Consider the following 57,671-nt stretch of genomic DNA (forward strand, 5'->3'; position numbering starts at 1 on the left):
CCCCGATGGCCAACTGGCCCTGGCCGAGGGCACCGCCTACGCCAGCCCCGAGGGCGCCGCGGTCGCGCTCAGCCGCTTCCTCGCCGGCGTCCCCGAGAACCAGCCGCTGAAGGCGCCCGCAGGACCCGCCCCGATACCGGCGCCGCGCTTCCTCCTCACCCCCGAGGAGAAGAAGGCTGACCCCACGGCCGACTCCAACATGCTGCTCAAGGCCCACCTGAGCAGCGTTGTCCACTACAAGGCCGACCCGGACCAGCGCAGCCAGCAGATGATCGTCGAGCTGTGCCGCAAGCACGGCAAGACCGAGGCCGGAACCCACCTGAGCTCCGGCGGACGACTCGCGATCATCACCGTCGCCCCCGAGCGCTACGAAGTGCGGGCACCGGACCGCCTCACCAAGGTCTTCGGGCCCTGGGGCGAGCAGATCAAGACCCGCGAGCGGGCCAACCGGATCGCGGACGCACTGGAGAGCATCCGCGACGAACAGGGCCGCCCCTTCCCCTGGGACATGCCCAACCCGACCCTACGGGCCTTGCCGATGAAGGCCCTCCACTGGAAGGACCAGCACGGCCACGACATCAAGCAGGCGATCCTGCACGCCCTGGTCACCCAGGGCCTGGACGAGCGGGACCGGCGCTACGCCAAGGAGTACCAGAAGGAGACCGGCCGCCGCCTGACCGCGCCCGCTCCCCAGACCGCGCCCCGGCCCGCCCCCGAGCAGACCGACCCCTCCATGCCGGTACCGGGCAACTTCGTGATCACCAACGTGAAGAAGGTCCTCGGCGAGGTGGCCGCAGCCGACGGCACCTTCTGGTGGAAGGGTGAAGTCAACAACCCGCAGGCCACCCAACTACGCTCCAACCTGCCGCCCCTGGACGTCCCGATCTTGGTGCGGATCGAGGAATCCGCCGACGCGAAGGGCGCGAGCATTGGCTGGGTCCGGGTCCTGGACGCCGCCACCGGCAACCACATCCAGAACATCCGCTCCACCAGCCACGTCATGGTCGCCACCCCGCTTGCACCCGCCACACCGGCAGGAGAGACGGCCCTGGTGCAGCGGCGCTTCGCCTCCCTCGGCCAGGTCCGCACCCACCTGATGGCCGCGAAGATCCCCGGAATGAGCGCCGGGCGCCGCACCGAGGTACGCAAGCTCGCCAAGGACCGCGAACTGGTGGAGCTCACCGACGACGGCCAGTTCGCCATCCGCCGCAATGGCGAGACCTTCGAGGTCCTCCCCGCGGGCAGCGGCCTGCCCTTCGACGGACTCCTGCCCGCCCTCTATCTCAGCCCCGAAGCCGCCCGCGACCTCGCCGACCCCCAGCCGCTGGAGGGCCTGCCCTCCCTGGAAGAAGCACGCGACTTCGCCGGCCGACTCACCGAACTGCGGACCACCGGCGGAGAGCCGATCGACTGGAGCGACCCGCAGCTCAGCGCGCGGCTGTCCGCAGAGGAGTTCGTCCACCTCAACCACACGGTCCTGGAGGAGCGCGCCCACCACGACCGCGCGCACGACCAGGCCAACTCCCCCAGCGACGCCATGTGGCAGCTCTTCGAGGACCAGCCCCAGCGCCCCGAGCAGGACACCGACACCATGCGCTGGGCGGACACGCTCACCCCCGGCGACTGGGTCTGGCTGACGATCAACGGCGAGGACAAGGCCTGCGAAGTCATCCAGCGCAGCGACACCGAGTTCGGCACCGTAGCGATCACCCTGGACGACGACAGCACCTGGCACCTGCCCCGCAACCTGCCCGTAGAGCACCCGGGCCAGGACACCATCCTTGACGCAGACGGCGAGACTATCGGCCTGCGCCTTGACGCCGACTTCGTCCTCAACGACGACGTCATCGAATTCGACCTCGACGCCGACGGCACACCGCTCGCGCCGAGCGGCGCCGCGGGGATACCCGCCGCCGGCACCCTCCGGATCCGCGGCCGCGCCATGGTGACCCACAACCACCCCCACGGCGGCGGCGAGCGGACGTACCTGATGGACGCCACCATCGTCAACGGGGCAGACATCCAGCCGGCCTCGGTCGAGTTGAAGTCCACGGCCTTCGAACTGCCCGAAACTGTCTACCGACTCTCCCTGCGGGCACCGCTCGCACCGCAAGAGGCACAACCGCAACCCACCGCCCTGGCCCGGCCGACTCCTCAGCCGCACACCACACCCGTGCCGGAAACAGAGATCGGGCCGGACATGGACGCGGAGCTGGCGGCGGCGATGGAGGCGGAGCTGGCCGCCGACCTCAAGGCGGAGCTGGCCTCGAATGTCGAAGCCGACGCCGACCAGGACGGTAACGTCGAGGCTGCGCTCGCAGCTGTGCTGGGACTGGCATCCGAGCTCGAAGACGAGACCGGCCCGGGCCTGGAGACCGATCTTGAGCCGGAGCCCGACCAGGAGATCGAAACCGACGACCTGGAGTTCGAGCGCGAAGCGGACCTCGAACCGAAAACCGAGGCGGAACCTGAGCCGCACGAGGAAGCCGAGACGCAGAACGTAACGGAGCTGCCCACCAAGCTGTCCGAGGGCGAACAACTACGCCGAGACCTGCTGTGCCTGCTCAACGACCGGGACGCACCCACCACGCCTACCGAGCACGCGATCGTCGGCGGCGCGCCGCTGTACGTACGGGTCGCACAGAGTGCCCGGCACGGGCAGCAGGTCGTGCAGTTCGGGTTCGACCCCACCACACCCCTCGCAGCTGCCCAGTTCACAGCGGCGGAACTCGAAGGCGCCACCGGAGACCAGATTCTGCGCGGCGTGCTAGCACGCCGTCCCACATCCCAGCGTCCTATCGTCCCGGACCGGCTGCGCGAGTACCTCCTGAAGCTTATGGACGACCCGCATGCCCCCAGCGAGCCCACGCTCCAGAACACGATCAGCGGCCTGAACCTGTACGTCGCGGTGACAGGCCACCCGCAGCACAGGAAGGTGCTGCGTTTCGGATTCGATGCGAAGGCCAGGGTCGCTGGACTCTTCACCCGGGGCGACCTCCAAGGTGCCCCCAGCGCCAAGGTGGTCGAGATCGTGGAACGCTACGGAGAGGCGTTCGTTCAAGATCGCCTCAACACTGACCGCGCGCGTCAGCTCCGCGACCGCCTTCAGGCCGGAGCCCGCCAACGGCAGATGCCCCAGGCGTCTTCCACTGCCGCGACGCCTGGACGTCCGCAGCAGCCGCGCCCCGATGAGCTGGGACGTCCGGTCGCACCGACCACCGCGCCGTCCCGGTGACCGAGGGCACGGACCGCCTGGGGGGATCGGCCAGCAGTTTTACGGGCCGAGCATTCCCCCAGGCGGGAGGGCGACAGGCAGGCTGCGCCCTCGACCACCCGTGATCCCTAGCGTCGAAAGGCACGTGATCTGCCCCAGGGACTCCAGGCGGCCCGGCCGCCACCCGTGATCACCAACGAGGTGACGAATTGGCCACCGCCCCGGAGGAATTCCCGGCCCCGCCCCGCAGTGCACAGGGCGGCTGGGGAGACCAGGACGCTCCTCCTGCGCTTGACGCTGCCGCCGAAGGGTGGACGGACGCGGACGACGCGCCCAGGGTCCTGCCACCCGACGCAGGATGGACCATGGAGGAGGAACCTCCCTCGGGTCTGACCGTGCCCGGCGAGCCGCAGGGTTGGTCTGCCGCGCACGACGCTCCCCGGGTTCTCGCCCCACAACAGACCACCGGCGCGACAGCCGACCCCGCGACGGCGCGCCGTGGGAGCGGCACATGGGGAGACGAAGACCTCCAATCGGCCCTCAGCCCTGAAGGCCCGGGATGGGCGAGTACCGACGACGCCCCGCGGGTCCTGGACACGGCCGCGGCGCCGCCGGCATCCGCCTTCGCCGGAGAACCGGTTGGTTGGACGGCGGCCGAGGAACCTCCGTCGGGTCTGCCCCCGGCTGAGGAGGGCTACGGCTGGGCTGCCACCGATGACGCACCGCGCCCGCTGGCACCCGAGCACGACGCCGACGAAACAGTCGGCCCTGCAGCTCTCGGCGCCGTGGCCGAGGGCTGGGGAAGCGACCAGGGCGCACCCCGTGTCCTGCAGACGCCCACGAGGGATCCTGCTGCCTCGGCTCCGCCAGGTCTGGGCTGGATGTCGGAGCAAGAGCCGCCGTCAGGGCTGGAGCTCCCCGACGCGGGCGCCGGTTGGTCCGCAGCCGACGACGCTCCGCGCGTACTCGCACCCAGGCCGGAAAGCGCGTGGGGTGACCAGGACGCCCCCGCAGCCTTCGGTGAGGTGCCCCGGGGCTGGGGGAGTGATGAGGACGCCCCCCGCGTCTTGGACGCTCCCGCGACAGCGTTGGCTTCCCCGGCTGCACCTGATCTGCCGTGGACGGCGGAGGGAGAAGTGCCGTCGGGCTTGCTGCTTCCGGATGCGGGCCCCGGCTGGTCCGCAAACGACGACGCTCCGCGCGTACTGGCACCTGGACATGGCGCCGCGCGCGGATCCGGTCCCAGAACCCTGCCGAGCCAGGACGGGCGCACCGACTCCCGCACTGCAGCCCAGCCGGACGGCCGTGCGGCTGCGGGGGTTCCCCGCTCCGCGCAGCGGAGTCCGCGCAGCAATGCGGGCCAGGCTGCCGACGCCGATGCCCGCGGCGACCCAGACACCCCCGATCTCCAGACCATTCCCGGGGCCGACAGCGACGCCACCGAAAGGATGCTGACGCAGCCGTCCGCCGCAGCGAGGGGCCCGGCGACAGAGGAGCCAGCCGCCCTGATCGCCGCCGTCGACAGGGCACCCACGCAACCTTTCCCGGAGCGCAGCGAGGCAGCCACCGGGCGCCAAGGCCCGTCGAGCGGAAATTCTTCTGCCCTGCCGGCAGACCCGTCAGCCGAGGCGTGGGGAGACGAAGATGCCCCTTCCGGTCTCCTCGATGCTTCCGAGCCGCAAGACGAACCCGCCCCTCAGGCGACTGCCCCTGCTGCCCAAGCCTCCGCTACGCCCGAGAACTCCACGCGCGCCAGCGGATCTGCACCAGAACCAGGGCAGAACGCGCAGGCAGGCGCGGAGCCGACCGCGGACTCCGAGGCGCGTTGGCGTGCGCGGCCCGGTATCCAGGAGCAGACCACGCTGTTCGCCATGGCACAGCCTGAGCCGGCCTCCACCGCCGACCAGGACACCCCCGGCACGGGGCAGGCCACTGCCGCACCAGAGGACACCCTTCCGCGCTACTCCCAGACACGCCATCGGGACCTCAACGACATCGCCCGCGGCAATATCACCGAAGTCGACGGCCGGTTCATGCAGCGCGTGCCCCGCCGCTCCGTCCACCTGGCAGGCTCACCGCAGCGCATCAGCGCCCTCCTGGACAACGGGCTTGCCGAACGCGACGGCGCGCAGATTCGCCTCTCCGAGCGCGGGCACGCCTGGTACACCCGCTACAACCTCACCGTGCCCGGCGTCCCCCGCGACATCGAGATCGTCAACCGGGCACCACTGCCGCCCATCGACTACGCGCCCCTGGGTGCCCTCCCGGTACCCGTGGAGAGCGGCGCTGCCCCGAGGCCACCGGCTCCGGCACCCCTGCGGGACGACTGGCACAAAATCGGCAGGCGAAGCAAGAAGGAGATCGAGGAGATCTACGCGATGGCGGCCGAGGCCGCCGCACGGGCCGCCCGGTCGACCGCCCGCGACGTCGCCGACCTTGCGGCCGGAGCCGACCGCACCTACTGGACCTACCAGTACCCGTTGGCCCAGTACGACGAGAACGCCGCCGCCGCGCTCGAGACGCTGACCGACCCCATCGCCCACGAGTACGCCGTCGGTGCCGTACTGAATCTGCGCGCCGCTCTGGAGGTGGCGGGCCGCGAGGCGACCGATCACTACGTGAACAACGTTCGCAGCCCGGTGTGGAAGACCACCCGAGGAGTACAGGCGGACGACGTCCACCGGGTCCGCGTGCGCGGCATCGTGATGACCTACCTCGATGCCGTCCGCGAGCACGCAACCACGTACGACCTGGACGCTGAAGCAATCGTCAACGTGCTGGAGGACGCGGCGGGTTGGACGGGCGAGCTCGTGCGGCTTGGCAACAAGGACGTCAAGTTCCCGCTGCTGCCCGCGGCGGAACATGTGGCCGAGGCAGCACAGCACGTGGCCAACGCCCTGCGGGCCTACGCGCTGGGGGAGAGCGACACGGTCGACACTCTGGCCGACCGCCGCGCGACCTGGCGCGCCCTCGAGCCCCGGCGTGCCCCGTCCGCATTCGCCGGTGAGGTACCCGGCCCGGCTCCCGGCACCCCGATCGACGCTCCGGCGCAGCCCGTCCCGGGCGTGTCCGATCAGGGCCGCGCATCTGCTGTGCCGCCTGCGCCCGCACCGGCTCCGGCGGAAGACGGCGGACCGCTCGAGCCGTCGGCCGAAGGTCCGCCAGAGGCCGCCGCGGAGCCGACGTCCCCCAACCACGACGGCGCCTCCGGCAGCGAGGCGGCAGCAGCACCTCCTACGGCCGACCAGAGCATCGGCAGCCGGCAGCGCATGCGTCAGGGCCCGCTCGTTCGGGAGCAGCCCGCCAGCGGAGAAGACATGTTGTTGCCGCAGGCGCCGGCACCCGCTGACGACGCCGACCCTCCCGAAACTGCCCTCGACGCCGCCCCGGCCGACGCAGGCGACGCGGAGAACGCGGTGACGCAGGCGCCGGACAAACCGGTCGTACCCGCGGCTGCCGCCTCCACGGCCACGCCCGAGGTCCCTGCAGGACGCGCGGCCGACCGCACTCAGAGCCCCGGGCGCGCCGCAGCTTCGCCGGCCGAGACCGCCCCCACGGCCAGTGACGCGGACGAGGAGTCCCCCGACGCCGGCCGTGTCGCCTTGGCAGAGCCCACCGCGGATGAGGCCGACGACCGGGCGCAGACCACCGCTGCCGAAGTCGGAAGCAGGCCGCGCCCCCAACCGGCCGCCGTACGTCAGGAGGGCACCGTGGCCACCAGTGCACCGTCGCACTCCACCGCAGCCGAGCAACCACTCACCCCCGACTCACAGAGTGGCACCGAAACCGCCGCGCCCTACCCGGACGCCGCCGCGTACACGGCTGCCCACCAGGCCCTGCTGCAGGAGCTCGACCAGCACGAACAGTGGCTGTCGGCCACCCCGGCCGCTTCCCGGGCAGCAACGTCCCTGACCGGCACCGACACCCTCGGCGTCTCCGGCCTCACCGACTTGCTCGCCCTGCAGGCCGCGCTCGGCACGGGCACAGACGACAGAGGCCAACGTGCACAGCTCGCCCGGAAGCTGGGCCACCACATCCACTGCGCGCAGCTGACCCTCGCGAAGGACTTCCATGACCAAGCGGCGCGGACGACCGATACGGACAAGCTACGCGACTTGTACCGCACGGCCGTCCAGGGGCAGGTCATCGCCATCATCCAGCAGACCGAGGACGGCGAGATGGAGCTCGGCCAGTACATCCAGCGCCGCGCCCAGCAGGTCACCTTGCAACCCGTCGGCACACCGGGCTCGACCGAGCCGACGCCCGAAGCGGCACAGGAGCCCACCACGATGGCCGTGGACCAGTCCGACGACATTCAACTGCCCGTCTTCGAGCTGCCCGGTGAGATCCTCATGACCGCCGAGGAGGCCGCGCCGCGTCTGCTCGCCCAGGCGCAGGCCCAGCTGGCCGGCGGCGCCACTGAGGTCGCGCTCCTGGCCCACGTCCACGGTCGCCCGGTCTACGCGCTGGTCGATCACCAGGCAGAGGGGCCCGTGCTCTGGCTCGGGCTCACCGCCGTGGACGAAGAAGGCAGCGCGCGGGCCGTCACCCTCCCGGCCGTCGACCTCGCCCAGGTCGACGCGCCAACGCTGCTGGCCGCGGTGACCGCGTGGATGAACGCGAGCGACGGCGGCGCCCGGCCGCTCCTGGACTACGGCCCCACCACCCCTGCACCAGCCCCGAGCCAGCCGGCTCCCGGTCCCGCGACCCCCGCACCACCCGCAGCGGAGCCGGACACCGCTCAAGAGGCCCCCGCCCCTCCCTCTCCAGCGGCCCCGGAGTCCGCGACCGCCACCGGGGAGGCAGAGCAGAACGGCCCCGGCAGCCCCGCCGCGCAGCCCGCGGCACAGTCGCCCGCACCAGCGGACCAGAAGGCCGTGACGGCGCCGGTCGACACCGCGGCCGCTGCCACCGATGCGAAAGCGGAGGTGCGCCCCGGCAAGGAGCAGCAGGAGCAGGACAACGCCGGGCAGACGGCACCCGCCACCACCCCTGCCGAACAGCCCGGATCCGCCACAGCCGACCCCGTCGGCCAACTCACGGCGCTGGCCCGATCCGCCCTCACCGACCTCGGCGTCACGCTGCAGGCAACCGGCGTCCTCACCGCCGACCGGACCGTCGTGATCACCCTGGAGACCAGCGGCAACGCCGAACGTGACCGCGAGCTCGCCGACAGACTCCAGCCCGTCCTGCACGAGGCGATCCGCCAACACCCCCAGAAGAGCCTGGCCGCCTACCGAGTCGACGTCCAGCACACCCTCCAGGTAGGCCAGGGCGCCCTGCAGGATGCCTCCGGCGCTAAGGTCGGTGTGCCGCGCGAGCGGCTGATCGAAGTCAACCGTGCGGCCGCCCAGATCTTCGCCGAACACCTGCGCAGCGATCCGCACGCCGAGCTGTCCCGCACCTACCTGACCGACGAGCGCCAGCTCCCCGCCGAGGTACAGCAGGAGTGGGGCCTGGGCTATGCCCCCTCCGACCGTGGCGCCGGCCGCTGGGACGTGCTGACCCGCGAGCTGATGGCCCAGGGCTTCAGTGAAGCCGAACTCCTCCACGCAGGCCTCGCCACCACCAGCAAGCGCGGCACGTTAATCGACGCGTTCACCGACCGGATCATGCTCCCGATCCACGACGAGAACCAGGACATTGTTGGCTTCAGCGGACGACGCGTCGACCGGCCCGGCGAGACGGAAGAACAGGCCAAGGAACGCGGGGGACCGAAGTACGTCAACACCTCGAACGACGCCGACCTGTTCAACAAGAGCGATCTCGTCTTCGGGCTCCACCACCCCGCCCAGGCCGAGTCCCTGGCCAGCAGCAGCGGGCCCCGGGTCAGTGTGGAGGGCTACCTCGACGTGATCGCTGTCGCGCGAGCGGCCGCCACGCTGCCGATCGAGCAGCGGCCCGTGGTCGGCGCCCCGATGGGCACCGCGTTCACCGAACGCCAGCTCACCGTCCTGCGGGGCCTCGACACCGACAATCCGCGCTCCCACATCGTGTTCCTGGATGCGGACGAGAGCGGTCGCAAGGTGCTGCTCGACAAGTGGGACCTGCTGGTGAATGCTGCCGGGCCCACCACGGTGACCACCGCTCCGGACGCCAAGGACGCGGCGAAGCTGTGGGAAGAGGGCATCGCCGCCGGCGGCGACGGCGCCGCGCCCGTGCTGCACGCCCTGGAACAGCGCCGGCCCCTCCTCGACGCCACGGTAGAAGCGGTCCTGGTGAAGAACGCCGACGAGAGCGAACGAGCCAACCGTGCCTTCGACTCCACCCGGTCCTTCCCGCGCACGCGGGCCATCGCCGCCGAGGCCGCCCGCTACATCCACGAGTCGGTCCAGGCCGAAGCGCCCGGCGACACGACCGCGCTGGAGCAGGCCGCTCTCAGCTGGGCGAAGCGACTCGACCAGGAGTGGAAGATCCCCGGGCACATGACCGCCACCGCCGTGCTCCTCGGCCCGGGCAGGCACCACGAGGACTACGAGAACGAGGTCTACGAACAGGCCCTGGACCTGCTCGCCGCCGACCCCGAGGGGTACTTCGCGAGCGACTCCCACGTCCGCAGCCGCCAGTTCGCCGCCGAGGGCACGTCCGTGCGCACTGCGACGCCCTCACCCGAGGGTGCTGGATCCGAGGCGCGTCATCCCGGGCAATGGGCCGCCGGGGCCCGCGCCAGGGGCCCCATCACTCCGACCAGTCCTCAGGCTGACGAGCCTGCGCCTGAGCAGGAGCAGTTGGCGTTCAGCATGATTCTGCCCTCCCCGGTCGAGGGACGGCGAGAAGTCGAGTACACCGACCGCACCACCGCAGCGTATGCCCTGCACGCGGCCGTGCACGAACGCCTCGGTCAGCACACCATCGAGAGCCCCGAGCTCGACCGGCTGCCCCAGCCGCTGAAGCTGGGCACCATCTACGGCGTCGACCTGAGCACCTCAGGAGACGACCAGACGAGCGACGACCCCACCGTCGTGGTGTGGCTCGGTACCGCCCGGCCCGACTCGCTGCGCATGTCGTACAGCCGCTTCGTGGAGATGAGCGGCCCGGAACTGCTTGCCGCCATCGAGTGGCGCGCCGCCCAGGCCGCCGGACTCCTCGGCACTCCCCTGAGCCAGAGCTGGCGCGCAGCGGTGCGCAGCATCCTGCCACCCGCATTCCCGGCCCAGCCCACCCCCGCCCAGCTCGCTGATCTCCTCGATACGATCGCCCAGGGCCCCGACGGTAACCAGGAGCACACCCGGCGGCGTGCCGAACAGGCCCTCTCCGCGTACACGGCCGGACACCCGGACCTGGCTCTGGACGTCCTGGCGCCCGACGGTCACATCTGGGTCCTGCGCAACGACGGCTCCTGGATTCAGGAAGAGACACAGCAGACCTGGGAGGAACTCGACAACGGGTTCAGCCAGGAGGCAGCCGAGCTCGACGACATCACCCGCGCCGCCGCCGAGCTCCCGCCCGCCGACGAGACACCAATGGCGGCCGATCTCACGGTCGCCCACCACAGTGCGCACGAAGCCCTCGCCGCACTGCGCCCGTACTCCATCGGCCTGCCCGGCACCATCTACGAAAAGATCACCGACCTGGTGGCCCAGATAAATGCCAGTGAGCCCGCGATGCGCCGGCTGCACGGTCCCGGCGGCGAGCAGTTAATGAACCGGGCCAAGAGGTGCGTCGTCCGCATCCTCGAGGGACTGGCCACCGTCGCCTCCAAGATCCGGCTCACCAGCCTGGGCAACCGTCTGGAACGCACCATTGCCCGCCTGCGCGGTCAGGACCCGGACGGGCAGACCCTCCCGCGCGCGGTGGGCACCGACCGGCGCATGCAGGACCTCGCTCACATTGAGCGCGACCTCGAACGCCGTATGGCATCTCCCACCACCGTGTTCGCCGAGCGCGGTGACCTCCAGGAGCAGTGGATCATCAACCGGGCCCGCTGGCGTGCCCGCTACGAACAACTCACCGGCCAGCCCCCGGGCGGGGACTTCCTGCCCGACAACGGCCTGGTCGCAGGCGCTCCGCCCGTCCCGAACCTGATCGCCGCACACGAACTGCTGCTGGACTGGCTCTCCGCCCGTGTCGCCGAACTGCGCGACACCGACCCGCACACCGGCGAGGACGCCTACCCCTACGAGCCCACCGCCGACCTCTTCAACGGTGTGGCCTGGGCCTACCAGCAACGCCTGATCGGGGTCGTGCCCACCGGCGCCGACCCGCAAGGCCCCATTCCGCCGGCCCAGTTGCGGCAGGCCGCCCTGACGGTCACCGCCCACCAGAACGCCTCCCCGCTCACCCTGCGGCGCACGATGAACGTCACCGCCGAGCGGGCCGACCGGCTCCTGCACCGCCTGGAGGAGCAGCAGATCCTCGGACCCTACCGGCCCGATGCACCGCGCACCGTCCTGGCCCGCGCCGCCGACATCGACACCCTCCTCGCCCGGCCCGCAACCCACACCGGCCCCCGCACCCCACCCGCCGCCGCGCCGACGACGAAGACCCCCGCCCCCAAGGCGGCGGACGCTCCGGAGGCAGACGTCGACGAACTCGTCATGACCCGGCTCCGCGAGCTCGCCAGCAAGATCATCGCCGACAAGGAGACGCGCAGCGTGACCGGCGGCGAGAGCGACCCGGCCGACGGCACAGCGCCGGCATCGCGTGTGCACAAGAACCTGCGCAAGACCGCACACCAGGAAGCCGAAGGCAACGCGCTCGCCGCAGGCCAGTCCACCTCACTCGCCCCCAGCCAGTCCTGACGCGGAGACCGTGATGACGACACCGACCCCACTGCAGACCGAACCGACCCCACCCGTGCCGAAGTTGTCCACCGAGGTGACTGCGGCCATGAACGCGGAAGCACTGGAACGCTACGCGCGTCTGGTCAACCTTCAGCGGGGCATGCGCCGTGCCCGGGCGCTGGATACCGCGGACGCTCCCCCCGAGGCGGGTCCCCGCGATCTGGCGGGCCTCGACACCGCGATGGCCGCCGCGCAGAACAACCAAGCCTTCTACTTCAGCAACCCCGACTGGCACGCCATCCGCGACATCCGCCAGCAGGTCGACGCCGTCCTGGCGCGCCTCAACGAACAGGCGGAGGTCACCCCCCAGACCGCGGTCCAGGCCGCCAAGATCACCACCCTTGCCGCGAGCCTCATCGCCCGCCACGCGGCCAGGGTCAGTGCGCACCTCGACAAGTGGGATCAGCGCAACACACCTGGCGGGCAGGCCATGCGCACCCTCACCCGGGTCGCCGAGGACCACGCGGCCCGGGCCTCCGGGCTGGACTCCGTACAGGCCCTCGACAGTCCGCGTCTGCTGATGGCGCACGTCCACAAGCTCAACCGGGAGCTGCGCAGGGCCGAGCCGGACGACCCCGAGACGGACCTGGGCCTGGATGATGCGGACGACCCCGAGCTGGAGAGCGCGCTGTCCACCGGAGCCAAGGCCGACCCGGAACTGGCCGAGGCATCCCAGCTGATGACCGCCCTGACCGAAATGGCAGGCCGGGCCCGGCGCGCCGGACACCGCCTCACCCTCGACGTGCGCCTGCACGGCCTGGTCGAGGCCGCTCAGCTCCGCGGCATCGAGATGATCTCAGGGATCGCGCGGGCCGTCATTCGGCGGTACGACAACCAGGGCCAGGGCACCTCCGGGCGCCGCAACATCGCCGCCATGGTCCTGCACTACGCAGAGCAACGACTGGAGCGCATGCGCGGCTCCCTCGGTGCCGAGGAGCAGCGGGACTTCGGCCACTACGAGGCGGAGCCGCCCGAGCGGTACCTGGACGCGCTCTACGAAGAGTCGCGCACCGTCCGCGCCGAGCTGAGCGCAAAGAGTCTGCGGCCGCAGGACCGCCCGGAGCTGCAGATCCGCTACCTCCTCGCCCAGAAAGCGATCGCCGCAGCCGCCAACGGCGAGCAGGAGTTCGGCACCCAGGCCGTCTTTCCGCCCAGCGATCTCGTGGCCGGCCTGCAGACCAACAAGCCGGTCGAAACCCGGCGCGCGCTCATCACGGCGCTGCGCCGCAAGGTGGACAACAACCCCTTCGACCGCAACGCCCAGTACCTCAACAAGGTCGCCGACCGTCTCGCCCAGGAGATCGCCGGACCGCCCAAGCTCACCGCCCAGGCCCTGGAAGCCGAGCTCAGCGCCGACCAGGTCCGCGCGGTGGCCGCGCACGTGGTCGAGCAGCGCACAGTCGCCTCACCGCTCGTGCTGAGCGAGACCACCGAGCTGAACCTCACCCATGCGCAGGCCGAGCGGGCCCTCGCCGTGCTCCAAACCCTCAACGTCGTCGGCCCTCCCAACGGCCTCAAGCCGCGCGAGACCCTCACCGCCTCCCGCAACGACCTGCGCAGCCAACTAGAGTTGCTCGAGCAGCGCCTACCGAACCTGCTCGAACTCCAGAAGGGCGCCGCGGCCATCTCCGCATCCGCAGCACCCGAGGCACCGGCACCGGCCGTGCAGCCGCAAGCCACCCCGGCGCCCGAAGCCGCCGCCCCTGCAGCGGCGCCCCCCGAGCCGGAGCAGAAGCAGGCACCGGCCGCACCCAGTCCATCCGCGCCCGCTGAGCCGGCCCCCGCGGCGACGGTACCCGAACTGCCGCGCCGGGACCGCAGGACCGAGCGGCGTCACCCGGGTAACCTCACCGCCCGGCCCACCCCTCAGGCGGACACCCCGAGCAACCAGGACCTCGCCAAGCTGCTCGAGGGCCAGGAAGGCCGGCTGCTGGAGGTGAGCCAGAAGCTGATGGCCGGGACCGAAGCCCGCGCCGCCGCCCACCCGGCACCCCCCGAGAGCACGCCGGCCAAGGCCACCAGCGTGGACGAGGCGCAGCGCAACGCCCAGCAGACCCAGCAGTCCGTTGGCGTGGGCGTGCGCTGACCGACCCACCCATCCCCGCACGAGAGGGCGCACCGCATGGACGAGGGACGGCTCGAGGAGCTCCGACGGCTGGCGAGGCTGCGTGAGCAGCAGGATGAAGAACGCCGCACGAGGAAGATCGCGGCGGATCTGCGGCTGCAGCAGCAGGAACGCCAAGCCCAGGACGAGGCGCACCAGGCCGCGGCGCCTCCCGAGGAGCAGCACTATGCGCAGCTGCCCGACCCCTCCTACACCGGGATCCGGTGACTGGGGTGGCCCGGGCCGATGCCGCGGCTCGCCGCGGCCGACCCGCCGCTGCCGATCTCACAACGGCTGGCCTGGGGCACCCGGCGTACACCCACCGCGCTGGCCCGGGGCCGCCGCGGCCTGGCACTATGGCGGCGCCGCTGCACTCGCGATCGTTGACGAACAGCGGGATGTCGACCCGCTCTATCTGCGCGCCGTGCGCGAAGAGATCCGGCAGGGCTGGGAAGGCGACCACGCCCCGCGCCTGCGGGCCGACGGGTCCTGGCTCACGGTGGTCGGACACGACGCCCAACTGCGCTTGGGCGCTGATGGCCGCCAGTGGTATCCCTTCCGCAAGAAGTACGGCACCTGGTGGCCTGCCGGATTCCCGCTACCTGACGTGACCGCGGTCCTGGGCGAACTGGTGGCACCGGATCCGGACTAGCCCGGCGGGAGATCGCCCTTCGTCGCGGCCACCGCGGGGCAGCTGCCAGAAGGCGTGCACCCCTGACTACAGACCACAGCGCGGCACGACGATTCCCGTCCCGCCCCAGCGCATTCCGTATCGACACGGATGTCGCTCCTTCGGCGCGACCGTGCTCGTTCCGGTTGAGGGCGTTGCGGTCACGCGACGACGCGCATGGCCCAGGCCAGCACGACCAGGACCACGAGGCCGATCACGACCTGCTCGCCAGTGATCGCTCGGACCCCGTCGGCGGGGCAACTGCCCCCGTGCTGTGCGCCCCGAGCGCGGCGCCTGGCCCTTCTGGGCCCTGCGGGTACGCGCACTTGCACACGTCCCACCAGAACATCGGGGACAAGGGGGCTCACTCGGGCTCACTCCCTTTCGGTCGCCGCCGGTCGGCCGGCGCACACTCCGGACGAGAGCCCGGAGCGTCCGCTGGTGGACCGGTAGGCCGCCTACTCGACGAGTAGGCGGCGGGTAGGTCAGCGGTAGTTATTGCTGGTCAGAGGCTCGGGAGGTCGGTAGTAGGCGGATCAGATTGGACCCAGGAGTGGGCAGGGGAGTGAAGGACTGAGGAAGATCGTCGGAGTGCACACCGGGCCGGTTACGGCTGGCCCCATCCTTATCCGAAGCGGGGGCCTTGACCCCATCCCGGATAGTGATCTGGTGACCCTCCAGGAGGGCACGCACGTCAGCCATGCTGGGGCCCGCTTCCCCCTCCTTCTGGAGGCTCAGCCACAGCTCTCGGAGGTGCACCGCGACCCCGCTTCCGGTGGGCTTCTTGATGCTCTCACGCACCCACTCGTAGACCCGGATTCGCTCCCGTTCGGCTTGCTCCTCGGGGGAGAGATCCGGCGCTTCCCCACCGGCCGGATCGGCTTCCGCTTCTCCGTTCCCCTGGCCTTTTTCCTGGTCTTCAGGCGATTCCGCTTCTGCTTCTGCGGCTTCCTCTCGTACCTCCCTGTCCTGTTCCTCTCCGTGTTCGTGCACTGCGGGGACACCCACGACTCCCCCGACGATCCAGGCGATCACCATGAAGACGATCACCACGCCACCGCCTCCACGCGCAACGTCCACCGGGTGGTCGGCCACCCACGACGCGGCGTTCACCACCACCGTGCCGATCATCGGGAACACGGTCTTCGTCACGAACATGACGCCCATCCCGGCGATCAGCGTCCCGCCAAGGATGACGTCACCCGTACTGGACTTCGCCGTCGTGGCCGCCTTCTTCGCCCCCTTCTTCCTCCCGGCGGGCTTCCGGCCGAGCCCCTTCGCCGGGGTCCTGGTCTGCGCAGCGTCCCCAGCCTCTCCGGTGGCGGACGGCGCCGGGGCCGACTTCGCGCCTTTCCCTTTCCGGACCTGGCCGAGCACCAGCGCCCAGCCGCGGCGGGTGAGGGTCCATGTGCCGTGGAAGATGACCACGGTGCCAGTCCTCATGGTGGCCAGACCCGCGCGGTTGAAGAAGTGGTGCGCGCCGAGCTCGGGCCGGGTCATAAACCGGGGCCGTGGCCCCGTGGCGCTGCGTTCCGCATCCTCGAGGACCTCGCACCACCACGCCCGAAGGCGTGACGGCGGGGCCGCCACGCCTTCGTCGCTCTCCGCCATGTCGTCGACCGTCACCAGGTCAACGACATCCGCCAGACCGTCGTCGTCATCACCAGGGTCCGGTTTGACCAGGTCTACGGCCATGGTCAGGCCACCACCGTTCCGGTCAGGTTGCTGATCATGTGCGTGAGGGTGGCGAACAGGCCGCCTGCCGCGGTGTAGAGGGAAGGCAGCATGAGCGCCAAGACACCGTTGCGGAACTTTGACGGCTTGAGGCCGTACACGAGCAGCGTCACGAGGATGGCGACCGCGCCCGCGCCGAAGTTGGCCCCGTTGCCGAAGCTGGACTGGATCGCCTGGGACAGGCCGCCGCTCATGTCGCTCAGGAAGGCGAAGGTCTCGCCGGCCTGCGCGTACAACTGACCCGTGACGAACGCAACCACGATCACGCCTTCGTGGCTGAGCTTCACCTTCCAAGCTCCCCGGGCGCCAAGGATCAAGAAGGCCGTCATCACGACCGCGCCGCCGGTGAAGCCGATCGCTCCGAAAACCTGATTCACTTCTCTGCCTTCTCATCTCAGTTAGTACCGAACAGGAGGAACGCCACGGTGGCCGTGGCGGCGGGAACGTGGGCGGCCCAGATGACGCCCTTCCAGGGCCACTTCTCGCCGTAGTGGCCGACCCAGCCGCGGACCGTGCGGTAGGCGACCTGGAGGCCCAGGGCGACGCCGCCGCCGACGACCCAGGCGGGCCGGGCCATCTGCAGGACCGTGATCAGGCCCAGGGAGGAGACGAAGAGGACACCGCCCCACTTCGACCGCGTGGCCAAGCCCAAGGCCCCAAGGCCCAGGGCGCAGCCAGCCACGGGTGTGGCGTACTGGTCCGCGTGGGCCATCAGGCCGGTGACCCAGTCGTCCAGGTGCAGACCCCAGCCCGCGGCGTATGCGGTCCCGGCGAAGACGACTTGGCGGCCCCGGGGGTTGTCGACCAGACCGCCGCCATTCGCGGTGCCCGTGATGACCGGGCCGGCGTTCTTGACCGCGGCCGCGAACCGGCCACCCGTTGCGGCTGGCGCCGGGGCCTCTTCGCCGTCGGGCTCGTCGCTCTCATACCGGACGGTCTGGTCCTTCTTCCACCAGGCCCAGATCCTCTTCGGCTCGGGCGTCTCGTCGTGGTCGCCGCCGTCCTCATCGGCGGCGCTGTCCTCTGCGGCAACCGGCTGGGCCGGGGCAGCGGCGTCCTTCGACAGGGGCGCCATCACCACCGGGGCGGGGCTCCGCGCCGGGACGTTGCCGGTGAAGGTGTCCTGGTCTGCAGCGTCGTCCTGATAGACGTCGGTCCACCAGTCCTTTGCCGACCGGGCCGGGACCGGTGCCGCGACGGGGGCGGGCGCCGGTTCTACCGGCCACAGGTCCAGGTGGACGTCGGGCATGGTCGCCGCGGCGTCGGGTGGCGGGTCTGGCTCGGCGGCCGGGGCCGGGATCGACGGCGCGGTCGACGTCGCCAGGACGTTGTCCAGGTCCGCCAGGAAGTCGTTGACCTCGCGGACTGGACCCCTCGTCGACTCCGTCTCCGGTGCCTCGCCGACCGTAGGGGCCGCAGCTTCGACCTGATCGGTGCTCATGCCGCGCGCACCCCCCACCGCGCGATCGCGCGGACCATCGAGGCGCGCGCCAGTATCTCGTCGGGGCCCGGCACCCTGGGGTCGCCGCCTTCGATCACGGTCAGGGGCGGTTGGCGCGGCACCCAGTCCAAGCCAGCGGGCAGAAGGTCCCCGACCACCTGGCGGAGGTCGACGGACTCGTGGGCGAAGCCGGTCGGGATGGATCGGGGGTCGATCGCCGGGGTGCGCGCGCCGTAGTACGTCACCGTGCGCGGCTGGTCTGCATGGTCGAAGCGGGAGAAGGCGAGGAGGCGCCGCAGCATGGGGAAGCACTCCGTGTTCTCTGGGGGGCGTACTGAACGTGTGGGTGGCGCAAAGGGAGCGGACGCTCACATCGGGCGGAGGGCCGGATGCGCGGTTCTCCAAGGGGTCGTGGCCGGCGGCGGTAGCTGATCTCCTCCGGGGGGTCCCCTGGGGGCGCCGAGGGCAGGGGATGACCGGACTACCGCCGCCCACTACCACCTACTGGCGGCCTACTGGATACGCTGAGTGAGCAGTGGCGGGGGCTGTGCGGCGCTCCGCTTCGGCCAGGACGCGGGCCGCGAAGTCCGCGTCTTCGGCCATGGCCTTGTCGGCGTCGGCGTACCGATCGCGACCCCAGGTTTCCCCGCGGCCGTACCCCGCGGCGAAGTCCTTCCGGGTCGGTGCGGCGTCCAGGAGGACCAGAACCGCGGCCTCGAAAGTCGCTGCCTCAATCTGCTTCCGTTTCGCTTCCGCGCCCCGGACGTCGTCCGATTCCGCGGTGCGAGCCTGCGGAACCGCGGAGAGCTTCCGCGTCTTCCCGGACGTTTCCGCGGACAGAATCGCGGTTGCTTCTGTAGCCGCCGCGCGCCGCGCTTCCGCGGCCTTGCGGCGCTCTTCCCGCGCCTCTCCGTCGGCCTTGATCTGCGCCTGTGCCCGGAGCCGCTCCGCTTCCGCGGCGGCTTCCGCCTGGGTCCGCATCGCCGTGGCCTGGGCTTCTGCCAGGATCCGCTGCCGCTCCAGGTCCGCTTCGTGGGCCTTCGCCTCCGAAGCGAGCCGTGCGGCGCGCTCCGCGTTTTCGGCGTCGATCCGGGCCTGTTGCTCCCGCGCTTCCGTCTCCAGGCGCGCTTGTTCGGCCGCCGCGATTCTGCGCCGCTCCTCGTCTTCCGCGTCGGCCTTCCTCCGCGCTTCCGCGTCCGCGCGGGCCTGGGCCGCGCGCCGCGCTTCCGCCTCGGACTCGGCGCGGATCTTCCGCGCCTCCGCTTCCGCCAGGTCCCGCGCTTTCTGGGCTTCGATGGCCGCGCGTTTCTCCTCCGCGGCCAGATCCGCGGTGCGCTTGCGCTCCGCTTCCTTGTCCGCGCGCTCGGCTTCCGCGCGCCGCCGGGCCTCGTCAGCGTCGGCCTTTCGGCGCGCTTCCTCTTGGTCCTTCCAATCACTCAGCGTGTTCAGGTGGACGGACTTCCTCCCCACCGCAAACTTCCGGTACCCGGCCCCCGCCTCGGCCAGGAAGATGACCAGGACGGGGATGACGGAGTGGAGGAGGAGGCCGGCCGGGTCTGGGCGGTCGGGCCACCCGGTGAATACCGCGTCTGGGTACAGCGACCCCCAACAGTTCATGAGCCATGTGGCGAGTCCGGCGAACCAGCGCAGCGCGAAGGGCCAGCCGCCGGGGCGGTAGCCGTGGGAGGACAGTTTCCCGTCGATGAACAGGGCCGCCAGCAACGACACCGACACCAGGGGGTCGAGCATCCATGCAATGGCCCAGTGGACGTGGTGTTCATTTGCGAACACGGTCACATTCACGGCGGAGAAGATGAGGCCCCCGACACCCAGAATCACCAGGACCGTGGTCACCAGGCGTTCGATCCGTTCCAGATCAGCGATCGCCTTCCGCGCCTTGTCGGCGTCTTCGGCGGCCACGCCCCGTACGGCAGGCGGCGGGGTCTTGGTTGTGGTTGGGGTGGCGGGGGCCATGGTGCGGATCACTCTCAGCGCGATTGCGGGGTGGGGGTTGGTTTCGGCGGGGTGAAGTGCGCCCCGGGGATGCGGTACGGCTCGTCGGCCGGGACCCCGGCCTGCTCCCGGAGTGCGTCGACCAGCTCGCGTACGTGGTCGCTGTCCGGCTGTGCGTCAGTTGTCATGCGGCGCGTCCAGTTCGGCTTGTCAGGCGTCGGAGACGGTCGGCGCTCTCCTCGGACACCGGGCCGGACTGCTGCCGCGATGCTCGACAGGGCGGTCCGGGGCGCGTGGCCTTCTTCGGGTCGTCAGACGTCACGGCGCCCGTGATCGAGGAGCGGCGAGAAATTATCAGTGGCGCGCCCACGCAAGGCAGTTGGGGAAACGGAAGCGATGTCGGGGCGTGATGTGCTGGGCACGGCGTCCCGACCTCGCAGGTGGGGTTAGGTGGCCGACCGGCTCCCGGAGGGTGGAAGGCGCGGGGCGCCCACGGCGCGGGAAGTCCCGAGCCTGCGGCGCGGGGCTCGGGCTCGGCACACTTCCGCTGTTGAAGTAGGCGTCCCAGTTCATTTCCCGGAGCAGCCGCAGACGAGGAGCCCGCGGCGGAGCGACCCGTCCGCGAGGTTCCGGCCCCGGGCAGTTGCCGGAGTTGAAGTAGGTGTCCCAGTCCCATGCGCTGAGGTCGCCGTCGCTGGGGCGCTTGATCTGCGCGCGGCTGTGCCGGGCCAGCGGAGCGCCCGTGGCGGCCTGTCGGATGCGGCCCATCCATCGGGAAACGACGGCGATATGGTTCTTCATTGCTGCGTCCTCCAGACTGGTTCTGGTCGTTGCGTGGCGGTGGACCGGTGTGTCCTCACCGGTCCGCGCCGGTCGTCCGGGTGGTGTGCTTCCTTGCAGGGATGGCTCGCCGATCCGGGCGGCCGGGGCCGGGCCCGACCCCGCCTTCCTCGGGGTCGGGCACGGCGCCTGGCTGTCCGGGGCAGCGGACGTCTGCCGCTTAGGGCGGGCGCTGTCCTCTCAGGCCGAGGCCGGGCGGGCTCGGTTGCGGGCGGCGCGGCGCTTCATTGCGCGGCGCTCGTCCTCGCTGTGACCGCCCCAGACGCCGGAGTCCTGACCGAACTCGAGGGCCCACTGCAGGCACTGCTCCATGACGGGGCAGCGGCGACAGGCGGCCTTGGCTTCCTCGATCTGCAGCAGCGCTGGACCGGTGTTGCCGACAGGGAAGAACAGTTCGGGGTCTTCTTCGCGGCATACCGCGTTGTGTCGCCAGTCCATGGCGTACCTCCACAGGTTGCTTGCTGTCGGGTGGAGTCCGGCGCGGGCAGGCGTCGGACCTGGTGAGTGGGTCGTGCGGGTGCACGTGGGGTGCGGTTGGCGGCAGGTGCCGGCCGGTCGCATCGTCCTTTTGAGCCGGTTGCGCGGTACCTCGTGAGCGTGTGCCCCTTTTCGGCTGGCTGGTCTCCACTGGCCTAACCGGCGCACCACGGCTCTCGCTGGCGTGGTCACGGCTGTCGTGCGTGTGGTGGATCGCGCTGTGCAGTTGTTGGACGTTGTCGGAGGTGCCGCGGGACATCCGCAGGCCGTCCGACGTAGTGGTGCAGCCGCCTGCTTGCGTGGTGCCGCATTCCGTCTGCTCGTGGGGCGGGTGGCGCTGCAGGCGGGGAACCGCGACTGCCGCTTCAGCCCCGTGGTGCGCCTGGATGTGCAGGCGCACCACGCGAGCTGAGGCAGCAGACGTGCAGTCCATGGGTGCTGGGCTGCTCGGTGCCGACCACAGCTAAGCAGAAGTTCCGTAAGGAAGACAAGATGTTCCGTAAGGAGCTGCTGGTCTGGCTTCAGCACACGCCGTTCCGCCCCGTACGATCAGGGTCTGATGGGAGAGCTGGGAGGAGCGGTATGACTGACGCGTCGAGCGCGCAGCGCGTGTTTGTGGACATCGCTGACCAGCTCCGGTCGGACATCGCGCAGGGCGTCTACGCGGACGGCGAGCGACTGCCCAGCGAGGATGGGCTCGCTGCGAACTTCGGGGTGTCGAGCCGGACCATCAACCGTGCCGTCGACCTCCTCAAGAACGACGGGCACGCCATCGGACGGCGCGGATCCGGCGTGTACGCGCAGACCCCGCTGGCGATCAGGTACAAGCCATGTCGTGATCCGGCCGAGCCCCCGGGCAGGGCAGGCGCCTGGGCCGCGGGCGAGCTCCGAGCCTTCGACATCGACCTGATCGGTGTCACCGCCGAGCAGCCGCCTGCCGGAGTCGCATCCGTACTGGGGCTCGGCACGGAGCAGACAGCCCTGACCTGGACGGCACGGTTCTCCGTCCAGGGCCGGCCCGTGATGCTGACGCGCACGTTCGTTCCTGCCGAGTTGGTCCCCGCGACCTGCGCGGCCAAGGGCGACGCCTCCCCGCGCCGGTTGACCGTCTTGCTGTCCGACCTCGGGCTTTCTCCCGCGGAGGGGGTCGTGGAGACCCGAGGCAGAGCTCCCTCCGGTGAAGACTGCGACCTTCTTGACATCCCCGTCGGACGCTTCGTTCTCGACTCCCGCGTGACCGTGTGGGACGCGCAGAAGCGCGCGCTGGCTGTCGAGCAGACCGTGATGGACACCGCCGCCTTCGTCGTGGCCCACTCCATCAACCTGGGCGAAGCCGGGTAGCGGGCCCCGAGTCCACAGCTGTTCACTACCGATGGATGTCCGGCAGGCCGGCCGCGCTACCGGTGCCCTCGCGTGAACGGCGCCCGGTCGGTGTCCTCCGAATCGCATCCTGCGACCTGGTCCACGAAGCCGGCCACAACTGGCTCAATGACGCCCTGATCGCCACGAACTGCGAGATCAGCGAGAAGGCGACCTTCTACTCCCCGCGGCGCAAGACGAAACGCCCGCATTCGGCTTCCTCCACTTCCTCTATGCCTGCTGGGTCTTCCCCTCGCCATGATCTACACCGCCCGTGTCCTGCTCCAGCTCAGCAGCGACGTACACCGCTTCCTGGCCCCCTACCTGGACGAGCAGCGCGCACTGCTCGTCGCCACCGCGGACGACCACCCCCAAGCGCTCGCTGTGATCAGCGACCCCGCCCTGCGACAGCGCCTGGGTGCTGTCCACGCCGAAGCCCCCACGCTTTGGTCCCGCACCCCACCCGGCGTTCCCTCGGCTGTCTTGAACGGAGTTCTCTGAGCCCGGGCGAACGGCGGGAAGTGGCCGCGCCTCTCGAACGGGTAGCCGACGGCGCTCTCACTGCCGCCGGAGGCCATTTCAGCCGGTTGCGATGTGATCTTCGGCCGCCCGCAGCAGGACCTCTTCCTGCCGGCAAGCCGTAGCGCGGGAGCCCGCGGCCTCCTCGTCGGCGGCAGGACGTTGCTCGTCCCAATCGGCGGGATGGAAACGGCGCCCGGTCAGGGAGCCTTCTGGAAACATGGCTTCACCGAGAGCCGACATCGAAGTTGAGGTTGAGCTGCGGCTGTGCGCCGTCCTGCACGCCTGAATCGCCTCGTCGACGCACCTCTCGGCGGCTACGCGACGCGGGTCGCCAGGGTGCAGCACTTTGGTCGCGCTCACCCGCTACCTGCGGCTCCCCGAACTCAGCGAGTATCGGGGTCCAGCCCACCTCTTCGGCGGACGCCCAGCAAGGTTCGCTCCGTGTCGTCACCGGCGCGGACGGCCCCCTCTGCGGCTGGCGTAGCGTTGCTCAGTATCCGAGTTCGTTCTGAATGCGCAGGACATCCAGGATATGGAGCAGTTGGCCGTCGGCGGAGCGGGCCATCAGCATCACGGCATGTGGCGCCGTGTCGCCGTAGTCGGCAGTGGTGATCTCCTCGCGGAGCTCGGCCTCGAAGACGGCACACTGGGGGCAGTTGTTCAGGTGGATCAGATATCGGGCCGGTGCTCTCAGTGTGGTCCCGCGATCGTGAAGGAGGAGCGCAGGCTCCCCGCTGGCGTGGGTCCCTGTGCCTTCGCGGACCTGGTAGACGATGTACGGCCGCTCGAAGCGGCGGGCGTCAATGACGGACCCGATGACGTGGACATCGTCGCCGGGCTGGAAGTGGGACGTCTCGATGATCCGCTCGTGGACGGCACCGGTGAGTGGCTCGGCCATGACGGTGGACGGTAGAGGTGAGGGCGGGCCTCAGGGAGAGGCGGAGACCGGCCCGCGGGACGAGCAGCCCGGCAGCATCGGAGGCTGGTTTCCACACCGGGCATTGCATTCCGCTCCGCGCATCCGCAATAGGTGCCCGGCTGCTGGCCAGGCCGCGGTCGATGTCGAACGTCCGCCGTCCTTCGGTGGGCCGGGAGCTCGGAGCGCAACGACAGGGAGGCTGCTACAAGTGTTCCGTCAGTCCGGCACCGATCGGACGTCGGCGTTGAGCCGGTGGCGTCTTCCTGCCCAGCCAGCAGGCGCAGCCATGGCCGCCGCCTCGGGCGGGAGAGACACGGGGCGCAATGACAGGGAGCAGCCCAGAGCGGTCTAGTCCGGTTCCGAACGGTCCTCGGCGCGGTGGTGGTGTCGTTCCGCCGCCCGGCCCGGGGGCGTCCGCGGGCGCGGGCAACGTGGCCAAGAACCGCCTGGCGGGAGCGAAGGAGCGAGAGGTGTTCCTGGCCCTGACGCCCTTCCTTCGGAGGGTCCCGCGCACGGAGATGGCGCATTGCGGGCCTGAGAGGTCTCGTTCAGCGTGGGCTTCCCGATGCCCTGATGCCCAACACGTCGCGGACCCGTGCTGCTTCGGAGGAATCTGTGCCTGCCCGCCTCGAAGACATCCTGTCCCTGCCTCTCCGGGAGCGGACGGCCCCCAACGGGCGGGGCGGGGCGCGATGACCCTGGCAGCGTTGCGCAAGGCGGGCCCGGCCGAGCCGCAGGGGCCTGTGAAGGGACGCTGGCGCAGGCCCGCCCGCACGAGCAGCAAGGCGGGATTGCTGCGCAGGCTGGGAGAAGGGCTCGCCCTCCCGGTCGCCACCCTTCCCGCCGCCGGACTCCTGCTGCGGATCGGGCAAGAGGACCTCCTGGGAGGTGTCGCCGCGGTCGCCCCGGCTGCGGCTGTCGTCTCGGCCGTGGGTGGAGCCGTGCTCGGCAATCTCCCGCTCCTCTTTGCCGTGGGCGCGGTCTTCGGCTTGCAGCGCGAACGCGACCCCCACGCCGTGCTGGCCGCGATCATCGCCTATCTCGCCATCAGCCACGCGTGCCTCCAGCTCAACCCGCTGCCATCCAACCGGCTGGGCACCCCTCCGAGTCAGCAGCCGTACGGAGCGCTGACCGGGATCCTGGCGGGGATTTTGGCGGCGCTGCTCTGGCGGAGACTAGCCGCGCGAAAGCTCCCGGCCTTCGCGGCCCACGCCGTGATCATCGTCGTCGCGCTCGTTCTCGGCTCGGCACTGGGCCTCGCCTTCCCAGCGGTCAACGAGGGGCTCGTCTGGCTGGCCAAGCAACTGACCGCGCAGGCAGTCGTCGGGGGCGGGGTGTTCGGTGTACTCAATCGATCTTTGCTTCCGGTCGGCCTCCACACGATTCCCAATGCGATCATGTGGTTCGTCGCGGGTGAATCCTCCAACGGGGTACGCGGTGACATCCCGCGATTCCTGGTGGCTCACGATCCGGCCGCGGGTTCGTTCACGACCGGCTTCTACCCGATAGCCCTCGGGGCGCTGCCGGCGGCCGCGATCGCCATGTGGCGCACCGCCCTGCCCGAGCAGTGCAAGCGCACCGGTCAACTCCTGGGCATCGCGGCCCTCATGTCCTTCTGCTTCGGTGTCACCGAGCCCATTGAGCTCCTGTTCGCCTTCACTTGTTGGCCGTTGTACATCGCCCATGCCGTGCTTACCGGGACCAGTCTCGCCCTCGTCAACGCCCTGGGTATCAAGGACGGCTTCGTGTTTTCCGCCGGCGCACTCGACTTCGGCCTCAATTTCTCCATAGCGACCCGGCCGCTCCTGCTGCTGCCGATCGCTGCCGGGTATGCGGCGATCTACTACGTGCTGTTCAGGTGGGCCATTCTCCGCTTCAACCTCGCTACCCCCGGCCGCTCCCGTGTCCACGAGTCGGCTGCGGACGGCAACGACCTCGACGTTGGTCCGGCCGGGCCGCTCACTGCTGCCGGTGCGTCCGACAGGGCCCGGCAGCCCTGGCCCTCTGCCGTGCCGCCACCACCGTCCCCGAGGACGCAGGCCACGCCAGCCCACAGCACGAGGAGCGGTACATGATTCCCGAAGAGATCCAGACCGGAAACTACGGCAGAGGCGTCTTCTTCCCGCTGGTTGTGGTCGATGCCGTGCCGCAGTGGCAGAACCAGGGTCCTGGCGTCACGCCCGTGCGGTGCGCGGAGGACACCGGCCAGCTGCTCGCCGTGCGCTGGTGCGGGCCGGAGAGCGCGGCCCCGCAGGCGACGAGCGCGCTGGCCCGGGTGGTGGCAAGCGCACCCCCGGCCCATGTGCTGCATGACTCCGAGCGCCTCGCGGCCTTCCACGCAGCCCTTCCTCAGTATCTCTACCTGATCGCACTGACCACTTCGTCCGTGATCGGTCCCTGGTCGCAGCGCCCCGGCCAGGCCGGCGCAGTCACCCACCCGAACCCCTCCCCGGCCGCCCGGGGCATCCGAGCGGCATAGACCCAGCCCAGCCGATCCACCTACCGACTCCGGAGGACCCATGCCCTCGACCACTCCTCAGGCCGCCGTCATTACTCCCACCCGGCTGCTCCCCGAGCGGCTCCCGTATCTGATCGCGCTCCACGAGAGCCTGGTGCGCCAGACCGGCAGCGCCTGGCAGTGGATCCTGTCGCTGGACGGTGGTGATCCGCGCGACGTCCCGGAGCAGATCGCGCAGGATCCGAGAGTGAAGGTCCTGGCCCTGCCGAAGTGCGGAGCGGCGATGACCCGCAACCTTGCTCTGGGCGTGGTCGAGGCCCCTAAGGTGATCTTTTGCGATGATGATGACGTTTTGCCCAGCACGTCCATCTCCACGCGACTGCGGTACCTGGAGACAAGCGGGGCGGCCTGGGTCGCCGGCCAGATCCACAACCTTCGCATCGACGGAACCAGTGAACTGCGCCCGAGCCCCGTCCCGATGGGCTGGCATGAACCCGGCGCGGTCTGGACCTTCGTGGACTCCCCCCAGCAGCCGGTTCCGCTCGGGCACACCGCCTTGATGGTGGAAACGGACTACGCCGTCGAAGTGGGCGGACACGGCGGATTCATCCAGGGTGAAGACTATGTGTATACGGCATCCATTACTGCGAGGGCAGCCGGTCTCGTCGTCCCCGACGTCGTCTACCTCTACCGAGATCACGCCAACGGGCAGATGACTAAGGGAGAGAGCTACGACGTCCTGGAAGAACGCGTACGCCTCTTCGTCATGCGCCAGAATGCCGCCATCATGCGCCGCGCCGCCCAGAAGCAGCATGATCGACCGTTGCCCCACGTCGCGAGCAGCGCCGCATAAGGGACCGATCGCGACCTCCCCGGGGTACAGATGAGGGCGGAGGCAGCTAACTTGTGGCCATGGCCGCCGCTCCCTCTCCGAGGCCCTCGTTCCGATCCGCCGCGTACTGGGCGGAACTCAAAGCCATCGCGGACGACCTGATCAACCACACGACGCCCGGCTCGCCGCAGACCTTCGGGGAGGGGCGCGGCGCGCTCCAGCGCCTGTCGAATCGCGGATTCGGGCCCGCGAGCCTCTTCGACCTGTGCACCCTGCTGGTCTTGGCGGCGCCCCGGCCCCCAGCGGATGCCCCTCCCACAGGTGAGAGCGATCCGGTGACTCCACTGCCGCCGACCACGCCGGCGTCGAGCGCGCGGCCTGCCGCCACCGCGGAGCTGACGCGCGGGCCCGTGACGGTGGCGGCGCGCCCGACGGAACGCCGTCTCCAGCACTTGCGGGCGCTCGAAGGAGCCGTGGCCGAGGCCCTGTCGATCAGCCCTGAGCAGCCCAGAGCGCGTGACGCCGCGCGCCGCGCACTGATGGCCCGAGGCCGGACTGTCCAGGACGCGACCGCGGTCTACGGGATCATCTGCGAGCTATTCGGCCACGCAGCGAGCTGAACTGCGCAGTGCCGCACGGGCGCGTCTGCGCGGCGCGAGAAGAGCTCATCGGCCATCTGCCCCTGCACCAGGCGGGCTCGGAGCTCGCTGAGCACCGAGTAGTCGAAGCCAGTCTCGGTCAGCTCCAGCCCGAGGGCCTACTTCAGGTCGATCCTCACCCGCACCGCGGCAGCGGCCTGTCGATTCGACAGCCCTTCAGCGAACTGCAACACCGTGACCAGTGCCAACCCCCTCGGAGGCACAGCAGGACGGCCCCGCCGCGGGAACAGAGGGGCGGACGTCTCACCGGAGAAGACGTCCGCGAACTCATCGCGCAGCTGCATCGCCGGTGTGCCGTGCGGAGACACCGTCCGAGCCACCTGCTCCGTCTCCGCCGGAATCTCACGCAATCCGGGCTCCCGCAACGACACCGCGACACCCTCCCGAAACGCACCGTCGGCCTTCACCACCACAACCAGGTGATGAAGGCCGACGTCACGCACAAGGGATCAGCCACATACCAACAGTGTCCGATCGTTCCGGCCCCGGGGGAGTTGGTGGACGCTGGCGGTGGCAGTTGACCTCGGGGCCGCTGGGCTATGCAGCCTTAGGTGTGGCGGGACCACTGTTCCCCGCGCCGGGTGGACCGGCCTCGATGATCTTCTTGCGGTAGGCGGGATCGGTTCCCCAGACGGTGCGCGACTTGGTCTGGTGGTAGCCGTTGGTGCACTCGCCGAGCCACGAGCGCCCGATCCGTTCGATCCCGCGCGCCCAGGCGTCGTGCCACAGGTAGGGGCCGGCCGCCGCGTCCTCCTCGTTGCCGAAGGCCGACTCCCAGCCGGTCCACAACGCAGTCAGTTCGGCCACGACGGCACCGTGCTCCCACCAGCAGGCATGCGGAAGCTGCTCGGTGGTCAGCTCATAGGTGTCGGCCATGCGGATGACCCACGCGGTGAACTCGGTCCACAGCTCGGCGCGCTCCTCCTCCTTGACCTTGTGCCACACGACGGGCGCGCCGCGGGCGCGAGCACTGTCACTGCCGCCTTCCTCGCCGGAGGCGCTCTGCTTCGTGGCACCCCGCACGGCTCCGGCGTCCTCAAGCCGGGCCAGGCGTGCGGCGAAGCCGGTGAGCTCGCCGTTGATGGACTCCAGCGCGTCGAAGAGCGGGCCGAGCGGATCAGGCACGTGACACCGCCTTTCGCACCAGGCGGTCCCGCGCCGCGCGCACGGTCGCGGCGGCAGATGGTGAGTTCACCAATCGCGGGGAACGGGGGAGGAGCTGGGGCTGGAACACGGTGTCTTCGAGTCGGACCAGGCGTGCGTCGAAGCCGATGAGCTCGCCGTTGATGGACTCCAGGACGTCGAAGAGCGGGCCGAGCGGGGCGTTGTCCTGAAGCAGTTGTGGTGCGGGAGTATCCCCGCCTGCCTCTTCGAGACGTAGCAGGCGGTTGTGCAGGTCGCAGTGCTCGCCGTTGACTGCCTCCATGGCATCGAGGAGAGGTGCGAAGGGATCGTCGCCCTTCTGATAGGGCCGCGCGGCAGTGGGCGGTACGCCTACCGCCGGGTTGGGGATGTGTCGCGCGAGGCTGACCAATCTGCCATTCCTGGTCTGCAGGACGAACGTGGACCATTCATCGGCTGGCGACATGGCTGTTCACCTTCTTCAGGGCTTCCTTGGTGGCTTCGCTGATCTCCTTGGCGCGCGGGCCTTCGTGGATCCGCTCGAACTTGACCCGTGTGACGGGGGTACGCCGGTGCACGACCAGGCCCTCGCGTTCCTTGATCTGCCGGATGTCGCCGGGCTCGAGGACGGCCCGGCGGCGGGTGGAGATGCTGATGGAGGCGCGGTCTCCGTCATCGCTGATGGATTCGGTGTCCTCTTCGAACTCGCCGGCGAGCTGGGAGTAGGTCTTGAGCTCCTGCTCGTCCGAGACACCACCCAAGATGACCTTGATGGTGGCGGCCGCGAACATCTTGCGGACGCCCAACTCCCCCCATCTCTCGTGTGCCTGGGCGAGGTTCTGCAACACGGCGACCATGAAGATGTTCTGCGAGCCGGAGACCGACATCAGGCTCGGGATCTGCGGCAGCGGAGCCACGTTGGCCAACTCGTCGCCGAGCAGTGCGAACGGCGGGTCGAGGCGGCCGTTGGGCATCCGGGCTGCGATGACCTTGGCGGTGTCGAGGATGGCCCGTGAGAACGCCGCCAGGATGGGCGCGAGCGAGCTGCCCTCGTCCTCTTCGCCGATGAGGAAGACGGTGCCGCCCTCGGTGAGCCACTTCGTGATGGAGAAGTTGTTCTCGTCGCGCGCGGACTTGCCGAAGATGGCGGCAACCTTCTGGTCGTACAACGCGAGGATGGACTGCTCGGCGGTGCGCCAGCTCGCCGATCGCTCCTCGGGCGCCGCTGCGTGCTGGGCGGCCAGGGCCCGGGCGAGGTTCTCCTGGCCGTGGGCGGCCAGGATGTCCACCGGCTGCCGCTCGGTGGGAGCGGTGGCCCAGCGCAGGATGTCCATGCCGCTCAGCCCGTCGAGCGCGGCCGCGTGCAGCCAGCACGTCATCAGCATCTGGGCATTCATGACGAAGTATCCACCGTTTTTGGTGCCTTCGTCAGACTTTGCGGTGCCGGCGAGGGTCTCGGCGCGCTTGCGGGCGACGGTGAAGTCCTCGCAGCCGTCCGTGATGGCCCACTGCAGTTGCAGCGGCCAGTTGGACAGGCCCGTCGGGTCAAGCACCATGACCGGCCCGTGCTTCTCACGGCTCTTGGCCGTCGCGTACAGGACGTCGGTCTTGGAGGAGGTGGCGAGCACACTGCCGGGGAAGTCGAGGATCCACGGCATGATCAGCTGACTCGTCTTGCCCTCTCGGGGAGGGGCCACGATCAGGACGGTTTCCTCGAACGGGATATACAGCTTCACGCCGGTCGGGATCGCGGTGCCGCAGAACACAGCGACTTCGCTCACCGGCACGTCGGTCACCCGCGGCGGTGCGCTGGAGCGCCACGGCAGCGCCTTGGACGGTGCGGCTGCCTTGTCGAGGGAGGGACGCGGTGTGGCCAGGCTCGGGCGCAGGGCCCCGAGCCGGGACAGGGCCTTGGCCTCGCCCATGGCCTCCTGCAACTGAGCGGTCGTGGCCAGGCCGTCGGTTCCCTCGTCCCGCGTCGTACGCCAGCGCTGCCATCCGGCGCGGGCGCCCCAGCAGGTGCCGGCCGCAGCGGCGAGAAACGGCGGGTAGAAGGCAAACGGCCCGCCCACGCCGGATCCGGCTGGGTAGGCGTCCTGCGGATGCAGGGGGTTGCTCATCAGCGCGGGGATGGCGGCCGCTGTCTCGTTCCACGACACCATCGCGGGCGAGGCGTGCGCGACCAGGCCGGAGAGGACGGCGGCCACCCACGTCCAGAGGGTGAGAGCAACTGCGGTGATGCACAGGGCGATCCACCAGGCGTCCTTGTAGACGTGCAGGCGGTTGCCCGAGTGCGGGGTGACGACTTTGGCCACTACCGAGCACCCCCACCAGTGGCTATCGAGGCAAGGGCGGCCGCGTGGCCCCTGCGGAGCGCCGCTGCCGTACAGGGGCGGGCGAGCGGCGGGACGGACAGAGCCACGGCGTGCCGGGCCGGTGCGCGGGCGGTGAGGCTCCAGAGGGTCATCAGGCGGCGCTCTTTCGCATCGAGATGAGCGGTGCCACGGGCGCCTGGCTCTCGGAGGCGGCCTCGGTCATCTTGCGGTTGGTATTGGTCAACTCCGACTCGGTCGCGCTGCGGATGTGCTCCACCAGATGCATCCGGTTGCCCACCTGCCACACGGCTCGTCCCGGAGAGCAGCGGCTGGCGCTGTCGACCAGCGCCTCACGCGCCCAGTCGGGCAGTTGCAGGTAGTCCGCCGTGATGTCGGCCTCGGCCTTGTCCATGTGATAGAGCACCCGGGTGGCGGTCAGTTTCAAGATCGCCGCCGCCTCGGGGGCCTCCTCGACCATCAGGTCGCCGAGATGGTGCAAGATCGCCCAGAAGGAGAGGCCGAGACGCCGTCCGTACCGGACAAATTCCTCGAAGAGCCTGGCCACGGGCCGGTGGGATAGGATGTGCCACGCCTCTTCGACGATCAAGGTGCGCTTGACGCTGTCGCCAGGCTTGATCCACGCGTAGCGCAGCCACGGGCCGATCACGCTCATCAGCAGCGGCATAGCCTCGCCCTCCCGCGGCAGGCGCGTGAGGTCGAAGACGATGAGCCGCGCGTCCAGGTCGATCCCGGGCGTGGTGGGGCCGTTGAACAATCCGGCCAAGTCCCGGGACGGGCCGCACAGTTGGTCCATCGCGAGGCTGGCCGACTGGCCCCACTCGACCATGTTTTCAATACCGACCTGGCGCCGGCCGAGCATGGCCGGCTCAGGGTTGGTCAGCGCGTCGTGGATGTCGGACAGCACCGCGACCCGGCCCTCGGCCGCGGCCCGCACCTGCGCGGCCGCGTGGGCGACCGAGAGGGAGAACTCGCTCTCGCTGCTCAGCGGCCCGCCGATGATCTCCACCATCGAGCAGAGGATCTTGAACTGGTGCTGGGAGGGAATCCGCGGATCCAGCGGGTTGAGCCGCACCCCCTCGCCGTCCTCACCGCCGTAGACCAGACGGATCGGGGTGACGCCGAGGGCGCGGGCGATGCTGTCCCACTCACCCACCCCGTCCTCACCCTGCGCGTCAAGGATGCAGAATGAGCGGTCACGGAAGCGCAACTGCCGCAGCACGTAGCACTTTTCGAGCGAGGACTTGCCGAACCCGGACTTGCCGAGCACGAGGGCGTGACCACTGGGAAGACGTTCACGGGCGGAGGGGTCATAGAGGATGAACGGGTCGTAGATGTATGCCTTGCCCGAGTAGATCTCCCGGCCGATAATCACGCCCCTCGGGTCCGAGGACGGGGCGCCGACCGCAGGGTAGAGCCCGGACGCGGTGGCGGTGGTGGTGCGCAGGGCGCGCCGCCTGGTCTGGGACTGGCGGCGTATGAGTTCGAACATGGCGTCGCCTCAGTCCTTCAGCAGTCCGGTGACCATGGGCAGGGTGTTGGCGAAGGCGCGGTACTGCTCGGAGTCGCACCACTCCAGCGCCAGCTGGCTCTTGACCGCGGCTGCCCGCACCGTGTTGCGGTGCTGGACGAGCAGCTCGGGGTCAGGCGCGGTGACGGTGACCCACCCGGTCAGCCGCACGCCGGCCGCGCCGTTGGCGAGGTCGTACATGGTGGAGGCGGACGCGCCCAGCTCACGTTCTTCGCGCGGGTCGGCGATCTTCCCGGGGCGGTTGTCGGCCTGGCCGGCCTCGTTGGTGACGTCCGCCATGGCGTCCTCGAGGGCCTTGTCGGCGGGCAGGAGCCGCATCGTCACCCCGACCGTCAGGATCACGTCGGAGACATACAGCAGCAACGGAGCCATGAAGTTGATACCGACCGGCAACACAGGGAACTGCTTGATCCACGCGGTGCTCGTGTACCAGGGATCCGCGCCCTCCCAGCTGCGGGCCGCCATGCGGGTGGGCTCCCGCGCGTCCATCTCGGCCGGCCAGCAGCTCGCGCGGTCCATGCCCCGGGTGTCGTTGATCCAGTGGTCCGGCGCGTAGGCGTGGTGGATCAGCGAGGCGAGCGCGGGTTCGTCGAGGTTGCGCACCCAGCGCAGCTGCGCGCCGCCCAACCCGCGGATGAACTGCTCGATCTCCTTGCCGAGGACCTCGCCGTACCCGTCGTGCAGGGTCTTGTAGGTGAGGGCCTCGGCCGACAGTTCCTGGGTGTAGGGGATGCCCAGCACCAGGAACAGCCTGCGGTCCTCGGCGCGGACCGAGACCATGTCGACCAACTGGTCGTAGGAGTCGCTCAGCCAGGACGGGGCGGCCGGATCCCGGCGCGCGGCGGCGTCGTGGGCGTGCGCGTTGGGGTCGGTGGGCAGCAATCGTGCCAGCCACTGCACGTACTCGATGCGACCGCCGCTCTCTGCGGTCTCCTTGAGCAGGTACTCGTAGGCGGAGATCAGCACTTCCTTGTCTGCGCTGTCCAACCCGCCGAAGTTCTTCGCCCCTTCGACCTCGATGCAGGTCACGAACATGCCCTCGGTGGGCTGGAGCAGGACGGCGATGTCGCCGTACGCCGTCTTCGCCGTGATCCACTCCAGGGAGGCGGGCACGCCCGCCGGCTGGGCCACCGGCAGGGGTGTACCGTCCCGGCGGCGCCCGGCCAGCGGGGCCGTCGACTTGTACAGGAGCTTGCCGTCGCGCAGCAGCCGGCGGTGCGAGCGGCGGATCTCGTACCATCGCAGGAACGTGCGGCCCTGGTAGGGGACCATCGTGACGTAGATGCACGTTCCGGCAGCCCCGAGCGCTCCGATGATCTTCAGAGGGATCCCGGGCAGGCCTGCCAGCAGGCCGACGGCCAGGACGATCCCGCCGAGCAACACCAGCTGCTCGTCCAGCTCGAAGCGACGCCCCAGCAGACCGCGCGGCCGCGGTCGGGGGAAGCTGAAGACGCGGTCCATCGCGACTCCTTTCTCAATGCGTGAAGGGGAGGGGGAGAGCTGCCGCTAGCTCGCGGGCGGCGGGGGCGGAGGAGCGGGAGTCGGTGGCGGTGGGGGCGGAGGAGCGGGGGCCGGTGGCGGGGGAGCCCCACCGCCCTGCCGCGCCGGTCGCGGTGGGGGCGGAGGAGCGGGGGCCGGTGGCGGGGGAGCCCCACCGCCCTGCCGCGCCGGTGACGTGGGGGCTCCACCGCCCTGCCGGGCCGGTGGCCGGGGGGCGCCCCCCGGCTTGGAGCTGGGAGCGCTGGAACGCGGGGGTGGAGCGGGTGCCGGCCGGCGGGCTCCGCCCCCGCCACCACCGCCGCCGGATCCGCCGCGGCCGCCGCCACGCGGACTGCCGCCCAGCCCACCAGGGCCCTTGCCCCTGCCGGAGCCGCCTTGCTGACCACCGCCCTGCTGGCCGCCGCCTCCACCGTCTCCGGAGGCGTTGTTGGCGCCGTCCTTGGCGGCCTGGATGGCTTGGTCACGGACCTGGTCGCCGACTTCCTTGACAGCCGACGCAATAGCGACAGGCGGTGCGGCCTTGGCCGCCATGCCCATAGCGGCACCGGTGCCGCCTCCACCGCCTCCACCGCCAGCTTTCTTGGACGCGGCCTTGGCCTTCATGTCGTCCTGCTTCGCCTTCGCCGCCTTGGCGCGCTGGCCCGCCTCATCCTTGACGTGGGCCATGGCCTGGATCTCGTCACCGACGAAGGGCAGCCACTTCGCGATCTGGAAGGGCATGAACAGGGCGATGAACAACAGCGCCATGAAGGTGAGGCAGGTGCCGATGGCCTGCGGGAGAGTTATGCGGTCGAGGCTGTCGCCGACGCCGCCCAGCAGGGCGCCTGCAAGGGCGAGGGCCAGGTAGATGCACAGCTTGCTCGCGATGATTCCGCCCATGATCCCGACCCACTTGCGGGTGTGCCCCCACAGGTCCTTGTCGACCAGACCGGCGAAGACCAACGGACCGAAGATGAGCCCGAGCAGGATCAGCGCGTTGCGGACCACCAGCATGACCCACAGGCCGAACACCGCCAGCAGAATCATGAAGCCGATCGGAATAGCAATGACCACCCCGACCCCGGGCAACAGAAGCAAGAGCGCGCCCATTGCATTGAAGACGAGCGTGCCACCGACGAATAGCTGGGCGAGGTAGTCATCCAGAATCTTCGCTGCCGCGCTGTCGATGAAATCGACCGTGTAAGCCACGGCCAGCGGCATGAACGCCGCAACGGCCACGGACATCAGCAGGTAGCCGACATTCTCCATAGCGGCCTGGGCGATGGGCGCACCGCGCACGACCCGCTTCACCACCGATATCAGCCACTGGACCATGGTGAAGACGGCGGCGAGAGCGAAGACGAGACCGTACAGGCGAATGAAGCCGGGGTTTCCCCAGTCGATTTCCATCATGACTAGTCCCCCTTGCTCTTCTTCTTGCCCTTCTCGGGCTCCCCGACCTTCTTGCCGGTGAGCTCCTCACCAAAGGCAGAGAACATTCCCTTGGTCCCGGCGCGCAGCTTCTGCTCCAGGTATCCGAGCGGGTCCGAGGCGAAATTGACGACGTCGCTCACACCATCGACAAGGGAGTCGGCTCCGGACTTGTGATAGAGCGACTTGGCGCCGTCCGATGCCTTTTTGCACACGGTCTTTCCCCCGGGCAAGTTACACGGGTTCGCCCAGCTGGGAATGATATCGGCATGGGCCTTGGGGGCAGCCGGGCCGGCAACCACGAGGGAGGCCGCGAACATGGCGGCAACGAGCCCCTGCGCCATGCGCCGCCGCACGAAGTCAGCCTGCATAGCGGGGCGCCCCGAATTCCTTGTTGGCCAGGCGCATGTCCTCGGGGGAGGACGCGGGCTGACCCGGTGAGACCAGCGGGGTGGGGCCGTCCGAAAGGGCGATCGTGGCGACCTTCCAGTCACCGTCCTGCCACTGCAGGATCAGCGTGTAGGTCGACCAGGAACCGGAGACCGGCATCTTCGACTTCTCGGTGGGCACCCCGACGACCTCGCTCATCCACACCTTGACCGTCGCCGTGTCCTCGGAGTACGAGCGGATGCTGGTGCCGAGCGGGGCAGCACGCATTACCAAGTCCGGCGCGGTCTGCTCGGTCACTCCGAGCGAAGCCATGAGGCCCTTGGTCAATTGGTCGTCCTGCGCCTGCTGATTGGCCAGAGCGGAGGACGTCATTACCGTCTTGAGGACCTGGTGGCGCAGCCCCTGGTCGGTGAAGTAGCCCGGCGCGGATCGGGCCATCTGGTAGTTGACCGCGGCGGCCGCGGCTCCGTCCTTGGTGCGCGGATAGCCCACAGGGACGCCGTCCTTGACGGACTTCGCCTTGGCGCCGGGTCCGCTGCCACCGGCCTGGGGGGTGGGAGTGGAGTCGGCGGGCGTCTCGGCGCTTCCCTTGTCGCTCCTGCCCCCGCCGAACAGGGTCAGCGCCATCCCGAGCGCCAGCACGACGCCGAAGATGATCGCACCGATCTTCACCCGGCGCCACGGGGACGCTGCCCCGGGGGACTCCGGCGCCTTCGCCGTCAGGGTCCGGGTTCCGGTCTGCTTCTGGTTGCCGGCCATTAGATTCCAAACCCATAGACGATGCCGAAGAGAGTTGACATGGAGGCGACTGCGAACAGACCGAGAAGGGAGCTGGCGACCATCGTCTGCCCCTTCTTCGTCTCCATTGTGTTGTGCTGCTGATTTCCGACTCGGATATGAACCGCGCCGACAATGGCGCTTCCGAGCAGGAAGAGAACAGCACCGGCCATCACCACGCCGACGATGATCTTCGCCTTGGTGCCGATCGCGCCGAATACCGCCCAGTCGGGCTTAATGCCGTCCGTGAGGCTGCCTATGTCGCCGTCTGCGGCGAGCTGCATCACCTGCTGTGTTACCTGCACGAGTCCCTCCCAGGCTGCGAAAGCCTGCCCCAGTCCGCGTGTAGGACCTGGATAGCTGGTTCGTCGATAGCGAGGGATTTCGCGCATCGCGCCGAACATCGCAGCCGAATATAGAGAGGCGTCAAAATGCCTCACCGGGGGATGCATTGACGCATCCGTAATTCAATGCCTTAATATTCACCGCGAGTTGTCGTTTCCCTGCTGCTTCTCACTCGGCGCAGACGCTAGCCTCGCATTGTGCGGGCTATGTAGAGGCGCATTCGCAGCCCTGGGATCCCCGGTCAATCGGGCTCACCCCATGGCACGGGAACTGCGGTTTCCGTCCCTCGTGGCGGGATGCGCACCGACGACTGGGGATCGAGATATGAGCAAAGCCATCAGCATCGCCGGGGGCCGGTTAGCGGCGATGTGCGCTGGAACGCTCTGCCCCGCTGATGTTGGGCGCCGGCGACACGGACGACGGAGCGAAGCGGGAGGACTCCTGCACACCCGCGGCGATGAAGGCGACCAGCAAACAGCAGGAGATTCCGGCCGCCGAGCCCGGGGCGCAGGTCACGGTGTCCCTGAACCTGCAGCGCGAACAGCAGAGCGTCGACTGGATGGAGGAACAGCAACGCAACGCCAGCGTAATCACCGACGTCACTCGCAGCCGCGGCCTGCCGCCCCGCGCCCCGGTGATCGGCGTGGCCACCACGATCCAGAAGCCGGTGCTCAGGAACATCGGGCACAGAGACCGCGACTCCCAGGGCCTCTGCCAGCAGCACCCCTCACAGGGCCGGGGCACCGTCATGCAGGTCACCGACCGATCTATGCCAGCAACTCCTTCTTCTCGCACCCCGCCAAGGTCGACAAGTGGCAGGTCAAGCCGCTCACCCATGCCGCCCAGAACGTCCGGCGCAGCGGGTTCCCCGACGCGTGCGCCAAGTGGGAGAAAGCCGCCGGTGAGCTCGTGGTCAAGAGCTGGGGCCAAGAAGGCCGTGCTCACGACCACCTCGGGGCGCGACGCCGCCGAGAACGCCGCCAACTCCACCAACACCAAGGGCAAGGGGACGTGGGCGCTGCCCGTGGAGAACTCTCACGTCACCACCCCCTACAAGGCCCGCGGCGGCATGTGGTCCTCCGGCAGCCACACCGGCATCGACTTCCCCGTCGCCACCGGCGTCCAGGCCGCCGGCACCGGCATCGTCGTCGAAGCCGGATGGGGCGGCGCGTACGGCAACAACGTCGTCATCAAGATGAGCGACGGCAAGTACACGCAATGCGCGCACCTCGCGAAGATCACCGTCAGCAAGGGGTAAACCGTCAAGGCCCGTCAGCAGATCGGTCCCTCCGGCGCCCCCGGCAACGTACCCGGCCCGCACCTGCACTTCGAAGCCCGCACCGGACCTGCCTACGGATCCGACATCGACCCCAGCGCCTATCTCCGCAGCCGCGGACTCTCGCTCTGATCTGTGAAGGAGGGGGCCCGCAGCACCACGCCGCGGGCCGCACACCATGAACACCAGCACCCGCTACCAGGTCCACATCAGCCGCAGCGGCCAGCTCCGCATCGACGGCGAACCTCAGGCCGTACCCGACGGGGTGGACCCTTCGCAGGTCGTCATCAAGGTCCTCCACATCGAAGCAGCCGGCAGCGGCCTGCCGGTCCTCGTCCAGGTCCAGGACGACCGCACCAACTCCCGGTTCGACATGCAGGTCATGCCCGACGGCACTACCCAGGCCCCGGTGACCCCGGCTGTTGCTGCAGGTCCCCAACCGGTGGCGGCCGAGCAGCAGCAGCCGAGCAGTCTCTTCGACCGGCTCGCCGCCGCCCAGGCCGCCGGCCGCGCCCACGACTTCGACACCGCCATACCGGCCGCTGACGCCATCCTGCAGCAGCTCACCGCTGAGCAGGGCGACACGGCGGCGGCGACTCTCGAGGCGGCGCAGTTCCGCGCGGACCTGGCCTACCTGAGCGGCGAGTATGCCTTCGCCACCGCCTCGTGGACCTGGCTCGCCCTCGCCTGGTTCGACCGGCTCGGGCCGGGCAAGCGCCGCACCCAGGTGGCGGCGCAGAACGCCGCCCAGGCGTGGATGCAACTACCCCTGCACGAGGCAGGACCCCTGGCCTCCGACCTGGTCAACATGCTCTTGGAGGTGGCGGCTCCCGAGCGCACCGCGACCATGCGCGCACAGATCGCCGAGCGGCTCCGGCAACCGAGCAACTAGGTGCAGCACACGCGCAGTCGGGCCTTGGCAACCGAACAGCATCGACCAACTGCTACAGTCGTCTGTCGCGAGCACAACAACCCCTAGACGCGCAAGAGGCTCAACGACAGAGGAGGCAGGACCATGCGAGGCCTGATGGTGTTCTTCCAGGGCGTCTTCGCGCTCGGCTTCGTTGTCATGGTGCTGGTCACCGGCATGTATGTCGCCTACGACGGCCCGAGCGTCGAGCTGGCACAGTCCGTTGGCCTGCTCGTGCTGTTCCTCGGCCTGCTTTCGGTCACCGAGCGGTGGATGACCGGGCGCTGGTTCAGGTGGTCGCGCCGCTGACGCCAGCCTCCCGTCCGCAGGCAGGCCGAACGCCTGCCCCACAGCTGTTGCCCGTACTTGGAGCCCGACGGAGCCCCGCCCTACGGCGGGGCTCCGTCGTTTCGTCCCTCCCTCATGCCCGGCACCGCGATCGCGGCCGTGCCCGGCCGCGTGCGGGCATACAGTGCTCCGAGGACCCGGCGGACAAGGAGGAACGGTGAACACGGCGTCCTGGCCAACGTACGTGTCCCGGCACCTCCCATGGCGCCGCCGCCCCGTCGCGGCCGCCGCCCGGACCATCGCCTCCTGGAACGCTGTAACGCGCCTGCAGACCCGCGGGCACCTGCTGTGGCCCGCCCAGCAGATCACCGAAGCCCGACGGGCGGCCCGGGACGCTCTCGACCACCCGGACCGGTCCCTCGCCACCCTGCCGGACACACTCGACATCACCCTCCCGCCCCAAGTCCGCGATGCCGGCCCGGGCCCAGAACAGCTCAACCGCGCCCTGCGCCAGGCTCGCCACGACGCCGAGCAACTCGCCACCGCCACACCGCGCATCATCCGCAGGACGCTCAGGCGCCTGGTCGCCGATCTCGCGGAGGCGGACGAGACGTTCGACCGTGTGTGCAACGACGTGAGCGGAGCAGACCTGCGCACCGCCGACCTCACCCACCTCTACCTCGGCGGGCTGCGCTGGGACGCCGCCACCCAATGGCCCGCCGGGTGGCGCGAACAGATCCGCGCCGCTTCGGACCCGGTGGACGGCATCCACCAGATCCGGGATCACTGACGCAGCAGCGTCCCGGTGGCACAGGGGGACCACCGGGACGGCAACCCCAGACTACGCAGCACCGTTCACCTACGCGCGGGAATGCCGGGATTGACCAGATGCGGCTGCTGGAGCCGACGAGCCATCACGTGGTGACGCGGTCTCTCGGAGGGCCACTCCCGCCCCAGCAGCCTCACTTTCGCACCTTGGTGCACTCCTTGACGCGCCTCTTCTCCAGCTGGAGTGCAGGGCGGACCGACGAGGCCGGCGACTGACACGAAGGAGAAGGCGATGGCCGAAACCCGTACTCACCACGAGGCGGGCATGCAGGCGATCAGGCGGGGACGGCGCAGCGATCGGGCACCGAGCCCCCGTGTGCCGACGGATACGACCTCCAGCGGCGCGGGCAGCGGGTGTGTGCCACCGTCGTCGACGGCGCGGGCCACGACGCGGCAGTCGTCCGCTACGCCCACGCGGTGCCTCCCGGTGATCACCACATCGGCATGACCATGGGCGGACTGGCCGCCCTGACCACCGCCGGGTAGATGGCCCACGCCTACGACACGCCGCCGCACGCCTCCGCCGTCTCGCCCGCATGGAGCCCGGCCAGCCCACCACGATCCACTGGATCGGCGACTGCCGCGCCTACGGCTGGGACGGCGCCGCGCTCACCCAGTGGAGCACCGACCAGACCATGGGCCAGTACTTGCGCCGCAACGGGGTGGCCGTGGAGCTCACCGCCGCCCACGACAACTGGTCCAGGACCGGTCTCGCACAGGCCGGCGCGGCCCTGTGCCGCGTGGGAGGGGACGGCGCAGCGGGTTGTTGCACGTTACCAGTTCAACGCTGCTGGTCAGCGCCGGGAAGCTCGGCATGCCGAGCGGTCCTGAGACGACCGCCGGCATCCTCGGCCCTGCCGGTGCGGGCAGGCGCCGGAACAAAAAGAGAGACCAGCCACAACTGCACCCGTGAAGGCACAGAACTACATATGCCCAACTCGTCGGATGGGCTCTGGAGATGGCTGGTCTCGAGATCCAGTTAAGCACACACTCCGCGCCGACGGTCAAGCCGGCGACTGTGACTGAGCGTTCCACTTGGCGGGTGTGCACTTGATTTGCCGGGCTGAGCGTTCTGGTTGGCCGGCAGGCGGGAAACTGTCAGTCGCCGGGCCGCGGTCGGTCGATGCGGTAGAGGTAGTGGGTGTGGTCATCGACTGGGTTGTCCGGCTCCAGATTTCCGACCCCGACCCGGTGCAGTCCAGCCCGCTCAAGCGCCCGCCATGAAGCGCGGTTGGCTGCCACAACTGGGACAAGAATGCACGGAGTGGCTGAGTGTTCGGCCCAGGTTCGCACGATGGCGGAGTGGACCATCGCCGTCCCGATGCCCTGGCCGGTCCGGCGGGGATCGCCGATCAGGTAGTCGATGGTCATCGCGTCGTCAGGTACAGGGACGATAGACGCCAGCTCGGCCAGGTACTCGGGGTAGTCCCGCAGGCGTGAACGCTGCACCAGACCGACCGGAACGCCTTCGAGGAATGCGAGGAGATCCTCCGAGGGCTCCTCGCCCCGGGCAGCGGGGCCAAAGTCGCGCGCCACCGCCTCCGCCGTTGTCTCGTGATTCCACCAACGCTTCACGTGGGGCTGCTGCAGCCACGTCCGCAGCAGCGGGAAGTCCTGCTCGTCGATCCGACGCCACGTGATCACCATAAGACCGCTCCCGGAATACTCCGCCGCGCCTGTGCACGCTCCCTCGGAGGCTACGTGCGGCGCAGGCAAGTACCAAGGGTTCCGCCAACTCAATCGCTCTATCCGCCAAGTGGAGTGATCAGTCACAGCGACTCAAACCGCCTCGCGATGAGGTCCCACCGACGTCCTGCCGAAGGCCACTCGCGTGCCTGATTCCCGCCGGGTGGGACGCACCAAGAAGAATCCGCGCTCATCGCACTCACCCCTTGGACCGCACTCCAGGTTCGGCTGGTTGGCCGGTGAATCACGACGCAGCCTGTCTGGAGTCCACCCTCCTCATTCGAATGGAGCCGACCATGGCCGAGCCCGGAAACCCCACGGTCACCTGGGCCGAACGCATGGAGCTCCTCAAGGACTCGGCACAGCAGAGGGTCTTGAACGCACCGATGCCGCCCGCCGCCATGGACCAACTCATCGCGGACGAGAAGGCTGCTCTGTTCGGCCGATTCGAGGGCAGCCCCGTGCGTTACATGAACCGGTGGTGGCGGCGCAACGAAGAGGGCTGGGTGGCGCTCGACGAAGCCGCATCCGCTCAACTCGACCTCCATGCCGCCCGCTACCGGGCCGCGACCGCGGCCGCCGGCGCACCTCCCGGAGCGGACGCCGAACTCGGCGAGAAGCTGCCCGCCCAGCCCGAAGCGGGAGCAGCGTGAACAACGCAACGTACGGGGCGCCGCAGCACGAGCTCAACGTCCTCAGCAGCCTGCTGCGCGATGGCTCCGCGGCGTACCAACTCGTCGATTGGAACCGCGGCGGCGGGCCCCAGTACTGGCTCAGGCCCGACCACTTCCAGACGACCTGGATCGGCGACGCCTACGAGGCACTGGTGCCCGACGGACTCGATGACATCGAGCAGCGGCTGCACGCCTACCCGGGCGCCGATCGGGCGCAGGCCGCTGCCGACGTCCTCGCCGCCAGGATGATGACCCTCTACCAGCAGCGCGCAGCGGCGGGCGACCCCAACGCACAGTGGGCCGTCAACCAGGCGTACTACACCCACTCAGAGTTCTGGGCAGGCCTCCACAGCACCTTCCGCCAGCTGGCACAGCCCACCTGGCCAGCAAACCCCGCGCACGCCCGCCACGACGCCTACGTCATCGCCCGCGCAGCCCAGCACCCCTCCACCACCGAGAACGTCCCATTCGAACTGACCCGCCCACGGGGCTACGACAATGACGCACGCTCTCGAGAACTGACGGTCATCGGGGCGATCCTCAACGACCCGACACGAGCCCAGCAATTCCGGTACTCCCCACAGAGCCCCGACGCCTCGCCCTACTGGCTCCAGCCCCAGGACTTCGGCGACCCCGCGACCGCCGAGATCTGGGACGCCCTGATCACGGGCCCGGACCCCGCCATCGCGCTGCCGGCGGCCACCGACCCCAACCTCACACCGCAACAGCGTGCCGCGGCGATGATCCAGCACATCACCACACGTCTGACCTACAACGACCACCATCGATCCACCGGCGACCCTGCGGCCCAGGCCCGCCTGGACGCCAACGTCAACGAGACCATCGGCGCCTGGCTGGCCTACGCGAGCTCCCCGGACTTCCGCCCAGATCCCAACGCTCCGGACTTCCGCCCGAACCCCGACCACGCCGCTCGGTACGCGGTCACCTTCATCCTCGAGCCGAGCATTCCCGCCGCCGTCGAGAATCTGGCAGGCCGCGTCCGTGACTACGGACTCTCCAACGCCTCCCTGGGCCAGATCGGTCTCGAGCTCAGCACGACCGAGTACGCCCTGGACCAACTCGCCGAGCGTCTCGACAACGCACCCCGCACCCTCGCCGGCTACAGCACACCGGACCAGACCGCAAAGCCTGCACCCGAGCAGAGCGAGGGGCAACCGAGCTACACCTCTCTGCCCACCGAACGCCGAATCCTGATCTCGCTCATGCAGGATCCAAGCCAGCTGCACCAGGGCGGCCCCACCCGCTCCCTCGCCGAACAGGACTTCACCCAACCCGAACACCGCTACCTCTTCAAGGCCATCCAGTCACTGCCTCCGGATGCCGCCCAGGACCGTTGGCTGCTGAACAACCAGGCCCAGCAACTGGCCCGATATGACGGGGCCCCGCCGCTGGACTTCCAGGAGCTCGACAACATCGGGCTGGCGGCGCGCACAGTGAAGGTCGCTCCGGCCGACCAGGGGGCCGGCCACCTCGTCACCATGACGGTCCGCCGTACCGCACGCGACGCCAGCACCGCGGTCGAGGCGGCCGCGCGGGAGACACTCGACCCGAGCGCTCTCATCGACCACAGCCGCGAGCAGTTCCAGCAGGCAACCCGCGAGGCACTGCGCTACCACGAACAGTCCGTACCGGATCCCACCCCCTACAACACCCAGCAGGCGAACGTCGCGTGACCCCGACCGCCGCACCCAACGGAGCGACCCGTGGCTGCTGACGAACCCGATGCCCGGGGGGCGGGCGGTGACGCCGCCCGCCCCCCGGGGGACACCGTCCACAGCGCCATCGAGTGGTTCACCAAGGATCACTCCCGAACCCGCCAGAGCATCGAGCACCCCGGGGGTGCAATCGCCCCGGGGCGACTCCTCGAATCGGCCCTCTTCGACGTCCAGGTCAACGGGCTCCTAAACGGGGGCGTCTCCGAGCAGGCCCAAGCCCTCGTCGATGCCCAGGCTGAGTGGCTCATCCGGCAGATGCCGAGCAACCACCAGCCGCTGTCCCTGGACAGCGCGCAACAGGCCGGCCGGGCCTGGGGCATCCTAATCACCTCCGACACCGGCGTCCTGCCCGACCAGGACGTGCTCGCCGAAGTGAGCAAACGCACCGGGATCTCCAAGCGCGCGGCCGAGGAGATCCGCCACCAGGCCCACAGCGCCAGCGCCGCCTACAACCGGGCCGACCTGCTCATCCCGTACGACAACGCTCCCGACGAGGTCCTCAGCGCCGACTGGAACCGGCTCGCCGCCTGCGGCCCCGAGCTCCCCGAGGCAGCCGAACGCACGAAGGACGTCCTTGAACTGCTCACCGCCCGAGCCACCGGCACCGACGACTACGACTGGATGGAGGCCACCGCGCAGCACGCCGCGCAGATCTACGCCAGTGTCATCCGCGCACAGCCGCTCCTGGCCGTCCTCGCCGCCGTGATTCCTCGCCGCAGTCATCCCGACGCCGAAGCCGACCAGGCCCGTCTGGTCGACCTCGCCCAGCAAGGCCACCTCGCCACCGCCGCCACCGCGGCCGCCCGTGCCCGGGCGGTGCAGGAGTGGATCGGACCAGAAGACGCGGCCATGCCAGACCGGACCAGGACCGTCGAGGCGGGAGCCCCCGGGGCGCGCACCCTGCGGGAACTGAACGAGACGCTGGCCACCCTCGATCCGGCCCTGGCCTCGTCCGCCTTCACCGCACTGGACCCTGAGCGTGTCGCGGAGGTCGTCGACGCGATCGGTCAGCTGTCCGCCAAGATGAGAACCGTGTTCCGCACGGCCAGCGCTGTTCCTCCGGCATCCCGCGAGCAGTCCGCCCCGCAACGCCCGCAGCACCAGCAGCCGCCCACCCCCGGCCAGAACCCGGGAGGCACTACCCCCAGGGCCGCGTCCTGAACGGCGCAGCCGCGGCCCCGCCATCCGAGGAGGCACGTCTGGTGCAGCGGAGCCCTCGGGACTCAGCCCCAGCCGGACGCAGCCTCACCTGCGAGACCAGCCGGGGAGCGTGGGGGGCACGGCCCGCCGCTGCGGATCGCGCCCGCCAGGAGTGTCAGCAGCAGGTGCGGCTGCGATCCGGCGGATGCCGGGCATCGGGACGTCCCGCTCGAACAGAACCTCACCCCGAAGCGGCGCGCCACTGCGAACGTGGCAGGGGTCGACCGGCGAGCAGCCGCCGGCATCCGGCGTACGAACCTGAGCGCGCTCCCCCAGGTCCCGACCGCCGTCGTGCAGACCCGGCCTGCCGCCACAGACCCCGAACGATCTTCACGTGGAAAGTCGAACGTGATGAGCCGCCCGTCTTCATCATGCGGGTGGCGAGCACCTGGGCGCGGCAGGTGGCGCACCAGGGATACGCGCTTCTGGACGGGCACCCTGTGGTGGACGTGGGCGACTGGGACGAGCAGAGCCGACCGCTGACGGTGCGTACCGTGGTCTTGTGCGGGACGTTCGATCCGACGATCCACGGGTGGCGGGCGTGGGCGGACAATGCCGACCGCCGAGTGGAATGGGACGACACCGGCGCGCAGGAACTCGTCCCTCTGTGACCAGCTTGGGCGGCGCGTGCGACCGCCGATGCCATGCCCGTGCCCCGCCACCTCCGACACGGTCTGCTGATCACCCGGTCTTAATTCCGGTCGTCCGCGGCGTGGTGGCGTCCTCCAGCTCCAAGAACCCGTCCAGCGCGGACCACAGATAGATCTCGGGAGGCTGGCCCGCGCTGCGGTGGCGGCGTTGCCAGTCGGGATCCTGGTAGCGGTCCCGGATCTCCCGGAGGTGAGCGAGGGACTCGCCCCGTTCGCTCGCGCGCTGTGCGTGGGCCTGAGCTGGGTCCGGATCGTCCGCACGCAGCGGCTCGGCCTGCTGGTGGGCTAGGGCGTCCAGGGCGGTTTCGTCGCTCCCGGCTACGCTCCAGATGCGCAGAGGTCTGCGGATCACGTGGTTGGCGATGTGACGGTCGGCGGACCGCCATACGCGGTGGACGGGGGCCTTGGTCACGCCTAGTCGTTCGGCCAGCGCGGCGCAGGCCGGCGGTTCCACGCCCCACGGAAGTTGAGCCGCGGGCATATCGAGGGCGAAGGCGACCTGGACGACCTCCACGTCGTTCCCGGGATCGTCGAGCACCGGGCCGAACACATACACGGCGACGAGCGGCGGCTCGGTGGGCAAAACCAGTGCACGGGTGCACGAGTCCGCGACGGTCCGAAGGCGGCGGACGGCGGTGGCGTAGCGCATCCCCTCAGTATCCGACGGTGTCGGCCCAGCTCACGCAGACACGTAGAGAACTGCATGCGGCTCGCTTTGCGACCACCAGCCTCGTCGCTGCCCGTCGACCGCCGTGACGGGCGTCGCCACCGAGGCAATCGTGTCCACGGCGGCCATCTCGCGTTTCTCCTGCGTCCTCAACCGAGATCTCCCAAGACCGACCGTGAATCGTGCGCTTCCAGGTGTCCGCGTCCGAGCGGCACCAACTGTGCTCCGCATGCTGCCACCACGCCGCGCTCATAGGAGACGTCAGTGCGGTAATCCACTCGAACGGGGCTTCGTCTGGTAGCGGCTGCCCGGAAGCGCGTGGGCGCACGGTCCCCCCCGGGCCGGGGCTGGTTCGCGGACCGCGGCTGAATCGAGGCCCTCAGGCCCTCCGACCGGTGGCGGGACCCAGCGCACCGGCAGGTCTGTCAAGACCGGGCGTGGTGGGGTGTGGCGCCCTCTATGCTCGGGCGGCATGGGCAAGGCGAGCCGCGGGAAGCGGGACCGCAAGAAGCAAGTGGGCAAGGGCTGTCCGGCCGCGGGCACGGACTCGTCGGTACTTTTCTCCCGCGGGTACCCCGCGTGGTCTCCGAGCGCTGATGTGGCGGCGCTCCGTGAAGTGAAGGTGATGCAGCTCAAGGGCGATCCGCACCCCATGGCTGTGATGGTGGTGGATCCGTCGGAGGACCGCGGCGAGTGGCTGCCGGCCGAGGCAGGGCCGACCGATGCCCAGGTGCGCTGGGACTTCCGCGGCTCCGACGAGGGCGGGTATCTCGTCGCGGTTTTGTCCCTGCCGAGCGGCCGGGAACTCGTGTCGGTCGCCTTCGACCCCTGGCGGGATGAGGATCTACTCGACTGCATGGCCGAGGGTGCGCTGCTGCTGGTCACCGATGCGGGCAACGTGGACGCGATCCGCAGTCGCGAGGCCGCCCGCGGCGTTTTGGCCCTCTCTTCGGCATCAGGACTCGACGCCGCGCGCGGCGCGCTGATCGCCGACTGGCCCGCCCCCGAACCCGACTCTGGTGCGGCGCTGCAATGGGGCCATGATGAGTCGGCGGAGCACGGACCAGCGGAGGCCATGGGCGAACCGCGCCTGGTGGAGGGCCTGTTCGTCGAGGATCACCACATCTGGGCGAAGGCCTTCGTCCTCCAGGGATGGAGCGCGGTCCTGCCGCGCGCCGCATCCTGGTTGCTCGCCTGCATTGCCGAGCTCGAGCGCGAGGGGATGCGAGGCGACCCACGGGTGCTGGGGAACTCGGTCGGTGCCATCGTCCAGTTCGTCTCGCGCTACGGCGGCTGGGACGCCTCGGCGTGGGTCATGGAGGAGACAGCGGCACTGACGCCGCCGCCGGACACCGAGCTGCGCCGCGCCTGGTTTCCCACGGTCCTCGAATCCAGTGAACCGACAACACTCCGCCGTCTGCTGGGCACGCTGGTCACGGCCGGTCTCATCGAGGTCAGCCCCGACGGGCAGTGGAAGTTGAACCCGATGCCGCCGGCCGTTCCTGCGCCGCCGGCCGAGCTGCTGGGAGCGGTTCAGGGTACGGCGGTTCACGGCTGCTTGCTGGAACGCTCCTACGAACTGGGGGCCGCAGTGATCACCGTGACCTGGGAGGAGCTTGCCGCCGAGCTCAAGCTGCCGTGGGAGCAGGTGCGCGAGCAGGCCATCGGACTTCTACAGGCACCACACTGCCCGGTGACCCCGCTCGACGGCACGCCGCACGCCGAGAAGGAGGAGACGGAGCCGGTACGGTGGCGCATCGACTGGGTGGCAGCCCGGCTCGACGGCCTGGTCAGCGTGCGCGACCACCTTCAGCTCGTCCACGACGGCCAGCCGATCACCTGGCACGGTGACGCGCTGCCGGTCCTCGGCCCGCGCGACACTCCGGAGCTCAGCCACATCATGGGCGTCTGGATGGAGTTCAACCGCGCCGAGGACCGAGCGGACGAACGCGGCGCCGGCGAACGCCTGTTGGAGTTCTATGGGTCACCGGATGGCATGGCCAAGGCCCTCAAGACCTACGATGCCGCCACCCTGCGGCGTCTGGCGGTCGGCACCCCCACCCCCGAGTACACGGCACGGGCCGAGCAGATCCATGGCCCGGTGATCTGGCGCCAGCTGTCCGATCTGTTGGACGCTGACCTGTCCAGCGCCACCGACGAGGGCGCACTCATCGTGGGAAAGCCGGCCCCGCCCGCGTGCACCCCCTTCGGCCTCCCGGAAACCTTCGGCAGCCAGATCGCCCTGACCGCCGGCATCGCTACCCGCATCGACAGCGACTTCGCGGACCCCGGTGTGGCCGACGACCGCCTGGACGCCGCAATGCGCCCCGTCTTCGAGCAGGACATGCGCATCCTCACGGTCGGCGGGCGGTGGGGCGACCCCCAGCAGCGCACCGAACCGGCAGCACCAGGCGACGCCATCGCCCTGCGTGCCCTCACCTTGGGCGCGGTGCTCGGCCAGAGGGCGCTGGCCGACTCCGCCAAAGGACTGCGCGGCGAGGGCATCGCCTTGGACAGCCGCGCGTACGCCAGCACGGGCCTGGGCGCCGCCTGCGCCAGCATCGGCCATGCCCTCGCCGACACCGTGCCCTTCTACATCCCCACCGCCACCTGTGCCGGCGTCGCCGACAGCACCCCGCCCCAGGGCGAGGCCCTGGACGACATCCGCCTGCCCTTCCGCTCCTGCCTGCTCGCCCTCGGCGCCCCGCTGCATCTGAAGCCGCGCAGCGGATTGTGGCACCCCCGCCTCGCCCACCTCCTCGAGACGGCTCCCAGCGGACGGCCCGTCGACGAGGCGGTGGCGGCCGCCGAGACGCGCGGCCAGGGCCTCGCCGTCAACCTGGCCTCGCCGCCGCCCCCGGTACCGGTCGTGAACGCCGTCTACGCCCGCGGCGCGTTCATCGACGGCCTGGTGCTGCTCGCCGACGAAGACGGGCAGCTCGCCGACGAGATGATCTGGCTGCTGCGGATCCCGGGCACCAGCCGCACCACCCTCACCCGCGCCGCCCTGCCCGGATGGCGCTCCCTGTCCACCCTGGCGGACACCGCCACCAACCTGGCGGCCGCCCTGGCCTGGGCCTCATGGAACACCCCCGAGCCCACCGAACTCCCCACCCGGCGCCCGACCGCAACCACCGCCCGGCAAGAACGCCAAGGGGTCCTCGGGGGCGTACGGGTCCTTTCCCTCACACGCGCCTCCCGCAGCGACGATGCTCCACGGGAGGACGGCGTCGGCACCGAGACAGGCCGCCGCCTCTCGCCTCACCTACGGCGCGGGCACTGGCGCCGCTCCCGCATCGGGCCCCGCACCGACTGGGACGGCACTTACCGCAACGCCTGGATCCCACCCACCGTCGTCAACGCCGCCCTGGGATCCATCCAGGGACAACGCGTGTACCGCATCCCCGAGCCCCGCGCGCAGCGCCCCAGCGGTCACACCCACCTCCATTGAATTGCGGTGAGCGCGATCCGTTGCGGTCATCGCGAATCCGCTTCCCGTGCCCGGCCAGACAGCCCCAGCGCGCTCTTGCGCCCCTTGCCCGCCACCTTCCCACGCTGTGCCCGCGGCCGGTCCACAGAACCGGCGCCCGACCCGAGAGGCCCCGCCATGGGATGGACGTCGTACCAACGCGACAAGAACGCCGAGACTAACGAGGTGCACTTCGCGAAGAAGCTCGACGACAGCTACAAGATCATCGCGCACGGAACCGTCGAAGGCGTCTTCTACGCCGCCGTCCGCGACCAGACCACCAGCGAAGTCACCGCTTTCATCGCCCTGACCCGATGGACCAATGACCCGGACTGCAACTTCAGCTACAAGGACCTGGGCGAGAACTGTGGACCTGGCGACCACAAGGCACCCAAGGCGGTGCTCAACGCGCTCACCCCGACGACGAACGAGTACGCACTCGCCTGGCGCGCGCAATGCCGTGCCCACCACGCCCAACGCGACTTCCTACGCCAGCGCTTGAAGCCGGGCTCCCAGGTCCGTCTCACCCACACCCTGACGTTCACCAACGGCACCCGCAGCGACACCTTCACCTATGCCCGAGGCGACCGGGCCCCCTGGCTTCCTGATCCTCGGCCGCAACCGTTGCCGCGTTCCGAACTGGCGTGACAGCGTCGCTGCCCTCGTCACTCCAGACCACGGGGAGATCCTCACCCCGGTCGGCCAGCAGCAGACCAACCAGCCGGTCGCCGTGCCCACCGCCGAGACAGCGGCCCCATCTGCCGCCTGAAGCCAGCCTTCTCGGCCCCGCCCCCCGCCAAGGGGCGGGGCCGAGCGCGTTTTCCGGCCCCCGCGCCATTCCGGACGCCACAGCGCCGGTTGCGGGGCTAAGGCACACCGCGCGCACGGTCCACCCCGCCGCCCCGCCCCTCCGCGGAGCAGCTCCTGCCCGGCCCACCGGCCGACGGATTTCATAGGCAAAAGGGGGGCGACTCACCACAACGCTCCTGGCGCTGTTGGTAAATGCGTGGCGCCCTGGCAATAGCGAGAGCGGGACTGAGTGATGCCTGCGTCCCGGTCGCCAAAGCGGGCTGGTCCGCTCCATGCATTACTGTCTGCACATCTATCTACATGTGCACCACATGGGATGGTTTACGCTCGTGGGCCGTTACGGCCGTTGCGACACGTGCTCCACTGAAGTCGTCTCCTGACCCTGCCCGGTGCCGCCGGAGCAGTGAAGGAGAGGAGGAGGGGCCAAGTGGATCAATCCAGGATCAGATGGGCGTGGAAGTCCATCGTTCTCGCTATCGCGGGTGCGTGCGCATTCGTATGCATGACGGCGCCCGCCCCGGCAGCCGCATCCGCTCGCCAAGCGGCCTATCGCGCGAACGGCTACCTGAACCTGCACCAGTGCGTGTACCAGTACCCCTCTACCGGCGCCGTCCTCACGAGCGTGGCGCCGAACGCCGCGACCACGGCGTTCAACACCGGCACCAACGTCTCCAACACAGCTGACACTGCGGTCAAGTGCGGCCCAGGAAACCCAAACTGGTCCTTCCTGTCCTCCTACTCCGCCGCGTACACCATCGATTTGACGGGCTAGCTGACAGCGCCAAGCCTGACCGCGCAGAAGGTCCACCCGGCAGCTCTGTCGCCGGGTGCGCCTCGACCACTCACAAGAATTCCTTCGCCTGATCGACCGGCGGCTTACCGAAGTACGCCCGCTAAAATGTCACGGACGTGTCAGCTCAGGGTTCGCCAACAGGGCCATTGCTCCTGGGGTGAGCCGCGTGTTCATGCGCGCGGGGTGTGGCTATTCGTTCACGATGTTGCTGATGAAGGTGGACCAGGAGTTGGCCGGGAAGATGATTGCCGGGCCGGAGGGAGTTTTGCTGTCGCGGACGGGCATGAAGCCCGTGTATCCGTCGGCGACCTCGACGCAGCCGTTGCCGCCGTCGCTGTGCGACGACTTTCGCCACGCGGCCGAGGAGAGGTCGATCGTGTGCTTGCTAGGTGTCACTTACCATTCCCTTCCGTGATCGATTTGAGGACCGCCTCGGCGTGCGGGGTCGCCCAGTGCCACAGCACGTGACGGGTGGCAGGCGAGGTTCCGGAAGCGTCACCTCGCCCCTCCCTGCGGCCGGTCAGCAGTGCCGCTGCCCGTACCAAGTGCCGATTGCCCGCTTGTAGCCGTCGGGCATGTTCAGTGCCGGCACATCGTCGGCCGCGAACAGGCCGACCTGCTTGTGCTCGTGGCTGACGACCGGCTTCTCGTGCGGGGTGAGCACCGTGCAGCCGTACGTCACGATCAGGACGCGGCGGCCCGGGATCGGCTCGTAGATCCACACACCGCCGTCGATGAGCGGGCCGGCTTTGACCTCCCAGCCGGTCTCCTCCAGCAGCTCCCGCTCGACGGTCGTCTCCGGGCTGTCGTCACTGGGCTCGAGACGGCCCCCGGGCAGCTCCCACTCGTCCCGTTCGTTGCACAGCAGCACGCGCTGGTGGATGTCGAGGGCGACGGCTTTGACGGAGACGGGCCAGGTCGGGGGCGTGTAGCTCATCACGGCTGTCCTTCACGATGCGTCGCCGTTCCACGGGATGCGGAACGTAGCACGGCCAAGATGGACGTCGGCCTGTACGGTTCGAGGTCGGTCACTACGCTCGATGCCCCGCCGGGCCAGCTTGCCGGGCCCTTCGCCGCTGCCTGTCCAGAAGGGTGGTCTGCCCATCAGCTCGCCCGTACGAGTTCCAACAGCTCTGGCACTCCCTCAACCGTCCGACGCCCGGTGAAGGCGGGCATGAGCTCCTGAATCAGGCTGATGCAGCGTGGTGCGCCGATACGCCGGGCCATGGTGAGTGCCTGGTGCGCAGTGGCGGCGGCTTGGTCGATGGAGCCCGAGGCGATGAGGCTCTCGGCCTCGTAGGTGAGGAACACTGCCCGCGTCTTGAGCCTGGCCTCGGGCAGCATGCCGGTGCCTTCGTCGATGAGCTGCCGGGCCCTGCGGTGGTGCCCGAGGTCAAGGAGGCACCGGCCGGTATCGACCGCGATATCTGTCGCCGCGTGCCATGAGCACCATGTGGGCGCCGGAGTGCCCGTGGCGGAGTCGAAGAACTTCTCGGCAGCGCCGAGAGCGCGGGTGCAGGCGAGTTCTTCGCCCAGGGCGGCGTGGGCGCGGGCTTTGCGGAGTTGGAGCAGCGACTGCGCGGTCGGGTGTTGTGCGCGTGCGATGGCATGTTCGAGGATCTGCACGGCCGTGCGCGGGTCGTGGAGCCAGGTCTGCTGGTAGGCGAGATCGGAGAGGATTCCGGCACCGAGGTCGTGGTCCGCTGCGGCGTGTGCGCTGTGCAGGGCGCCGTGCCACAGATGGGAGGCGGCTGCATGCCGGCCGTGGTCGAAACGGTGCCACGCGGCGGTCTGAGCTGTGGTCGCGGCCAGGGCGTGGAGACGTTTGCCGACTGCGGCCGTATATCGGCCCTGGTCGATCAGCCCTGTGATGGTGTCCAGATGCCCGGTGAGAAGTGGACCGAGGTGCTGTCGCTGCTCGGTCGGCAAGCTGTTCAGCCAGGCTCCGTGGCGCTCCAGCCCTTCAACGATCCCGGCGTCCACGTGATCGCCCCGCAGTTGGGTCAGTGGCGAGTGCGGGGCACGCTCGGCCCATTGGAGGGCAAGCCCGGTGAGGGCGGCCGGGGTGAAGGCGACGAAGGAACGACGGTCGATCAACTGACTCAATGCCTCTCGAAGAGCAAGAACAGCGGAGTCCGGGCCGAGTTCCAGCACGGCGTCCCGGCCGGGAAGCCAGTACGGCCAGCCCAGTGCCCGGACGGCATCAAGCGGCACGGCGAATACGTCCGCCAGGAGCAGCTGGGACTCCTCATCCGGCACGGCTCGGCCGGTCTCCCACTTCCACACCCGTTGACGGTCCACGCCCGACCGCAGCCCTCGCCGCGCAGCGGCCTGCCGGATCCTTCGGGCGAGGTCGGGCTGCGTCCAGCCGCGCAGGAGCCGGGCATACACCAGCGGGTGCCGGATCTGTTTGTCCACGCTTGCCATCCCAACAGCCGGCCGGGTCGGAAGCCTAGCGCCGAACCAGGCGGGACTACACCAGGACTACACCCAACCCGCTGTCTGATGCCAACAGTTGAGCTGTAATCGCAAGCACGCCCGGCTGATGGGCGAGGCGCCGGATACTTCCTGACCCGTCCCTGGCGGGGCGCTGCACTCTTCGCTGACGGCGGTCTCGGTCACTGGTTCACGACGACCGCCGGGGTGGCCATGGCCGCTCTCGTGCTCGGGCGGCAAACCCAGCCGACCTACTGCTCACATCTCCTTGGAGGCATCCATGGACAAAGTGCTCGTCACGGGTGGAGCCGGGTTCATCGGCTCGCACTTCGTCAAGCGCATCCTGCGCGATGACGACGTCGCCCAGGTGACCGTGCTCGACGCCCTCACGTACGCGGGGCACATCGAGAACCTCGGCGAGGCGTTCCTGAGCCCGAAGCTGACGTTCGTCCACGGAAACATCGTCGACGTCGACCTGGTCGACGCCCTCGTGCGTGAGCACACTGCGGTCGTCCACTTCGCCGCCGAGTCGCACGTCGACCGGTCGTTCTTCGCCGCCGGCGCCTTCCTGAAGACGAACGTGCTCGGCACCCAGTCCCTCGCGGACGCGGCGATGCGGCACGGCATCAGCAAGTTCGTGCACGTCTCGACGGACGAGGTCTACGGACCGCTCCCGGAGGGCTCCGCCACCGAGACCGACCCGCTGCACCCGACGGTCCCCTACGCCGCGTCGAAGGCCGCCAGCGACCTCGTGGCGCTCAGCTACTTCCACACCTACGGCGTCCCGGTGTGCGTCACGCGCAGCTCGAACAACTACGGCCCCTACCAGCACCCCGAGAAGATCATTCCCCTGTTCGCCACCCGGCTCCTGCGGGGCCAGCAGGCCACCCTGCACGGCCGGGGCCAGCACGTGCGGAACTGGCTGCACGTCGAGGACAACTGCGCCGGCATCGACCTCGTCCTGCGCTGCGGTGTCCCCGGCGAGGTCTACAACCTCGGCGGCGGCACCGACTGCACGAACAACGAGCTGACCGACCACCTGCTACGCCTGTGCGGCGCCGGCCGGGACGCGGTCGTCTACGTGCCCGACCGGCGGTCGAACGACATCCGGTACTCCATGACCTGGGACAAGGCCGCCGGCCTCGGCTACCAGCCGGAGCACGACTTCGAAGAAGGGCTCGCCGAGACCGTCGAGTGGTACCGGCACAACCCGGACCGCTGGGCGCCGCTGGTACGCAACCCGCGCGCAGCCCGCGCCACGGTCGCGCTCGCGCCCGCTGGGGAGGAAGTCCATGCCCAGTGACCGGCCCGTCCCGCGCAGGATTCTCGTGACCGGCGTAGGCGCGAACCCAGGCTTCGGGCTGACCCGCAGCCTCACCCGTCTGGGGCACCAGGTCGTCGCCGCGGACGCGAACCCGCTCGCCCCGGGGTTCCTGCTGCCCGGCGTCGTGCCCCAGGTCATCCCCCTGGCCACCGATGCCGACTACCCCAGCGCCATGGCCAAGGTCTGCCGGGACCTGGCCGTGGACGCCATCGTGGCCGGCATCGAGAACGACATCCCGCCGCTGGTGGCCATGCTGCCCCAGCTGGACGCCGACGGCGTACGCCTGTGGCTTCCCGATGCCGAGTCGGTGCGTTCCTGCATCGACAAGGCGGCGTTCCACCAGGTGCTGACCGAGCACAGCATCGCGACGCCTCGCACCTGGCGGCCCGAGGCACTCAGCCAGGTTCCTGAGGGGACGGGGCTGGTCGTCAAGCCCCGGCGCGGCCACGGGGCGCAGAACGTCCACTTCGTCGACCGCCGGGAGCACGCTCGCGTCCTGTGCGAGCTCGTTCCGGAGCCGGTGGTGCAGGAGCGGGCCTTCGGCCGGGAGTTCACCGCGGACTGCCTGGTGGACCGTGCCGGACGGGCCTCGGTGATCCTGCGGCGCCGGGATTTGGTGAAGGCCGGTCTCGCTGCGGTCTCCACCACGTTCGACGACGCCACCGTGCGCGACCTCGTCGTCAAGACGCTGGTCGCCGTCCGAGCCCGCGGCGTGTGCTGCGTGCAGGGGTTCATCTGCGACGACGGTTCGGTCACGATCACCGAGCTGAACGTCCGGATCGCCGGTGGCTTCCCTCTGGCCGAAGCCGCCGGAGCGGACCTCGTCGGCCAGATGGTCAACGGCCTGTTCGGACTGCCGGTCGACCACACCCGCCTCACCTACCGGACCGGGGTGTTCCTGACCAACTACGTCGAGACCCTGGCCGTCGGCGACGCCGCCGAGCTCGGGCTCACGGCCGCTGCGAAGGGAGAACCGTCGTGACCACGACTTCCCGGCCGGACGCCAGGCGCAACGCCAGCCCGTACTTGTACGGGCAGGAGGCTGGTGCGGTCGCCCGGGTCCTGGGGTCCGGGCAGTACGGGCACACCGCCGTCACCGAGGAGTTCGAGCGCAGGGTCGCCGGCTTCCTCGGCGTGCCTGATGCCGTGGCCGTCGCCTCCGGCACCGCGGCCCTCCACGCCGCCCTGCTCGCCGCCAAGGTCGGCCCTGGCGACGAGGTCATCGTTCCCTCCATGACGTTCTGCGCGACCGTCCAGGCGATCCTGGCCGTCGGCGCCACCCCGCGCTTCGTCGACGCCGACCCCGTCACGCTGTGTGTGACCGACGAGCTCGTCCTGGAGGCGGTCGGCGACACCACCGCGGCCGTCATCCCGGTGCTGTTCGGGGGCAGGGCGGTCCCTCTCACCTCCGTCCGCGACGAGCTGGCCGGGCGCCATATCGCCGTCATCGAGGACGCCGCGCACGCCTTCGGCTCCCGTGACGGCACGCGCCGTGTGGGGGCGAGCGGGGCGTTGACCTGCTTCTCGTTCGGGCCGATCAAGAACCTCACC

General features: G+C 69.8%; 49 protein-coding genes and 1 pseudogene (2 of these 50 cut by a window edge). 25 read left to right on the plus strand and 25 right to left on the minus strand.

The window, feature by feature from the left end:
- The 5 genes from ABD361_RS20160 to ABD361_RS20180 form a co-directional block, all read left to right on the plus strand.
- Positions 1-3,235: the 3' end of a UvrD-helicase domain-containing protein gene (locus ABD361_RS20160; RefSeq protein ID WP_344436778.1), read on the plus strand. The gene continues 24,038 nt to the left of window position 1, outside the view; only the last 3,235 of its 27,273 coding nucleotides appear in the window; its start codon lies beyond the left edge, outside the window; its stop codon occupies positions 3,233-3,235.
- A gap of 1,850 nt (positions 3,236-5,085) precedes the next feature.
- On the plus strand, positions 5,086-11,955 hold the full coding sequence (locus tag ABD361_RS20165; RefSeq protein WP_344436779.1) for a toprim domain-containing protein: 6,870 nt from the start codon (positions 5,086-5,088) through the stop codon (positions 11,953-11,955).
- A gap of 88 nt (positions 11,956-12,043) precedes the next feature.
- Positions 12,044-14,083, plus strand: coding sequence for a hypothetical protein (locus ABD361_RS20170; protein ID WP_344436780.1), 2,040 nt, complete (start codon positions 12,044-12,046; stop codon positions 14,081-14,083).
- A gap of 36 nt (positions 14,084-14,119) precedes the next feature.
- Positions 14,120-14,329 carry a hypothetical protein gene (locus ABD361_RS20175; RefSeq protein WP_344436781.1) on the plus strand — a complete coding sequence of 70 codons (210 nt, stop codon included), beginning with the start codon at positions 14,120-14,122 and terminating at the stop codon, positions 14,327-14,329.
- A gap of 196 nt (positions 14,330-14,525) precedes the next feature.
- Positions 14,526-14,753 (plus strand): hypothetical protein, encoded by a 228-nt coding sequence (locus ABD361_RS20180; protein WP_344436782.1) that lies wholly within the window; start codon positions 14,526-14,528, stop codon positions 14,751-14,753.
- Positions 14,754-15,266: 513 nt separating this feature from the next.
- On the opposite strand, the gene ABD361_RS20185 is transcribed toward ABD361_RS20180, so the two are convergent.
- The 7 genes from ABD361_RS20185 to ABD361_RS20215 form a co-directional block, all read right to left on the minus strand.
- Complete coding sequence (locus ABD361_RS20185; RefSeq protein ID WP_344436783.1) at positions 15,267-16,466, minus strand: hypothetical protein; 1,200 nt, start codon at positions 16,464-16,466, stop codon at positions 15,267-15,269.
- A gap of 2 nt (positions 16,467-16,468) precedes the next feature.
- Positions 16,469-16,882 carry a hypothetical protein gene (locus ABD361_RS20190; RefSeq protein ID WP_344436784.1) on the minus strand — a complete coding sequence of 138 codons (414 nt, stop codon included), beginning with the start codon at positions 16,880-16,882 and terminating at the stop codon, positions 16,469-16,471.
- Positions 16,883-16,899: 17 nt separating this feature from the next.
- Positions 16,900-17,946: a hypothetical protein gene (locus tag ABD361_RS20195; RefSeq protein ID WP_344436785.1), complete on the minus strand. Its 1,047-nt coding sequence runs from the start codon at positions 17,944-17,946 to the stop codon at positions 16,900-16,902.
- Positions 17,943-18,248 carry a hypothetical protein gene (locus ABD361_RS20200; RefSeq protein ID WP_344436786.1) on the minus strand — a complete coding sequence of 102 codons (306 nt, stop codon included), beginning with the start codon at positions 18,246-18,248 and terminating at the stop codon, positions 17,943-17,945. The genes ABD361_RS20195 and ABD361_RS20200 overlap by 4 nt, the downstream gene beginning before the upstream one ends.
- Before the next feature lie 199 nt (positions 18,249-18,447).
- Complete coding sequence (locus ABD361_RS20205; protein ID WP_344436788.1) at positions 18,448-19,866, minus strand: hypothetical protein; 1,419 nt, start codon at positions 19,864-19,866, stop codon at positions 18,448-18,450.
- A 68-nt stretch (positions 19,867-19,934) separates the two neighbouring features.
- The gene (locus ABD361_RS20210) at positions 19,935-20,087 is read right to left on the minus strand and encodes a hypothetical protein (protein ID WP_344436789.1); all 153 of its coding nucleotides are present in this window, start codon (positions 20,085-20,087) and stop codon (positions 19,935-19,937) included.
- Positions 20,088-20,919: 832 nt separating this feature from the next.
- Positions 20,920-21,177: a WhiB family transcriptional regulator gene (locus ABD361_RS20215; RefSeq protein WP_344436790.1), complete on the minus strand. Its 258-nt coding sequence runs from the start codon at positions 21,175-21,177 to the stop codon at positions 20,920-20,922.
- A 621-nt stretch (positions 21,178-21,798) separates the two neighbouring features.
- On the opposite strand from ABD361_RS20215, the gene ABD361_RS20220 reads away from it, so the two are divergent.
- Positions 21,799-22,557: a GntR family transcriptional regulator gene (locus tag ABD361_RS20220; protein ID WP_344436791.1), complete on the plus strand. Its 759-nt coding sequence runs from the start codon at positions 21,799-21,801 to the stop codon at positions 22,555-22,557.
- Between the two features lie 249 nt (positions 22,558-22,806).
- Here ABD361_RS20220 and ABD361_RS20225 read toward each other — a convergent pair whose 3' ends face one another.
- Entirely contained in the window at positions 22,807-23,004 is a 198-nt protein-coding gene (locus ABD361_RS20225) for a hypothetical protein (RefSeq protein WP_344436792.1), read from the minus strand.
- A gap of 583 nt (positions 23,005-23,587) precedes the next feature.
- Positions 23,588-23,995 (minus strand): hypothetical protein, encoded by a 408-nt coding sequence (locus ABD361_RS20230; RefSeq protein ID WP_344436793.1) that lies wholly within the window; start codon positions 23,993-23,995, stop codon positions 23,588-23,590.
- A 713-nt stretch (positions 23,996-24,708) separates the two neighbouring features.
- Between ABD361_RS20230 and ABD361_RS20235 the strand changes: the two genes are divergently transcribed.
- The 4 genes from ABD361_RS20235 to ABD361_RS20250 are packed head-to-tail and all read left to right on the plus strand — an operon-like array spanning position 24,709 to position 27,926.
- A complete protein-coding gene (locus ABD361_RS20235; RefSeq protein ID WP_344436794.1) occupies positions 24,709-26,091 on the plus strand; it encodes a PTS transporter subunit EIIC in 1,383 nt (460 codons plus the stop codon).
- Positions 26,088-26,495 carry a hypothetical protein gene (locus tag ABD361_RS20240; RefSeq protein ID WP_344436795.1) on the plus strand — a complete coding sequence of 136 codons (408 nt, stop codon included), beginning with the start codon at positions 26,088-26,090 and terminating at the stop codon, positions 26,493-26,495. The genes ABD361_RS20235 and ABD361_RS20240 overlap by 4 nt, the downstream gene beginning before the upstream one ends.
- Before the next feature lie 40 nt (positions 26,496-26,535).
- Entirely contained in the window at positions 26,536-27,327 is a 792-nt protein-coding gene (locus ABD361_RS20245; protein ID WP_344436796.1) for a glycosyltransferase family 2 protein, read from the plus strand.
- A 59-nt stretch (positions 27,328-27,386) separates the two neighbouring features.
- Positions 27,387-27,926, plus strand: a complete 540-nt coding sequence (locus tag ABD361_RS20250) for a hypothetical protein (RefSeq protein WP_344436798.1) — start codon at positions 27,387-27,389, stop codon at positions 27,924-27,926.
- A gap of 51 nt (positions 27,927-27,977) precedes the next feature.
- Here ABD361_RS20250 and ABD361_RS30710 read toward each other — a convergent pair.
- From ABD361_RS30710 to ABD361_RS20305, 11 genes and pseudogenes are all read right to left on the minus strand, one after another.
- Positions 27,978-28,336: pseudogene (locus ABD361_RS30710) on the minus strand (transposase); the annotation flags it as partial.
- Positions 28,337-28,502: 166 nt separating this feature from the next.
- A complete protein-coding gene (locus ABD361_RS20260; RefSeq protein ID WP_344436799.1) occupies positions 28,503-29,090 on the minus strand; it encodes a hypothetical protein in 588 nt (195 codons plus the stop codon).
- Positions 29,083-29,553, minus strand: a complete 471-nt coding sequence (locus ABD361_RS20265; protein WP_344436800.1) for a hypothetical protein — start codon at positions 29,551-29,553, stop codon at positions 29,083-29,085. Before ABD361_RS20265 ends, ABD361_RS20260 begins: the two co-directional genes overlap by 8 nt.
- Positions 29,537-31,402, minus strand: a complete 1,866-nt coding sequence (locus ABD361_RS20270; RefSeq protein ID WP_344436801.1) for a type IV secretory system conjugative DNA transfer family protein — start codon at positions 31,400-31,402, stop codon at positions 29,537-29,539. The genes ABD361_RS20265 and ABD361_RS20270 overlap by 17 nt, the downstream gene beginning before the upstream one ends.
- 151 nt (positions 31,403-31,553) lie before the next feature.
- Positions 31,554-32,912, minus strand: a complete 1,359-nt coding sequence (locus ABD361_RS20275; protein ID WP_344436802.1) for an ATP/GTP-binding protein — start codon at positions 32,910-32,912, stop codon at positions 31,554-31,556.
- 9 nt (positions 32,913-32,921) lie between these two features.
- Positions 32,922-34,412: an SCO6880 family protein gene (locus tag ABD361_RS20280; protein ID WP_344436804.1), complete on the minus strand. Its 1,491-nt coding sequence runs from the start codon at positions 34,410-34,412 to the stop codon at positions 32,922-32,924.
- A 45-nt stretch (positions 34,413-34,457) separates the two neighbouring features.
- A complete protein-coding gene (locus tag ABD361_RS20285; protein WP_344436805.1) occupies positions 34,458-35,843 on the minus strand; it encodes a hypothetical protein in 1,386 nt (461 codons plus the stop codon).
- 2 nt (positions 35,844-35,845) lie between these two features.
- Entirely contained in the window at positions 35,846-36,232 is a 387-nt protein-coding gene (locus ABD361_RS20290) for a hypothetical protein (protein ID WP_344436806.1), read from the minus strand.
- Positions 36,222-37,010, minus strand: coding sequence for a DUF8175 domain-containg protein (locus ABD361_RS20295; RefSeq protein WP_344436807.1), 789 nt, complete (start codon positions 37,008-37,010; stop codon positions 36,222-36,224). The genes ABD361_RS20290 and ABD361_RS20295 overlap by 11 nt, the downstream gene beginning before the upstream one ends.
- Positions 37,010-37,432, minus strand: coding sequence for a hypothetical protein (locus ABD361_RS20300; protein ID WP_344436808.1), 423 nt, complete (start codon positions 37,430-37,432; stop codon positions 37,010-37,012). Before ABD361_RS20300 ends, ABD361_RS20295 begins: the two co-directional genes overlap by 1 nt.
- A 298-nt stretch (positions 37,433-37,730) precedes the next feature.
- Positions 37,731-38,054 (minus strand): hypothetical protein, encoded by a 324-nt coding sequence (locus ABD361_RS20305; protein WP_344436809.1) that lies wholly within the window; start codon positions 38,052-38,054, stop codon positions 37,731-37,733.
- A gap of 256 nt (positions 38,055-38,310) precedes the next feature.
- Here ABD361_RS20305 and ABD361_RS30715 point away from each other — a divergent pair, with 256 nt between their 5' ends.
- From ABD361_RS30715 to ABD361_RS20330, 5 genes are all read left to right on the plus strand, one after another.
- Complete coding sequence (locus tag ABD361_RS30715) at positions 38,311-38,631, plus strand: M23 family metallopeptidase (RefSeq protein ID WP_425583273.1); 321 nt, start codon at positions 38,311-38,313, stop codon at positions 38,629-38,631.
- Positions 38,632-38,827: 196 nt separating this feature from the next.
- Entirely contained in the window at positions 38,828-39,541 is a 714-nt protein-coding gene (locus ABD361_RS20315) for a hypothetical protein (protein ID WP_344436810.1), read from the plus strand.
- 123 nt (positions 39,542-39,664) lie between these two features.
- Positions 39,665-39,868, plus strand: coding sequence for a hypothetical protein (locus ABD361_RS20320; protein ID WP_344436812.1), 204 nt, complete (start codon positions 39,665-39,667; stop codon positions 39,866-39,868).
- A gap of 196 nt (positions 39,869-40,064) precedes the next feature.
- A complete protein-coding gene (locus ABD361_RS20325) occupies positions 40,065-40,637 on the plus strand; it encodes a hypothetical protein (protein WP_344436813.1) in 573 nt (190 codons plus the stop codon).
- A gap of 392 nt (positions 40,638-41,029) precedes the next feature.
- Complete coding sequence (locus ABD361_RS20330; RefSeq protein WP_344436814.1) at positions 41,030-41,161, plus strand: hypothetical protein; 132 nt, start codon at positions 41,030-41,032, stop codon at positions 41,159-41,161.
- A 612-nt stretch (positions 41,162-41,773) separates the two neighbouring features.
- On the opposite strand, the gene ABD361_RS20335 is transcribed toward ABD361_RS20330, so the two are convergent.
- Complete coding sequence (locus tag ABD361_RS20335) at positions 41,774-42,322, minus strand: GNAT family N-acetyltransferase (protein WP_344436815.1); 549 nt, start codon at positions 42,320-42,322, stop codon at positions 41,774-41,776.
- 335 nt (positions 42,323-42,657) lie between these two features.
- Here ABD361_RS20335 and ABD361_RS20340 point away from each other — a divergent pair, with 335 nt between their 5' ends.
- The 4 genes from ABD361_RS20340 to ABD361_RS20355 all read left to right on the plus strand — a co-directional run bounded on the left by ABD361_RS20340 (position 42,658) and on the right by ABD361_RS20355 (position 46,582).
- Positions 42,658-43,014: a hypothetical protein gene (locus ABD361_RS20340; protein WP_344436817.1), complete on the plus strand. Its 357-nt coding sequence runs from the start codon at positions 42,658-42,660 to the stop codon at positions 43,012-43,014.
- A complete protein-coding gene (locus tag ABD361_RS20345; protein WP_344436818.1) occupies positions 43,011-44,729 on the plus strand; it encodes a DnaB-like helicase N-terminal domain-containing protein in 1,719 nt (572 codons plus the stop codon). Before ABD361_RS20340 ends, ABD361_RS20345 begins: the two co-directional genes overlap by 4 nt.
- Before the next feature lie 30 nt (positions 44,730-44,759).
- Positions 44,760-45,932, plus strand: coding sequence for a hypothetical protein (locus ABD361_RS20350; RefSeq protein ID WP_344436819.1), 1,173 nt, complete (start codon positions 44,760-44,762; stop codon positions 45,930-45,932).
- A 416-nt stretch (positions 45,933-46,348) separates the two neighbouring features.
- Positions 46,349-46,582 carry a hypothetical protein gene (locus tag ABD361_RS20355; RefSeq protein WP_344436820.1) on the plus strand — a complete coding sequence of 78 codons (234 nt, stop codon included), beginning with the start codon at positions 46,349-46,351 and terminating at the stop codon, positions 46,580-46,582.
- Positions 46,583-46,652: 70 nt separating this feature from the next.
- On the opposite strand, the gene ABD361_RS20360 is transcribed toward ABD361_RS20355, so the two are convergent.
- Positions 46,653-47,270, minus strand: coding sequence for a DUF7711 family protein (locus ABD361_RS20360; protein WP_344436821.1), 618 nt, complete (start codon positions 47,268-47,270; stop codon positions 46,653-46,655).
- A 643-nt stretch (positions 47,271-47,913) separates the two neighbouring features.
- Between ABD361_RS20360 and ABD361_RS20365 the strand changes: the two genes are divergently transcribed.
- The 3 genes from ABD361_RS20365 (at position 47,914) to ABD361_RS20375 (ending at position 52,339) form a co-directional block, all read left to right on the plus strand.
- Positions 47,914-50,739 carry an AcrVA2 family anti-CRISPR protein gene (locus ABD361_RS20365; RefSeq protein ID WP_344436822.1) on the plus strand — a complete coding sequence of 942 codons (2,826 nt, stop codon included), beginning with the start codon at positions 47,914-47,916 and terminating at the stop codon, positions 50,737-50,739.
- A gap of 156 nt (positions 50,740-50,895) precedes the next feature.
- Entirely contained in the window at positions 50,896-51,405 is a 510-nt protein-coding gene (locus tag ABD361_RS20370; protein WP_344436823.1) for a DUF6927 domain-containing protein, read from the plus strand.
- A gap of 664 nt (positions 51,406-52,069) precedes the next feature.
- On the plus strand, positions 52,070-52,339 hold the full coding sequence (locus ABD361_RS20375) for a hypothetical protein (protein WP_344436824.1): 270 nt from the start codon (positions 52,070-52,072) through the stop codon (positions 52,337-52,339).
- A 210-nt stretch (positions 52,340-52,549) separates the two neighbouring features.
- Here ABD361_RS20375 and ABD361_RS20380 read toward each other — a convergent pair whose 3' ends face one another.
- The 3 genes from ABD361_RS20380 to ABD361_RS20390 all read right to left on the minus strand — a co-directional run bounded on the left by ABD361_RS20380 (position 52,550) and on the right by ABD361_RS20390 (position 54,778).
- Complete coding sequence (locus ABD361_RS20380) at positions 52,550-52,756, minus strand: DUF397 domain-containing protein (RefSeq protein WP_344436825.1); 207 nt, start codon at positions 52,754-52,756, stop codon at positions 52,550-52,552.
- Between the two features lie 124 nt (positions 52,757-52,880).
- Positions 52,881-53,297, minus strand: coding sequence for an NUDIX hydrolase (locus ABD361_RS20385; protein ID WP_344436826.1), 417 nt, complete (start codon positions 53,295-53,297; stop codon positions 52,881-52,883).
- Between the two features lie 167 nt (positions 53,298-53,464).
- On the minus strand, positions 53,465-54,778 hold the full coding sequence (locus tag ABD361_RS20390; protein ID WP_344436827.1) for a helix-turn-helix transcriptional regulator: 1,314 nt from the start codon (positions 54,776-54,778) through the stop codon (positions 53,465-53,467).
- Positions 54,779-55,076: 298 nt separating this feature from the next.
- Here ABD361_RS20390 and rfbB point away from each other — a divergent pair, with 298 nt between their 5' ends.
- The 3 genes in view from rfbB to ABD361_RS20405 are tightly spaced (each overlapping or abutting the next) and all read left to right on the plus strand, a layout consistent with a single transcriptional unit that may run on beyond the window.
- Positions 55,077-56,099: a dTDP-glucose 4,6-dehydratase gene (gene rfbB, locus ABD361_RS20395; RefSeq protein ID WP_344436828.1), complete on the plus strand. Its 1,023-nt coding sequence runs from the start codon at positions 55,077-55,079 to the stop codon at positions 56,097-56,099.
- On the plus strand, positions 56,089-57,102 hold the full coding sequence (locus ABD361_RS20400) for an ATP-grasp domain-containing protein (RefSeq protein ID WP_344436829.1): 1,014 nt from the start codon (positions 56,089-56,091) through the stop codon (positions 57,100-57,102). The genes rfbB and ABD361_RS20400 overlap by 11 nt, the downstream gene beginning before the upstream one ends.
- Positions 57,099-57,671, plus strand: the 5' portion of a protein-coding gene (locus tag ABD361_RS20405; RefSeq protein ID WP_344436830.1) for a DegT/DnrJ/EryC1/StrS family aminotransferase. 561 nt of this gene lie beyond the right edge of the window; the window shows 573 of its 1,134 coding nt (coding positions 1-573); the start codon lies at positions 57,099-57,101; its stop codon lies beyond the right edge, outside the window. The genes ABD361_RS20400 and ABD361_RS20405 overlap by 4 nt, the downstream gene beginning before the upstream one ends.

Origin of the sequence: Streptomyces luteosporeus (genome assembly GCF_039532865.1) — a bacterium.
GTDB classification, from domain to species: Bacteria; Actinomycetota; Actinomycetes; order Streptomycetales; family Streptomycetaceae; genus Streptomyces; species Streptomyces luteosporeus.

What these genes read in the sequence shown, in the direction of transcription:
- ABD361_RS20245 (WP_344436796.1), top strand. Translation starts at nt 26,536, where the DNA reads ATGCCCTCGACCACTCCTCAGGCCGCCGTCATTACTCCCACCCGGCTG.
- ABD361_RS20290 (WP_344436806.1), bottom strand. Translation starts at nt 36,232, where the DNA reads ATGCAGGCTGACTTCGTGCGGCGGCGCATGGCGCAGGGGCTCGTTGCC.
- ABD361_RS20315 (WP_344436810.1), top strand. Translation starts at nt 38,828, where the DNA reads ATGAACACCAGCACCCGCTACCAGGTCCACATCAGCCGCAGCGGCCAG.
- ABD361_RS20165 (WP_344436779.1), top strand. Translation starts at nt 5,086, where the DNA reads ATGGCACAGCCTGAGCCGGCCTCCACCGCCGACCAGGACACCCCCGGC.
- ABD361_RS20385 (WP_344436826.1), bottom strand. Translation starts at nt 53,297, where the DNA reads ATGAGCTACACGCCCCCGACCTGGCCCGTCTCCGTCAAAGCCGTCGCC.
- ABD361_RS20365 (WP_344436822.1), top strand. Translation starts at nt 47,914, where the DNA reads ATGCAGCTCAAGGGCGATCCGCACCCCATGGCTGTGATGGTGGTGGAT.
- ABD361_RS20340 (WP_344436817.1), top strand. Translation starts at nt 42,658, where the DNA reads ATGGCCGAGCCCGGAAACCCCACGGTCACCTGGGCCGAACGCATGGAG.
- ABD361_RS20215 (WP_344436790.1), bottom strand. Translation starts at nt 21,177, where the DNA reads ATGGACTGGCGACACAACGCGGTATGCCGCGAAGAAGACCCCGAACTG.
- ABD361_RS20360 (WP_344436821.1), bottom strand. Translation starts at nt 47,270, where the DNA reads ATGCGCTACGCCACCGCCGTCCGCCGCCTTCGGACCGTCGCGGACTCG.
- ABD361_RS20265 (WP_344436800.1), bottom strand. Translation starts at nt 29,553, where the DNA reads ATGTCGCCAGCCGATGAATGGTCCACGTTCGTCCTGCAGACCAGGAAT.
- ABD361_RS20175 (WP_344436781.1), top strand. Translation starts at nt 14,120, where the DNA reads ATGGACGAGGGACGGCTCGAGGAGCTCCGACGGCTGGCGAGGCTGCGT.
- ABD361_RS20230 (WP_344436793.1), bottom strand. Translation starts at nt 23,995, where the DNA reads ATGGCCGAGCCACTCACCGGTGCCGTCCACGAGCGGATCATCGAGACG.
- ABD361_RS20370 (WP_344436823.1), top strand. Translation starts at nt 50,896, where the DNA reads ATGGGATGGACGTCGTACCAACGCGACAAGAACGCCGAGACTAACGAG.
- ABD361_RS20295 (WP_344436807.1), bottom strand. Translation starts at nt 37,010, where the DNA reads ATGGCCGGCAACCAGAAGCAGACCGGAACCCGGACCCTGACGGCGAAG.
- ABD361_RS20275 (WP_344436802.1), bottom strand. Translation starts at nt 32,912, where the DNA reads ATGTTCGAACTCATACGCCGCCAGTCCCAGACCAGGCGGCGCGCCCTG.
- ABD361_RS20375 (WP_344436824.1), top strand. Translation starts at nt 52,070, where the DNA reads ATGACGGCGCCCGCCCCGGCAGCCGCATCCGCTCGCCAAGCGGCCTAT.
- ABD361_RS20220 (WP_344436791.1), top strand. Translation starts at nt 21,799, where the DNA reads ATGACTGACGCGTCGAGCGCGCAGCGCGTGTTTGTGGACATCGCTGAC.
- ABD361_RS20280 (WP_344436804.1), bottom strand. Translation starts at nt 34,412, where the DNA reads ATGGACCGCGTCTTCAGCTTCCCCCGACCGCGGCCGCGCGGTCTGCTG.
- ABD361_RS20250 (WP_344436798.1), top strand. Translation starts at nt 27,387, where the DNA reads ATGGCCGCCGCTCCCTCTCCGAGGCCCTCGTTCCGATCCGCCGCGTAC.
- ABD361_RS20200 (WP_344436786.1), bottom strand. Translation starts at nt 18,248, where the DNA reads ATGCTGCGGCGCCTCCTCGCCTTCTCCCGCTTCGACCATGCAGACCAG.
- ABD361_RS20210 (WP_344436789.1), bottom strand. Translation starts at nt 20,087, where the DNA reads ATGACAACTGACGCACAGCCGGACAGCGACCACGTACGCGAGCTGGTC.
- rfbB (WP_344436828.1), top strand. Translation starts at nt 55,077, where the DNA reads ATGGACAAAGTGCTCGTCACGGGTGGAGCCGGGTTCATCGGCTCGCAC.
- ABD361_RS20235 (WP_344436794.1), top strand. Translation starts at nt 24,709, where the DNA reads ATGACCCTGGCAGCGTTGCGCAAGGCGGGCCCGGCCGAGCCGCAGGGG.
- ABD361_RS20305 (WP_344436809.1), bottom strand. Translation starts at nt 38,054, where the DNA reads ATGTTCCTGAGCACCGGCTTCTGGATCGTGGTGGCCACGCCGATCACC.
- ABD361_RS20185 (WP_344436783.1), bottom strand. Translation starts at nt 16,466, where the DNA reads ATGGCCGTAGACCTGGTCAAACCGGACCCTGGTGATGACGACGACGGT.
- ABD361_RS20195 (WP_344436785.1), bottom strand. Translation starts at nt 17,946, where the DNA reads ATGAGCACCGATCAGGTCGAAGCTGCGGCCCCTACGGTCGGCGAGGCA.
- ABD361_RS20400 (WP_344436829.1), top strand. Translation starts at nt 56,089, where the DNA reads ATGCCCAGTGACCGGCCCGTCCCGCGCAGGATTCTCGTGACCGGCGTA.
- ABD361_RS20335 (WP_344436815.1), bottom strand. Translation starts at nt 42,322, where the DNA reads ATGGTGATCACGTGGCGTCGGATCGACGAGCAGGACTTCCCGCTGCTG.
- ABD361_RS20320 (WP_344436812.1), top strand. Translation starts at nt 39,665, where the DNA reads ATGCGAGGCCTGATGGTGTTCTTCCAGGGCGTCTTCGCGCTCGGCTTC.
- ABD361_RS20240 (WP_344436795.1), top strand. Translation starts at nt 26,088, where the DNA reads ATGATTCCCGAAGAGATCCAGACCGGAAACTACGGCAGAGGCGTCTTC.
- ABD361_RS20170 (WP_344436780.1), top strand. Translation starts at nt 12,044, where the DNA reads ATGAACGCGGAAGCACTGGAACGCTACGCGCGTCTGGTCAACCTTCAG.
- ABD361_RS20285 (WP_344436805.1), bottom strand. Translation starts at nt 35,843, where the DNA reads ATGATGGAAATCGACTGGGGAAACCCCGGCTTCATTCGCCTGTACGGT.
- ABD361_RS20300 (WP_344436808.1), bottom strand. Translation starts at nt 37,432, where the DNA reads ATGTTCGGCGCGATGCGCGAAATCCCTCGCTATCGACGAACCAGCTAT.